This window comes from Candidatus Poriferisocius sp. (assembly GCF_965208355.1).
In the GTDB taxonomy this organism is placed as follows: Bacteria; Actinomycetota; Acidimicrobiia; order Acidimicrobiales; family Bin134; genus Poriferisocius.
Window position 1 is genome coordinate 170,919 of record NZ_CBDBOM010000002.1, and the last position, 57,671, is coordinate 228,589.

Sequence of the window (57,671 nt, forward strand, 5' to 3'; positions counted from 1 at the left end):
GCCAGGCCATCAGAACCCGCTCTCGTCTCGGCGGGAGCGGAATCTAGCGCCGCACCGCCCGCACTCATGCGGGTAGTGGCGGGGAGCCATCAGACCACCTATTTCTCGGCGTGCTCGGCCCTCGCCTTCGCCTCAGCCTCAGCCATCCGTCGGCCGCAAACCCAAGTGTCCCGCTTGTCGGGATATGGCGCCAGCAAGCCGCCCTCGCACCCCTTCACAAGACAACGGACTTCCCCGGCGACCAGCAGCCGCTCCTTCTCGGCTATGACCTCGGCGGCTTTCCGATCCAGCCGCTTAGCCAATTCACTGGATCCGCTTTCCCTTCAGAGCGACCATCACTGCCAGCAGGGAAGCCCCGGAAGGGTGCCGAGCGTCACGGATGCAGCGCACCCACTTGCATTGCACTGGAGTGGAAACTGCCTGCTTATCCCGTTGGCCGCCACACCGTCCAGCGAGGCGGCACTGCTTGGTGCCACTCTCTGGAGTCGGCAGGTCTGAGTGTGGTAGCAAGCCAGCATGGTTCAAACAGATGAAACAAGAAGCGGCGGATTTTTCACGAACTCCCGTGTGCTGCTGGTGCTGGGAGTGTGGGTCATCGCCATCCTGCTCTTCTCGCTGGTCATCATCGAGGGGTGCGAGTCGCACCACGAACGGCAGCGCTGCAACGCCCTCCGCGAGGCATATGCCGGTGATGGCGGCTACCTGAACTACAGCGAATGGGCCGACATGATCGACGCTGGCTGCAACCCTAAGCAGGACTGGGAGTAGCAGACACCCTTGGGGCCGACTCGTCTCAGCCGCCGCTTTCCGCGGTGAACGCAGCTAGAGACGGGTTCAACTCGGCCCAAACTTTGAAAGAGCTGCGCAACGGGCCTATCACGACCACGCATATCGCCTTATCCCGTGCCGCCCCCTGCGTCCCCGCCCCGCGCCCGCCGACGCCCCGCACAGGCCTACCCTGTCGGCGGCGAATTCGGGGGTCGGCGCGTTCGGCCGGGGCGCGAGGCCGCAGACAGCGGAGAGGGCATCGGCCCGGCAATGCTTCGGACACCGCAGGGTCGATAGGCGCGTCGGCAATGAACCGGGACGCGCTGGCCCCTCGCCGAGTGCGCCTTGCGCAGTTGCCGGAGGCGACCCGCGGGGATCGCCGGTTGCTGTGTGCTGAGCGTTGGAGCGGCGAATGCCGTGCCGAACCCCATAGGACTCACGCTGGCGGGGGGGGGGGGTTCACAGGTTTTGTGTTGGTTGGGAACTGGTGTGGGGGTTGGGTTCGTCTTAGTGGCCATGGAATTGTTCAAGTCGAAGTTGTCGGGTGTGCGGGGTAGCTGGTCGGGTGGGTGCTGGCTTAGGCTTTCGGCCCTGAGGAAGACGACAAGGGGGTTCATGGTGCCTGGAGTGCGTTGGGCGCGACGTTGTGTGCTGGTGGTTGTGTTCGCGTTGGTGGCGTCGGCGTGCGGCGGCGGGAACGGGGATGGTGAAGCGCCCGCGGTTCCCGAAGTGTCTGGGGTCGACGGCCAGGATGAGTTGGAGGCCGAGTACTTCGAGCGTCTGGCGGAGGCGGTGGAGACACTGGACCCCGATGCGGTTTGTCCTGACGTTGTGTTGCCCGAGTCGTTCGACGGTGTGGCAGAAGTCGGGCGAATTGAGGGCGGGTGCGCGCTGATTGAGTACGTGGAGTTGGGGGGGAGGAGTCTGTCGGATTTACGAGTTGACCTTGCGGGCGATGCGTCGGTGTTCGCGGTGGGGGTCCCGTCGGTTGACATCGAGCCGGCAACAGCGCATGTCCCGCAGCCGCCTTTCGACCAGGACGGCTATGGGGCGAATGACTGGTGGCATTGGGAAGCAATGGGCGCGGAGAAACTGTGGGATCCCGACGGGTGGGTCTACGACAACAGCCGCCGCCGGGTGCAGGGGTGGCCCGCGGGCAAACAGATCGTCGTCGCGGTAATCGACGACGGAGTGGATGGCTCGCACCGCGACCTCGACGACAATGTCCTCATAGGCGGCGATAGCTGCCATCGGAACCCCAACGGGTCGCACGGCACCCACGTGGCCGGGCTGGTGGCCGCGGAGCAAAACAACGGCGTGGACGTGGCCGGGCTCGCCCCCCTAGCGAAGATCCTCCCGATCAAAGTTCACTTCACCGCAGACGTCGATGCCAACGGCAACCCCTTGGACCAAGCCTGCAAAAATATAGTGCCGACGCTGACCCAGGCGATCGATCTGGCCCGCAAGAGCGGCGCCAACGTGATCAACATGTCACTGCAATGGGGCACTCCCCGACATGACCCCGAAACCGACGAGGACTTCATCGAGGAACAGGTCCGAGAAGACTACGAAGATGTCGGCGACTTCGTGAGGGTCGTTCTGGTGACTGCCAAAGTGACTACCCATGTCATTTTGGGCACTGACACAGTCAAATGGGCGCTCGATGTTGCCCGCCTCCAGGGCATCGTGGCGGTCGCCTCGGCGGGCAACTGCGGCGACGACCGCATCATGGAGAACGCGGACACCGACGGTGACGGCTTATTCGATACCGACAGCAAAGGCAACCTCATGTGGTATCTGCGGGCTGACCAAAACGACAGGTCCGGCAACTTGAGATACTTCTGGGATGTCGTCAGCGGCTGCGACTTCCACAACCAACAACAACACCCAGCCGACTACCCCGGAGTGATCGCAGTCGCCGCCACCGACTACAACATGACTCCTGCGCTGTTCAGTACTGCCAACGGCGACGTAGACGTTGCCGCCCCCGGAGACGGCAACAGGCCATACAGCGGCATCATCTCAACCGTGCCTGGCGGAACCGACTACGTACCGGGCACGTCGATGGCAACGCCGATAGTCGCCGCCGCGGTTGCCCACATTAAGGCCCGCTTCCCCCAACTCAGCCCCGACGAGATCGCCGACGCCCTCAAAACCACCGCCAGCACCCACCCCCGCCGGACCAACAGCCTCGGCTACGGCATCATCGATCCCGTAGCCGCCATCGAACAACTCGACCGCGCCCACACCGACGACGTCGAAGAACCCCAACTCCCCCCCATCATCCCCGAAGTCGGCGGCCCCACCCCCCAGCCAACTATCCAACCCGCAAATAGAGGCACTCCTAGAGTGTCAGAAGGCCCCTGGGCAGCCATCTCAACGTCAAGCAACCATGCATGTGGTCTTCGCAACGACGGCACGGCCTTTTGCTGGGGATATGTGCCGCACAATTGCCGATCGCTCGCAATTGATCCAAGCTATCCGCTTGACTGCAAATACCACGATTACTCTGTTCGGCAGCCCGAGGGAAGCTATTCCGATATCGCCGCTGGAGACACCTTTACATGCGGCCTAGGTGCCAGCGGTGCCATCGACTGCTGGTATAGCAGTGCTGGAGCAGATGACGGTTGGAATCCTTGGGAGGTACAACCGCCTGCCAGCGACGAGGAATTCACTGAAATTACAGCGGGTTCGATTTTCTTGTGCGCTATCAAGATCGACAACACCATAACTTGCTGGGGCTGGAATGGTGTCGGCCAGACCGACGCGCCCGCCGGCCAATACAGCGCGGTGTCTGCTGGCTGGGATCATTCGTGCGCTATCAAGATCGACAACACCATTGTGTGTTGGGGGGAGAACTCTTCAGGGCAGGCAACTCCACCCGCCGGCCAATACAGCGCGGTGTCTGCTGGCTGGGATCATTCGTGCGCTATCAAGATCGACAACACCATTGTGTGTTGGGGGGAGAACTCTTCAGGGCAGGCAACTCCACCTGCCGGCCAATACAGCGCGGTGTCTGCTGGCAGGGGTCATTCGTGCGCTATCAAGATCGACAACACCATTGTGTGTTGGGGGGAGAACTCTTCAGGGCAGGCAACTCCACCTGCCGGTCAATACAGCGCCGTTTCAGCCGGTGCGCGGAATTCCTGCGCCATCAGTTTGGGAGGTGCGATCCAATGCTGGGGCCTGCACTACACATCAATTGAAACTTGGAACCCCACTCACACTGGTTGGTTCGAAACTCCTGACGGTCGGTTCACCACCATCTCGGCCGGCGGGAGGCATTTGTGCGGAATCCGAGTCGACCAAGCTATCGAGTGCGTTGGCGACTCTCCCGACTATGTGTTGGATGCTCCTGAGGGCCAGTTCACCTCAGTCTCGGCCGGATCTAGCCATTCCTGCGCACTCGCCACCGACAGGACCATCACCTGCTGGGGGTACCACGAACATGCATTGGCGGACGTGCCCGACGGGGAGTTTTCCGCTGTTTCAGCCGGATCTACCTATTCTTGTGGCCTTGAAATAGACGGAACCATCGTGTGCTGGGGCCAGCATTTTTCTCCTACAAGCCCGGGGAACTCTCCAGAGGGTACCTACACAGCAGTTACCGCAAGCGTCGCAGGTTTCGCATGCGGGCTAGCAACTGATGGCGCACCTATCTGTTGGGGAAGAAACCTTGGAACAAGCGGCATAATTGAGAATAGACAGATGAACAGGTTGGCGGATGAACATCCTGGACAGTTTGCAGCCATCGCAGCAGGCGGGTGGGATTTGTGCGGAATTCGGCTTGACCAAACAGTCGCATGCTCAGGGGACGGCTACTATTTGCAGGCGCTTGCTGCCCCTGAGGGTCGTTATGCCACCCTCGCGCACAGCTGGGGGCATGCGTGTGGAATTAAGGTTGACAGGAGTATCGAGTGTTGGGGTGACAACGGTTGGGGTCGGTTAGCCGCGCCCGCTGGCGAATTCACCTCCATCTCTGCTGGGTCGCGTCATACATGCGCCATTCGAGTTGACCGGAGTATCGAGTGTTGGGGCGACAACGGTAGAGGTCAGTCAACCGCGCCCGCCGGCGAATTCACCTCCATCTCTGGTTACGCAGACCACTCGTGCGCTACCAGAGCCGACGGCTCTATTGCCTGCTGGGGAAACATCCGCACAAACCCCCCAGAGGGCGAGTTCACCTCCGCCGCAACAAGTGGATTCGTGTGTGGATTGCGGGCAGATGGCACTGTCGAATGCAGCAGCACCCCAGCCCTAGACCGGGTGTACGGACCGGTTGAAACCCCTGATGGCCAATTCACCGCAATCGTGCCTGGCGACAAATTCATGTGCGGGTTGCGGACCAGCGGTGAAATCAATTGCTGGGGCCACGTCGGCGCTGAGGTTCCAGAGGGTAGGTTCACCGCTATCTCAGCTGGCCTATCGGCCGACCCTTGCGGCATCACCATTAGCGGGTCTGTCGACTGCTGGGGCGCTGGGATCCTCGATTCGTGGGATCGGATCGATATCCCAGACGGTACATTCACCGCCCTCTCGGTGGACGATACCAGGCATACGTGCGGGCTGAGAACCGAAGGATCCGTCGAATGCTGGGGCCGGTATTACTCCGCCGAAGCTCCAAGAGGCCAGTTCACCGGAATCAGCACTTCAGACACCCATGCGTGCGGGCTGAAAGCCGACGGAACTGTGGACTGCTGGGGTGCTGGCAGTGACATCGTTAGAGACGCACCGGAAGGTCAATACACTTCCATCACTACCAGCAATGGAAACAGCGGTGGGTTCTCATGTGGACTCAGAATCGATGGCACTGTCGCCTGCTGGGGTCTCTTGGCTTCAGAGTTTGGTGATGTGAACCCCTATACATACGCCTCTGAACCTGCAGGATAGGAAACGAAGGACAGACAATTGCTTCGCTCCTTGGGCAGCTGAAGCTCACGGCCATACCGCAGACTCCGGCCACTGTTGATTCGATTCATGCCCACTGAGCCTCCCGGGGCAATGGGCAGTGGTGTTCCACGGCTTTGCGTAGGGGTGAAGATGGATTCTGCTGTCATGGACCGTGGGAGGTTCTTAGGCACCGAGGGGTTATCCGGCGGAGTTCCGTCAGCGTGTGGTCGACCTAGTAGAGGCGGGCGCGTTCTGATTGTTTCTGACGTGCCCATTGCCTACCCGCTCCGGGTCGCATTGCCGGGTTGATTACCGCAGCGCGGTCTATCGTCTCGTCCCGAGGCCGAGCGTGCTGATGCCCCGCTTCGACCTGCCTCAAAGAGCGACCCTGCGAAATGGCGGCCGGCGAAAATTGGGTCGGGGCGCAGGGAGTAGAGCGGGGCAACAAGGTCGGGTTGTCGGCTTGCTGGCCTCTAAGATGAAATTGAGCGCCTGGCTTGTTCCGAACACCCGACCCCATCTTGCACGGATCACCGTTTCAGCCAGCAGGCTGGATGACTCTCTCCGGATATGGGGCATATTCTGACGACCCTTCTTGAAGACACGAGGACGTTTAGGGTGCTGGCCTACCAGTCATTCGGAGGCTTTCAATGAGGGCGTTGTTGTTGAGGTCGCAGCTTGTTGTGTTCGTGGTGCTTGGCCTAGCTCTTGCTGGCCTATCGGGATGTGCATCTTCGAAAGGGCAATCTCAAGAAGGCAGCGTTGAAATTGCGCCATCCGACAGTGCGGGCTCCGATGTGTCCTCTGATGGCCGACCCCCTGACCCTTTGGCTTCCAATCCAACTCCCACGACGACTAGTACTTCTGAGCCCGATCTGGAACCCCCAGTAGCAAGCTCGCCAGAGCCCAGCCCAGAACCAGTGCCGATTGGCACTTCTGAACCCGACCCGGAGCCTGTCCCCACGGCTTTGCCTGAGCCGAGTCCCGAGCCGGTGCCGACGAGCGCTCCCGAGCCTGAGCCGGTGGTGCTGGTCTTGGAGCGGGAGCCGTTGTCGTTGGAGGTGGCTTTGGATATTGCAGAGCAGTTGGCGCCACATCTCGTGGTGCCCAGCGATTGTCAGCCGCCTCCGTTGGGCAGACCGGCTTTGATGCCGAACTCGGCGCGCAGTTATCGGTCGGGGATTCACCAAGGCGTGGACTTTGGCTGCCCAGAGAGAGGGCGGGATGCTGTGGCTGCCTTGGATGGGCGGGTTGTAGTGGCGGTGGGCGACTACAAGACCCCTACTGTGGTGGACTTCAACGAGGTGCTGTCCATAGCCCATGAGGTGCAGGGCACTCCGCCGTACACGCTGGTCATGCTGTACGGCAACTACGTGGTGATGGACCACGGTGCGATAGATGGCGTGGGCCACGTCATTTCGATTTACGCCCACCTTGAGGCGATCGATCCAGCAATCCAGATAGGTGGGTGGGTCGCCGCCGGCCAGCCGGTCGGGTATATCGGCAACAGCGGGACTGATGATGCCGCTGCCGGTTTCGCCGACCGGGCAGTGCATCTGCACTGGGAGATCCACGTCGATGGCAGGTACCTCGGCGAGGGATTGTCGGCGGGTGACACCCGCGAGGTGTACACCGCTTTGTTTGCGGGACCAAGCGCCGAACCGCCCGACGGATCGGCCGGGGTTCCGGAGGCGGTGTTCACGCGGTCTGGGGTGCCGGTGGTGGTTCTAGAGCAGACCTCCGGCGGCCTCTTGGTGCGGACACCGTGCGGCAACACTGCCGAGGTGTCCGGGGGTATACCCGTCGAGGGGGTGCGGGTCGTCTTGGACCCAGGACACGGCGGCACGTGGGATTCCGGCGCGGTCGGGCCCAACGGCTTGGCCGAGCGCGACTTGAACTTGGCGCTGAGCGACGCGGTGCTAGCCGAGCTTGCCGACCGCGGCATTGCCGCTGTGTCCACCCGGACAGGCGACTACGGGGTCCGCCTGTCGGTGCGAGCAGAGCTGGCGGATGTGTTGGGGGTTGAGGCCTTAGTGTCAATCCACCACAACGCGCCCACTATGAGAACTGGTGACACGCCGGGCACCGAGGTGTACATCCAGTCGGAGTCGGCCCAGCAGGCCCGAGCCGACTCGGCCCGCCTCGGCGGACTGCTGTATGAAGAGATCACCACCGCACTGGGCAGCTTTGAGGGAGTTGCGTGGAGCAGACAATCTGACGCCGGTGTGCTGCGCGTGTTTTATCCGGAGGGCGGCGATGCCTACGGGATGATCCACGGGCCGTCTGTTCCTGCGGTGCTGGTTGAGTACGGTTACCTCTCCAACCCCTCTGAGGCCGCGCTATTTGCCACCAACGAATACACCCGGACAGCTGCCTCCGCCACCGCCGACGCTATAGAGGCCTACTTGCTAACCGGCCGGCCCGGCACCGGGTTCGTCCAGCAGCCCAGAGTGTTCGACCCGGTATCGCCGCCCGGCCGTTGCGACGAGATTGCCCTCGACTAGACCCCTCGCCAAGCGCTACGGATCTGGCGCGGAATGCGGTACAAAACCACGTCTAGCCCTAGCCCCGCTCACGGGCGGTCAGCTACTCGAGCCCGAAGACTGGTTGAAGCCTCAGCTGGGCACACATGAAGAGTGCGAACCAGACGGCATCACCTGATAGACCGATTCTGCGAGGTTCGGGGAGAACTCAGGCGATGAACAATCGTGACAGAGCTGGCGCTTCGAGAGGGCGCATAGGAGCCCGCGGGTTGAACAGGTCGCAGCAGGGCGGGCTGGGAGCTGTGGAGTTAGCGGGCCTGGGTCTGCTGGTGGTGGTTGTGCCTGTTGTTTTCGACCCGTTCGGCCGCTCGGGCCTTCTGGCAGTGAAGGTGCTGGCAGCAAGCCTCGGGGTGGTGCTGCTCGGAGCTTCGCTGGTGCGGGCGAGGGCCGTGGTTGTGCCTTGGGGCAGGATCGCAGCGGTAGCAAGTGCATCGCTGATGGTCGTAGGGGTTTCGACGCTGTTGAGCCCAGCGTGGGAGCGCTCTTTGTTGGGCGCGCCGCAGCGGATGAGCGGTCTTTTGATGTGGTTGTGCGTAGCAGCAGCGTTCGTGGCTGGATTATCGCTGCGATGGCGGCGGGGCGAATCGGCGGAAGCGGCGGTTATGCACTTGAGCGTGGTGGCGGTGCTTGCGGCCGGGTTGTTAGCGATGCTGGAAGTCGCCGGTGCCGGCGGGGCCTTCGCAGCCTTGGAATTCGAGGGGCGGCTGCGGTCGGGTTTGGGCAACCCGTCGGTGCTGGCCTCGTTCGTGCTCCTCGTCGGCCCGTTATGCGTCGCAGCAGCGGCGTTGAACGGGCGGTGGCGGTGGCCTGCGATGGCCGCGTGCGGGCTGGGCGGGGTGATGCTGGTCGGGTCGCAGTCTCGAGGCGCGATTGTGGCCTTTGGGGTTACCGCAGCCGTCTTCGCAGCGGCGAGGTCCTCCAAGCCCCTGCGGTACTGGGTAATCGCTGGCACAGCAGCGCTGTTGGCTGCCACCGCAGCGATAGGCAGGTGGGGCGAGCTCGGTTTCGGACTCAGGGGCCGGGTGGCGATCTGGGAGGTTGCCTTCGACACGATTGCCGATCGTCCCCTGTTGGGCGCCGGCCCGGAGATGTTCCTGGTCGAATACTCCGAACGGGTGGGCGCCAACACGGTTAGGGAATTCGGCCGACAGAGTGTCATCGACCGCGCCCACGGTGGTCTGCTCGACTTCGCGGTGTCATCGGGTGTGGTGGCGGCGGTGTTGTATTTCGCGGTGCTGGCCGCGGTAGGGGTGCTGGCTGTCAAGGCGATGTCGTCGTCGAAGCCGGCGCCCGCTGCTTTGGGCGCAGGGATGGTGGCCTACATAGTGCAACAGCAGGTGTTCTTTCCCCATCCCGCTGTCGATGCGGTGTTCTGGCTGTTTGCGGGGATTGTTGCTGCTGCGGTCGGTGTGAGGGGCAGGCCAGTCAGGTCGCTTCTGGTCGCGATTGCTGCGGCGTGCGTGGTGTTGGGGTCGGTGGCGAACTCATTGTCGATGATGCGCAACGACCACGATTTCGAGCGGGCCCGCACCGCTAAGACCTACGAGGCGGCGTACCGCCATCTATCCGATGCTGCCGACCGGCGCTCGTTCGACGACGAGCCCTACATCTTGATGGGCGTTCTGCTCCAGACTGCCGACGACTCGGAACTCATCGCACGGGGCGAGGCCCGCATCCGCCGCGGCGAGTCATTGAACCCCGGCAATGAGCTGGTCTCGCTGGCGCTGGCCGAAGTGCGCTTGCAGGGCTTCCGGCTCTCCGATGACCCTGTGTGGGCTCTTCGGGCACAAGCCGGACTCGACGACCTGATCGAGGCGCAGCCGACCAACACCAACGCCTACCTCAAGCGAGGTGTGGCGTGGTACCACCTGGAGGAGTTCGAGTCGGCCGAGGCGGACTGGCAACAAACGGCATGGCTGTCCCCAAACGACCCCGTGCCGCACGACAACCTCGAGGTGCTGCGTCAGCGGCGGGCAATCGGAGGGGGCGGCTGATTGCCAACTCGGCGACAAGCAGATGCAGAGACAACAAAAGACGCAGTCAATTGCTGGAAGTTGGGCTGGCGCTCTCATGCAGACAGAACGCAGTCCGCGCATCTGCACAACACTTGATTTAGCGGCTGAATCCGTATGACTCCTCTGAATTGTAGGCTTCAGCCAGAGAATCATTCAGCTGATCCAACATCTTCGATGATTGAACAATTGCAATAAGGTCGTTTGCCGTGTCGGCTAGGTTCATAAGTTGCCCAGCAAAGCCAGTCAATCGGGCGACAGCACCTATTTTCAGAAAGAAGGTCGCCGCGAAGGCCCATGGTCCACCACTGCTCAATCCTCGCAAAATCTCCAGAAGCAGTTCGATTTGCCTACAGCCTGTATTCAGCGCTTCAGCAAAGTCACTGCTAGATCCTTTAGGACCACTGCCAGTACCTGTAAAGGGCCGTGCCAAATAATCCCTTGCCAGTTGACTCGCTGCCTTATCTGGATCGGGATAGCCGCCTATCACTTTTTCGCAACTTCGGAACCTAGCTTTGGTTTCATCAAATGCCTTCTTGTATATCTCTTCTGCAGCCCGTTTATACTCCTGGTAGCCATCATATTCGCCAGCTAGAACCTCCATATCGCCAAATATGCGAGCTGTGCCGTGAACTTTTGCATCGCCACCAATACGCGCTTCACCAAACACTTCAGCATTCTGGTATACGTTGGCATTCCCGTAGACTTCGGCATTCCCGTAGACTCTAGCTCCCGTGATTTGTATACGTTTTCCGTTTATTCGGAAGTAATTGGAACTATCGCTTGTCCCGTAGACTCGGGCATTCCCGTAGACTCGGGCATTCCCGTAGACTTCGGCATTCCCGTAGACTTCGGCATTCCCGTAAATGTCTGAGTCTGCCCCGACCTCAGCGTCACCGTAAACGTGTGCTTCACCGTACACACGAGTTGTGTGATTATCGTAGCTGCCGACTCTTGCATCGTCATATATTTTCGCATTGTCGTAAATGTGCACCTTATCCACGATTGTTGCGTTGTCACTTGCTTCTGCTTGGTCTTCAAGGTGAGCTCTTCCACTCACAAGGGCATTTCCTGATACCCACGAATTGTCTGTTGCCTTAGCATCTTTAGTTATCCAAGAACACCCGCTCTGCGACAGATTCCATTTGCTGCTCACGATCCCACCCTGTGATTTGGGATCTACATTGTTGCCGTCAAGGGTTGCAAATGATTTCAGTGATTCGACGTGCTTTGTACGCCAGCCTCCCAGTTTGAACTTTTCAGACTTTGGACATGTTGCAGAGGAATCTGATGCCTGTCGGTTTGAACTTGGTCGGACTGCAAAAATAGAATTTGTGGTTGCGATGATTGCTTCGGTCACAAGAATACTTGCTGACACAAATGAATTATTTGTTGCCTCAGAATCTTCGGACATTGGAGAACATCCGTCCTGTGACAGATTCACATTGTCGCTCGCGATTCCACCCTGTGATTTGGGAGTTGTACTTTTGCCGAGAAGGGTTGTGAACGATTTCAGTGATTCGACATGCCTTGTAATCCAGCCTTTCGTTTGGGACTCTCTAGCCTGTGGACATGTTTCAGAGGACGACGCCGAACCCACGCCAAACCCTTCAGACCCCCCACCAATCTCAAACGCCGAACCCACGCCAAACCCTTCAGACACCCCACCAATCTCAAACGCCGAACCCACGCCAAACCCTTCAGACCCCCCACCAATCTCAAACGCCGAACCCACGCCAAACCCTTCAGACACCCCACCAATCTCAAACGCCGAACCCACGCCAAACCCTTCAGACCCCCCGTTGCCTCCGCACGCTGAACCAACCAGCCCCAATACAACCAGGAGTCCCAAACCGGACCCAAACCACCGTTTGCGCAACACAACTAACCACCCTGACATCGGCATCCAAACGCAGACCCAAAAATACCCTGAGACTTTGGGTTTGTCAGGGGTCTGTCAGGAATTTTGTGGGCGCTCTCATGTGGTCATTGCACTAGTTCGGTTGAATACCTCCAATGGTGTCATCCATTGGAGAACCCGTCGAGGTCGGCTGTTGAGCTCGACGGCGATCTGGTCGAGCTCGCGTTGGGTGATCGGTGAGAGGTCGGTTCCTTTGGGCAAGTACTGGCGCAGCAGGCCGTTGGTGTTCTCGTTGGTGCCGCGCTGCCATGGGCACGATGGCCGGCAGAAGTAGATCGGGACACCGGTATCGGCAGTGATCTGGGCGTGATCGGCCATCTCTTTGCCTTGGTCCCAGGTGAGGCTGCGCACCCATCCATCGGGCAGGCTCGGCAACGCTGTGGTGAGCGCGGCGTGTAGCGAACCGGCCGTACGGCCATAGGGCAAGCGGACCAGCATGGTGAACCGGGTGGTTCGCTCGACCAGGGTCGCGACCGCGGAGCGGCCGCCTTTTCCGATTATGAGATCGCCTTCCCAATGTCCTGGCGTTTTCCGGTCGTTGACCTCGGTGGGCCGCTGGGCGATCGGAGCCATGTCTTTGAGCGGGCCTCCCTGACGGCGGCCGCGAGGGCGCCGGTGAACACGGCGAGTTCGCAAGCACTTGGAGAGATCGCGCCGCAATGCCCGACGCGACCCGACAAACAGCGACTGGTAGATCGCCTCGTGTGAGATCCTCATCGCCGCGTCGTCGGGAAAGTCCAACACCAGACGCGCTGAGATCTGTTCGGGAGACCACCGCTGCTGGAGCCGCCCCTCGACCTCGCGTCGAAGCCGCTCGCAGCGCGCCAGCTTCGGCTGCTTGGGGCGGCGAGCCTGATCAAGGGCCCGCTGGTCAGCCACCGAGGCCCGATACCGCTGGCGGCCACCGTTGCGCGAGATCTCCCGGGTGATCGTCGAACACGCCCGGCCCAAACGACGCCCGATCACCGCACCCGACTCGTCCCGGGCGATCCCGACCGCAATCTCCTCGCGTTCGGCCAGCGACAAATTCCGAGGCGACCGCCTGCGCTCATAGGAACGCAAACCACCGTTGTGCATGATCCACCGGATCACCGTCCGCACAGGGGTACGCGCGAATGGTCGCGCGATTCAATGTGAGAGGGGCTTGATTCCGGTGGCGGGCTGCTTGGGGAGGTGTTGGGGGCGGCCTGGTGGGCGGTTTCGGCTCAGTGTGTGTTCGTCGGGTGTTGTGGTGGGGTTTGGGGGCGCGCTGGTTGGGTGGGGGTCAGGCTGCTAGGGCTTCGTCGAGCTTGTCGAGGTCGATGGGGCTGCCTCTTGATTGGGGCTTGTGGTTGCCGTAGAAGCGTGTGAGGGTCGCGTGGTTGTTCTGGCTGTGGGCTATTAGTGCTGTGATGATTGTTCGCAGCTGGTTTGTGAGCAGTGTGAAGTGGACGTTTTTTCTTGTGGTGGTGGGGCATCGTTCGTAGCGGAGCCGTGCTTTGATGTCGCTGTTGTGCGATTCGGAGTCTTGTCGTTTGCCGTTGGGTATCTCGAACGCTGGGTCTGATTCGGGGATGATGCTGAGGCCGATGGTGCGGCGGCTGTGTCGTTTGCCGGGTCCGGGATCGCGCTCTTTTTCTTTGCTGTTGTGGCGGATGATCGTCGTTGCCTTTTCAAGTCTTTTGGGGACTATTTGCGTTTGGAGACTCGTTTTGGATTTGCGTATCTCCCATATCCCGTGGAACACGAATTTGCCGCTCTCGCGCTTTGTCCTCTTGGTTTGAACGCGTCTGAGGGGTACGAACCAAAGCTCTCCTGTCCCGTCGGGCATGATGATGCAGGGGGTTCCGTTGACTCCGTAGACGACGTGCTCTTCTTTCCTGCCGGTAACGGTCTTGAAGTTCTGTTCGCCGACGGTGATCTCTGTGGGCGCGCCCTTGTGGTTGTACGGTATTTTCGTTGGGGCCATTTTCCCTGCGTCTTGGATGCGGTCGATGTTGACTGATCGCATCGCCATGTCGTAGCCGAGGCCCCGGTTGGTCTCCATCTCTTCCTTGTAGTCGGCGACTAGGCCGAGATACAGGTCGGTGGCGATGTCCGCCTCGCTTTTTGGGCTTGTGCTGAGGTCGGGTTCGGTGCCGCCTGGCTTGAGGTCGCAGTCGAAGACGATGCGTTTTCGACGATCGTCGGCGCGACCAGAGATGTTTATCGCGGTGTATCCGACTGAGCCGACCTTGTTGGAGTCGTACCCTTGGTAGGGGCGGGCTTCTGGGTCGGTCCTCTTGGTGGTGCCGGTGGCGGGGTCGGTCGCCTTCCACGCGGGTGTTTTGAAGAGGGCGGGCAGGTACAGGCCGTCGCCCACGAGGAAGTGTTCGGGGTTGGTCCATGAGTCGTGCGCTATGGCGGGGAGTATCCCCACCTCAATCCCGGCCTGGACTGCGAGTGTTCGCAGCCCGTCCCGCACCCTCTCCTTCATTTCCTCGGTCAGATGATCTTTTCGGAATCGCCAGTGCTGTCCCCTGGTGGGCGGAGTCTCCGACAGCCGCAGATCGGGCCGGTTGGGGTGGGCGCGTCTGTTCGCCAGCCGCAGCCGCGCCCACTCCAGAGGATCGGCGAGGTTCTCCTCGACCGCGACGTAGGTGCGGAAGAACCAGCGCGCCACGTCGAAGACCACTATGTCCATCACAACATAATCACGCCTGCGGCCCCCACGAACCTGGCCGGGTGGCGGGCCGATCTCCGCGTCAATCTCGGCGGCCAGCTCCAGCATCCCCTCGTGGCACACCAGAAACTCCAAGAACTGGAAGATCGACCTCTTGACTCTTTTGCTGGTGATCTTGTTGTAGGTCTTCTTTTTCCGTTCGGGCCTCTCCGTGTCCGTTGAGCTGGCGAGGCCCCTTACCTCGGCTACCCTCACCGGCTCGCCTTCTGCGAACGGGCAGGGATTCCTCCTACCGGGCATCGCGGTGTCTCCATGAGTACCCCAGCGCGTGGGCCGTGTTGTCCAGAGACGGTGATCCGAGGAAGCGGGCTGCGGACACGATTCCCTCTGTTTCGAGGATGAGGCGGGCGGTGGTGAGCCGGATCGAGCGGGGAGTCACCCCGGCCCGTCCCGACAGACCGGCATCGCGAAGCACGTCCCCGAGGCGGTCTGTGACAGAGTGAGCGGCCAGACGGGGGCCGGTCCTGCCGCTGACGCAGATGAGCGCGTCCACATCGGCGGGCGGGTTCAGACGCAAGAATCGGGCGACTGTCTCCGCGCCCCACCCGGTGAGCGGGTTGGTGCGCGCTTCGGGGCCTGCGAATTCGACCGTTGCCGCGTCGAGGTCCACGTCGCACATCCGCACACCGGCGATCTCCGCGGCGGTTCCCCCGGCGAAGGCGAATGGCACGATCAGCGACCTGCGGGTAGCAGCCAGACCCCAGTCGGCATACGTCTGAACCAGGCGCGCCTCTTCGGCGGTCAGCGGCCTTGCCTGGCTCGCGATTTGCGGGGGCTTGATCCGCTCGCCCACCAGACCAGCGGGATCGACAGGTGCCCCCAGCGAGCGGGCCTCTTCCAGAATCGCCTGGGCGGCCCACTGCCTGTTGCGGGCTGAGGTCGTCTTCGCTGGCCGCACATGCCCCCTGCGATCAGGGCGCGGTGCCCAGTACCAGTCGTCGACCAGCTCGGGAGTCACGTCCGCCCAGCGGTTCGCGTCCCGAGCAACGAGATACCGGAAGAAGCGGCGCAACTCGGCTACAGATCGCTTGGCTGTGGACTCGTTGGACGCGAATCGGGTTCTTAGCGCCTCGCCCAGCAGGGCTTTCCAGTCCGCCAGCTCGTCGTTTCCGCTCACCGACAACTGCCAGCCTGCGAAAAGCACCCTCGCCCGCCGCAGCACCAACGGCTGCCCGCCATCAGGGTCGAACAGGCGGGAAGCGTCCAACTCTTTTCCGCCTTGAGCTGGGCTTTTGGAAGAGATACGGTGCATCCGAACCTACTTGGTTTTTCAGCCGCACCCTTGTCTTTTGCTGAGGCGGGGTGCGGCTGTACTTTTGCTCTCATTCCAAGGATGGCCCCGTAAACCCAAAACCCAGGAAAAAATCCCTTTTTCTGCTGTTCCGGCCAAACAGCGAACACTGGTACGGACTTCCCCGCGCTCCGCGGTCTCTCGCAGGGCGGTCTCGGCCTGCTCATTGGTGCCGCCGCCCATCGCTGGCTGTGCCCGCAAGGCTGCTATCAGGACCGCCCCGGTGCGCCCTGCCGCTCACGCAAGGCAAGCGCAGCTCCGGCCCTGTGCTGCCGCCTTGACCTGTCGTGGCGTCTGCGGTGTTATCCTTCACTGAGACCTCATTGAGGTTGCACCATCGAGGCATCCCTGTCCGTCAAGACTTCTGGGATGCCTCGATGCTTTTTTGCGGTGATATCCGTCGCGTCTGCCCCGCTGTGCCTGTCGAAATCCAATGGGCCTGACGGGGGAAATCCACGACGGACTTGATAGTCAAATGTAGTGGACCCCCATATAAGCCGACTTCCGGCGAGTTGTCAAAACGGTTCTGCGGCACCATCGAGGGAGGCGCAGAGAGGCAACTTCCGCAGTTCAACCGAGCGGTCAAAAGGACTTCCCCGGCCCGAAAAGAAGGCCGATTGCCGATACCGCAGACAGGCAATGTCACACCCCTTCGCTAATAAAGTCATAGAGTCGTGGTGTGCCTGGACGACAGCCGAAACCTCCGCCGAGGCACTGGGGCACCGCAGAGGAATGGCACTCCGCCAGCCTCAGCCAACAGGCACCCCCGTCGGCCGCGCTCGCCCAGGGCATCGCCAAGCGACTGCACCAAGCCCTGGCACGCAACCGGGCAGACAACAGCGGACCAGGCTCCGCCCGCAAAGCCGCTGCCGCATCCGACCTGTCCATCACCACCATCACCAACATCCTCAAAGGCACCGTCTGGCCCGACATGGACACCATCGCCAGACTCGAAAAAGCCCTCGACGCCGACCTGTGGGGCGAAGAGCACCGCTAGCGATCCGATCCAGCTAGAGACGGCGAGGAGTGAAGCAGCGCAGCCGAGTTGGTCGACTGCCGCAGAGCACTGGAAAGGGTAAGGCCGTTCAGAGAGTTGCTATTGGCTGATATGCGGCATCAGAGGAAAGCGTTTAGCGTGCTCGCCCGCTGGGTGGACACAGGAGTAGTAGGCGTGGCGCCAGCAGCGGACTCAAAAGGCTGATCGACGCGACCAACAGGTCATCCACAAGTCGCACCCCGCCGGGTGATGACCGACCAATCCCTACGCCTTGCCCAAAACGGGGGCCGCACCCGAAGCCGCTGGCCATACGATGGGGAAGTGGTCCCGGCCTCGGTGACCAAAGATTCGGGCGATGTCATGGCGCGGCGGCGCGCTCAGGACCAACCGCCTGGTCTGAATGCTCGGCGTGAGCACTAGAGGAGCTATTGAGATGGGCCGGAGTTCGCATTCACCGGAGAACCGGCTGCGGTCCTTGCAGCCCCCCTCGGATTCCCACAGCTTCACGCTGGCAGGAGCACAGATGATGTACTCGGCAACCGGTGTCGCGACGGACTGCACGATCAGCGGCCATCGGCGAACACGGGTCTTCGAGTTCCCTGGGGCGTACGCGACCCTCAGCGGCGACGAGCCGCATCACCGCATATACGAGTCCGCTTCTATACAGGCGCACGTCACATCGAATCTCGCGGGCTACTTCGACAGCGCAGAATTCAGCGACCACTACGCGATCAGAATTTTTCACTGCTACCACGTTCCCTGCCTGCTGGTCGGCATACCCCCGCGAGTGCGGGGAGAACCACTGCTGATCCAGGGTGCCGTCCTCGATCATGGGCATACCCCCGCGAGTGCGGGGAGAACCCGTCGCGTCGCTTCCGTCATCGCCCTTTATCGGGCATACCCCCGCGAGTGCGGGGAGAACTTGCAGTCCAGAAATTCCCATATCTGGGGCTCGGGCATACCCCCGCGAGTGCGGGGAGAACCCCTGGGTGCGCACCACCGTGATGCCGTGGATGGGCATACCCCCGCGAGTGCGGGGAGAACCAGCGTTCGGGCCGACAGCTGGTCTATGAGCTCGGGCATACCCCCGCGAGTGCGGGGAGAACAGGTCGTAGCTCATTATCTTGCCGACGACGGCGGGCATACCCCCGCGAGTGCGGGGAGAACGGTGCACGCTGCCCGGTTCCATCATGAGCGACAGGCATACCCCCGCGAGTGCGGGGAGAACTCGTCTTGCTCGAAGATGAGCCCGGCCTGGGTGGGCATACCCCCGCGAGTGCGGGGAGAACCCATCGGTTATCTCCATTCATTTGTGTTCGGGGGGCATACCCCCGCGAGTGCGGGGAGAACCCAGCACACTGGGTCGTGACCGACACCGAGATAGGCATACCCCCGCGAGTGCGGGGAGAACTCGGGGTCCAGGCCGATCTGGCCCCGTATCTCGGGCATACCCCCGCGAGTGCGGGGAGAACGTCGCCGCTGCCATCTTGTCGGCCCACGTCTGGGGCATACCCCCGCGAGTGCGGGGAGAACATGCAGGGCTACGGGCTGCGCGCCGCCATCATGGGCATACCCCCGCGAGTGCGGGGAGAACTGTTGTCGTTCCAGCCTGGGCCTGGGCCACTAGGGCATACCCCCGCGAGTGCGGGGAGAACCGGTGTTTGATGGCCCGGTTGACGTTGCTGTCGGGCATACCCCCGCGAGTGCGGGGAGAACTACAGGGTGCCCGGCCCCCGGGTGGCGGCGTCGGGCATACCCCCGCGAGTGCGGGGAGAACTCGGGCCAGGTGATGCCGGTCGACTGGAATACGGGCATACCCCCGCGAGTGCGGGGAGAACTCGTCGTCCGGCGATGCGGTGTCGAGGGGCCCGGGCATACCCCCGCGAGTGCGGGGAGAACCGAGGACACCGACGCCGCCCCGACCTACGCCTCGGGCATACCCCCGCGAGTGCGGGGAGAACCTACCAACAGGCGGTGACAGTCACCTGCCCCGAGGCATACCCCCGCGAGTGCGGGGAGAACGACCAGTTCATGTTCGACGGGCAGGAGTACTCGTGGCATACCCCCGCGAGTGCGGGGAGAACGACGGGGCTGACGGGGCGTTCTTCCAACCGGTGGGCATACCCCCGCGAGTGCGGGGAGAACTCGCGGCACCACTTGGTGTAGAGCCCCTTGCCCGGGCATACCCCCGCGAGTGCGGGGAGAACACAACAAGATGGGGCGGCGCCACACCGAGATCCGGCATACCCCCGCGAGTGCGGGGAGAACTCGTGAAATTCATCAGGGAAGCCAACATCGGCAGGCATACCCCCGCGAGTGCGGGGAGAACGTCTCATCCTGACTGAAATCGAGCGGAGTGTCGGGCATACCCCCGCGAGTGCGGGGAGAACCACCGCCTAGCGCTAATTACCAGCCAAGCCGAAGGCATACCCCCGCGAGTGCGGGGAGAACCAACCTGCCCGACCCTCAAGTTGAGTGGTGGAGGCATACCCCCGCGAGTGCGGGGAGAACAAGCCTTGACAGCCCCCGCCCACCCCTATATCGGGCATACCCCCGCGAGTGCGGGGAGAACGGCCGGGCGGTGACCGAGAGCCGATCCCCCGAGGGCATACCCCCGCGAGTGCGGGGAGAACCCAGGGCGGCACCATCTCCCAGGGCGGCCGCTAGGCATACCCCCGCGAGTGCGGGGAGAACCTGTTGACCGGGGACCTGTCGGCGTCGTGGTCGGGCATACCCCCGCGAGTGCGGGGAGAACCGACGGGGGAGGGTGTGATGGTGACGACCGCGGGCATACCCCCGCGAGTGCGGGGAGAACTCGATCTCGCGGACTGCTGCGAGCAGATCGAAGGGCATACCCCCGCGAGTGCGGGGAGAACGCGCCCTCGATGACGGGCACGCCGAAGCCCTCGGGCATACCCCCGCGAGTGCGGGGAGAACAGGTCGGTGAGGTTTTGGGCGGTGTGGACGATGGGCATACCCCCGCGAGTGCGGGGAGAACGCTGCGCATGGTGCGGATCGACGGCCAACCTGGGGCATACCCCCGCGAGTGCGGGGAGAACGCCCAGGCCAACCTCCAGGCGCTGGAGGCGTCGGGCATACCCCCGCGAGTGCGGGGAGAACGGAAAACCGGTTACCGAAAATGGAACAACCTGGGGCATACCCCCGCGAGTGCGGGGAGAACGTGCCGTTCGACACTGTGATGGAGGGCATCTTGGGCATACCCCCGCGAGTGCGGGGAGAACCGCGTCGAAATCGGCAATCAATCGCCTTACTTCAGGCATACCCCCGCGAGTGCGGGGAGAACCGCCCGCCTTCGCGAGTCGGCCCGAAATCTAGGGCATACCCCCGCGAGTGCGGGGAGAACCTCATACGGTTACGCCAATACTGAGCGCGTTAGGGCATACCCCCGCGAGTGCGGGGAGAACTCGTTCCACAATGGGGACTTGGAGAAGTCGTAGGGCATACCCCCGCGAGTGCGGGGAGAACCATCAAACCAGTTCATTAGTGTTTCTCTTTCTGGGCATACCCCCGCGAGTGCGGGGAGAACTGGCTGAGCGCATTCCGGGGCTGATCTCCAAAGGGCATACCCCCGCGAGTGCGGGGAGAACCCGCACCGACCAGCGACAGCGGGACTCTGAACAGGCATACCCCCGCGAGTGCGGGGAGAACCGACTTTGTGATAGCGCTGGCCCTGGCGCTGATGGCATACCCCCGCGAGTGCGGGGAGAACTCCAGGTGGGTCTGGTACTGGTCCCAGCAGATGGGCATACCCCCGCGAGTGCGGGGAGAACTGCCGACCTCGAAGCGATGCTCGATTGGGTCAAGGCATACCCCCGCGAGTGCGGGGAGAACCCTCCGTGACCTGGAGGTTTAGGAGGGTGATTTTGCCTTTTTCGGAATTGCTGGGTTGTCAAGGTGCTGTGCTGGTAGAGCTACCAATTGGATGCCATCCAAGTCGATGATATGCCGCCTGTCTTCTCCGCAGGATCGAATGCTGAAACCTTGCTCGGTGTTGTCGGGATGGATCAGCAGCGCCCAACCGCCATGCGTTTCCTCTTCGACCACAGCCCAGAGCTTGTCTCGGACTCTTGCTGATACACAACCGACGAACACTCCTGCCGCGGGTTCAATCATCCACCGGGTCAAGGCGTGGCGTACGTTTGGCGGAACCGCTGTAAGGATCATGGTTGCGTGTCCAGCCATCGTCACCCGACCTCTGCGTCATTTCCATAGTTGACTCCGGCCTTCAGAGGCCCTCTATCAGGCGACCACAAATGGACGATCCCGTCCTCGTCTGTCTCGCGCAGGCCGCTGCCTGGCTGATGGTCAGGATCGAGAACGTGCTGGATATCGGCGACCACTCGACGCGTCAGATGAAACGCACGCATATCTTCCCGCATTGCTCGCCTGACGGCTCCAGGCGGGTCATCCTCTTTTGCTGAGGCGAATGCTTGGGGCACCGCTACATCTAGCTTGTAGAGATCAGCGATGTCGTACACAAACGAATACTGGGAGCCGGTGTGAATGAAGCCAAGTGCCGGTGATGCGCCAATGGCGACAAGCGTGGAGTGGACGATTCCGTAGAGCAGCTGGTTTGCTGTCGTAAGCGCTTGATTGACCGGATCAGACTGGTCGAATTCCTGGGGGTTGTAGGCCCTTTTGAACGGGATTCCATGTCTTTGAGACATGGCCCTATAGGCGTTCTTGACCCTGTGTCCTTCCATGCCGCGCAACTGGTCGATGGTTTTGTCGGCGACCAAGGAGTGGTCGGTGAACCGGAGCCGGTAGAGCCGTTTGGCCACCTCGGTTCGCTGGTTGTCATCCGCCCATTGCTTAGCCTGCAAGTGCAACCACTTTGTTGTCAAGGAGCTGTGGGCGACTGCCCCGTGAAAGTGGGCACCCGCTTCCCCTGACAAGATGAGTACGCCTCCGTCGCGGAGTATCTGTGCCGAAGCGGGCTGTGTAATCGAGGTGCCAGGCCCCAAAAACGTCGCGGCTATCGAGGCAGTAGGCAGGTATACCCTTTCGACTCCTCTCTCTTCTGTGCGAAAGACAGCGTGAACGCCGTTGTCGTCCCGTTCCACTCTTGCCATGTTGACGTAAACGAAGGCGAGTTGGTCACTGACCCTTGGAAGCATCGCCAGGGTAGGACGTTGCAGCTTGGAGGGGAGTTTCGGCATCGTCTATTGGGCGGAGAACCTGGCAACAGTCAACAACCCGCAGCCCCACGCTTTCGCTCTGCCCACACCTCCCTCGATTGCCTCTCTGAGAGAATCGGCATCAACTACCTCGGCTATCCCGTCGACTCTTATCGAATAGATCGGGACTCTCGCTCTGTCCCCGTTGTCTCGATACAGATTTCTGGCAGGTTGCCCTGTCAAGACGGGGGCATCTAGGGGGGTCAGCCCGATTCTCTGCTCGCGGGCTTGCCACCATTCAGCCTGCTCGCAGAATGGGATAGCGGTTTGCTTGTTCTGGCCGCCAGCTCGGCTGCTCCTCACTGGGTTGACCACTGCCCTGTAGTTGACAACGTGGCCTCGCTCAAGCGAGGAAAGGTGGCGGTCGATGCTCTTGCTCCTGAACCGGCCATATTCGCCAGGGAGGCGGGTGAAATCAGGTTGGCCCCTTGACTGGATGAGCAGCGTTGGGGATTCGGAGGGTTCTATCCGCCACAGTACGCCAAACTCGCTGCGGGCCTGGCCTGAATCCGCTTTGGGGAAAAGCGACATGACCCTTCGGTGCATCGAGTAGGCGTTGCGCGAATCTACTCGGCATTGCCTGGAGCGCATGTTCATCTCAAGGATGGACAGGGTTGTCATGGCGACGCTCCAAGGGATTCGTACAGAGCCTTCGCCCCCGCGAGTCCGCGTCCCACGCAGGCCGTTTCTGGCAGATACATCTGTTCTCTGGTGACTTTGCGGTCTAGGTGATACAGGCGGCGAGGGTCAAAGGTGGTTGGGCTGTCTTGCCGGGCGGCGACTTCGAGGGGGTCGGCACTGGAAGGAGCTGACATCTCGACCAAGACGGGAATCGTCTGCCCCTCGTTGCCAGCGCGGTCGTAGAAGCCAGAATCGGTCGTAGGTCTTGGGGTGCCTCCGTGGGGAGATCGCAAGAGAGCGGCCTGCTCCAGAACTTCTCTGGCTGATCTGTCTCCCGTCAAGACCACCGCTATACGCTCGCCAGGCGGGCAGCTGCGCCGCCCTAGGTAAAGGGGACGCGCCGGTTCTAACAGCGCATCAAACACCATCTCTGGGGCAGCGCCGTCTGGTGGCGGCGTGTAGACCGCCAAGAACGCGGCGTCTGCTAGGTACTGCCTGTGGGTGACGACAGGATTCTTCAACTGGTTCCCCTTGTCAGCGGTTAGCGCGAATCGGCCTGCGGTTCCGACTGTGTGGAAGTCGGTAACCAGGGTTCCTGGCCTGTCAGCGCGCACGGCCAGCTCGGCCCCGATTGCCAGGTCGCCGATGCCGTCGAGCCGTTTCCGCCCAAGAGCATTGGCCACAATGCCGATGACCCCCGAGAGGGACGGCATCGAATCGGTGGGGCGTTGATAGATGCCGGGGGCGGGGCCTCCCCATGATTGAAGAGGGCCGTCCAACAGCATGACTACACCGGTCATCCGACAGCCCCTACGGCCTCCTCTACGGTGTCCAAGAGATCATTGAGGCCGTTGACGCGAGCGCCCAATCCTCCCGCTTCTTCCGGGACGCCCTCCGACCCGACCGCGGCATACCAGGCTCCGATGATGCTCCCACTGCCGTAGAAGTCGTTGATGTCGCGGGCGTGCTCGCCCAGCCGGGCGATGCTCCCCGACAGATGCCCGCCGTGCTTGTTCGGCCTTACCGGCGACTCGAAGGCTGTTGCCAGCGAGACAGGCCGGTCGGAGCGAAGTGTGGCCGCGATCAGCGCTGGCATGGTGTGCGCGTTCGCAGCGTTTTGCTTTCCAGTCGGCTCCGCAACAGTGAAAGCCTCCACGAAGTTCCTCGCCACCTCTGCCACTGCTGCTTGCGCCCCGTCAAGGGAGTCGCTCAATAGCCCGATGCCTACTGTGGCATGGCGGTAGAACACGCCAGAGGTGTACTCGGAGACACCGATCATCCCGGCCCCCGTCTCCTCGTCGTTGTCCTGTATCTCGTCATCCACCGCAGTGAAGTAGTCAAGCTCGGGAGTGGATGGGTGCGTTGTGAACGCATGGGCCACTTGCAACGCCCCGTCGACGTTCGAGCCGGGCAGATCGGCGAGCATCCTTCCGCAGAGGGCGATGATCGCGTTCTTCTGGCCGAACGGCCCGGTCAGCTCGTCCTTGGTCTGCCTGTCGGGCTTGAACCCTTCAGCGAGAATCGCATCCCGGTGCTTGTCAACCGCGGTTGCCAGCGTCTCGGCTGTTTCAGAGGTGGTGAACGTCAGTTGGTCTCCTTGCAGTTCCTCCTCCTCTCCGACTTGGACGCCCTTGACGCTTATGCCTGCGAGGTCGAAGAGCCGGGTTACCGCTGCTTGGGCATCGGGGCCGTCGAATGCGAAGTCCCTGACCAAGACTTCGCGCACCAACTGGGGCAGTCTGCGGGTCCGAAGCGCCTTGCCCAAATCCGTCTTGGTCTCAAGCCACAGTCGGGAGGCGCGTTTCGTGCATTGCGACGAGACCCGCGATCTCGTGACTCCACCAAAGGTCATTTGCTTCGGGGTGCCGAGATTGTCCCTGTTCAGATTGCTGAACGGCACTGTTTGGAGGACGTGGACATCCAAGAAGGCGTTGTCAGTCATGCTTTTTCCTTTCCGGGGATTCCCCCTTCTGGTTCTCTGTTTCGAGATTGTGCGCTCGGTGGTAGGCGCGATACCACCGCCTTCTGACGGTGAGCGCCTCCTCACCGCCGTTTGTGAGTCGCGCGAGATCGCTGATGGTTTGCGCCCAGTCGACCGAGGAGGGTTGGGGGCAGACCTCAAGCGCCCTTGTCATGTGATTGGTGCGTTCGGTGGCGCTCATCCCTTCTCGGGTCAATAGCTCCAAGATTCTCCTGGCGGTTTCTTCTTGGACCCGCCGCCGCTGGTGGGCGAGTTGGGCGGCTACCGAATCCAACTGGCGGCTAACGCCGGGGGCCTCCTCGTCCTGTTTGCTCTTGCCGTGGTACTTGGCGCACCATGCCGCGGCACGAGCCATGATCAGCGCCCGGTCGAAGTCTGGCGGCAGCCAACCTCCGAGAATCCAGAGAGCGTCGGGGGGAATGTCCCCATCGGCCCGGAGCGACCGCTGGAGAACCGCTCTCGAGCTGCTGTCGCGTTCCACGCGCTGCTTCACGAAACCCATGAAGTTTTCATAAGGGCTGGTCCTCGGTTGCGCCGTGCTCATGCGGCCTCCTCTCCTGTTGGTGGGCTGCTTGCCCTTTCCCACAGCTCAAGCCATTTGCGGCTCTCGATGACATCCAACAATGTTCGGGGAGCGTGTGAGAGGTGTTCTGTGGCCCTGTCATAGCCTTGTAGGGCGTAGCCGCGCAGACGATCCTTGATTGCCTGCTGGCCCGTATTCTCTGTTCCGGCTACCACCTGCCAGAAATCGGTTTCCGCCAGTCTCCAAAGCTCCGAGCGGGCCGGTGAATAGACGTAGAAGCGGTGTTCGGGCTTGGCGGGCATTTGCCCCGTCTGATGCCATAGCTTCGCTATCTGAGATGTCAACCGCTTCTCTGCCTCGTCAGCGAGATGGATGAACTCCCTGGCCCTCAGCGCTGCCGCTGGCTCGAAGACGCTCAGAAGGTCTGGAACTAGGTGCCTGTCCCAGATCAGGTCTTTCGACTTGTCGCCCAAATGGGAGACGACCGCCCACGAGAATCGGCCTGGCGGGTAGATCGTCCCGCCGTTCTCCCCAGTCGCCCATTCCAAAATGTGCGCCCGCGCCTCGTTCTTGCCGTCTTTGTTCTTGGCTACGAGGGCCTCGGATTCGCGCCAAAACGCTTTAGATGCTTTGGGCTTGCGGGGTTCTCCGTCAGGCCCGTAAAGCAAGTACGGGTCTTCGCAGAACAACGAGCGGTCCACGCCGGGACCTTCCGCGATAGTGAACCCTGTGATCTTGCCCTCCTCAGTCCGAAGCAGCATTGTCTTGTCCTGCCTACCGGCAATCTGCTCCAACAGCCCCGCCCGTTTCGCATGTGGCATCACGGTGGTCGATGGTGGGGGCTGCTCCCAGAAAGGGAGTCCGAAATCCGTCTGCCCTCCGAGCAGTGGAACCAGATGGCCAATGAGCGTCTCAGCGAACGTGCGTGCGACAGGGTGAACGGACATTGTGCCTCGTAAGGGACTGCCAACAAATTTGCCTTGCTTTGTCCACACTGGATGCTTGGTGTGCAGGCCACCCCAGGCGTAGTGCCTCAACACAAGCAAACGCTGTGCAGCGAGACCTTCGGGCAGCACGTCCGTTGCGAAATGCGGACCCAATACTGCATTGTTCCCCGAAGCCCAGACTGTGACAGCCTTAGCGGCTTCGTGAGGCGACACGCTCTCAAGTGTCTTGTCTTGGCCGAACGGGTGGCAGTCTTCCGGCCCTCCGACCAGCCAGAAGCGGTCAGCGTGCCGGTCCAGATAGCGGTCGACTGCCTCTTCGTGGAACCGGGCTGTGTCCAGTGCTGATGCCTGGTGTGCTGCGAAGTCCTCGTCGGTTACGCTCTGGTCGGCATCAGTGAGCCGGTACGCGATGGGTATCAGCAGTCGCAGGACTGCCTCAGCTAGGCCGAAATCCCCTCCGGGCCATCCCGGCAGATTGTGGGCGTCGATGAGGGCCTCTCTGATGGAGATTTGTCTGTCGCCTATCGGTATCCACGGGTCATGGATGAGGTTGAACCCGCCGGTGTTCATGTCCGCGCCTCTCTCGCTATCACCAGTCCGATTTCGTCGTCGAATTGCAAGGTGTGGCCTCCGGCCTCGATCTCTCTGCCCGCTGTGATGTCGCCGATCAGCGCCCGCCCCACAGGGGTGCGCCCCCATCTGTTTCCCAGCTGGGGGAGTTCTTCCACCCATGCCGGGTTTGGGAATGACACTGGAATCGCAGCGTCGAAAGCCTCTCGGATAGCTGTTTCGCCGGGAGAGCGGTCGGGGTCAACGGGGATCGACGCTCCGTTTCGCAGAAGCAGGCTGCCGCCGGAAGGTTGTGCTGGTATCACAAGGACCGAGAAAGCGCGATGCCGGGTGCCAGGGTGGGTTTCGTCGGTGTCTATGTTCCCTGTCAGCCTGTGGAGTGGCTTGTCGTGTTCCCAGGGGTGGGGGATGGCCCAGTTTTCGGCCTGGCTCATGTCCTGGTCTGCTCGCACCAGGTGGGCGAGGGTTGCCTCCTCTGCCTCTTCGGCGAGGGCGCTGTCGTAGTCGAAAGCGTCCTCGCCTTCGACATCGGCGCGGTTGACCAGATCGGGGATGCCGTCGGGCACCTCAACGCTTAGGGGATTCTCCGCTGTCAGACACGCCCATGCAGCCATCAGATCGGCTTTTGAGTAGATGGGCGACCCTTTGTGTGGTTCACCTTCCGGGGTGTGTGGCCATACCACCTTGACGGGCACCGCTGCTCCGTCAGGCGTTTTGCGGTGCCTCCACACTCGACCAGCTCGTTGCAGCAGTGCAGACATGGGGGCGGGGTCCGTGACCAGCAGGTCGAAATCGACATCAAACGACTGCTCGACGACCTGGGTGGCCACCAGGACTAGGCGCTCGGGCCTGCCAGCCTGGCTTTCTCCCAAAGTCTCCAACAGCTTCTCGGAGCGTCCTCTCCGCACCCCTTGGGGCATTCGAGAATGGATGATCTCCACCGATTCACCAGGTGCCAAAGAGGGGTCTTTCGCCCGCACAGCCCTATATGTTTCCTGAGCTGCCCTAACGGTCGACCTGACGAGGAGCACGCATTGCCCGCCATTCGCTGCGCCGACTGCGATGTCAGCCATTCGCTCGGACAAGTCGCTGCCGGGGCAATTCTCCGTGTCGAACCGTATCTGCCACCGAGAGCGCGGCTCTATTGCCTTGCTGGTCTGCCAGCCGTCCTCCGCTGACCATGACACCCACATGGGATATCCCGACCCAGGGAACGAGTTGTCTGGGGCAACGCCCCCGCTCGCCCCCCTCTGGTAGGCAGCTACCAGCTCGCCGATGCGCTTGTTCGGCATCGTTGCGGAAAGAACCACAACTGGGGTCTTGAGCGCCGCGAGCCATTCCAGGGTTCGGGCCAGCAACCGCCGCATGTAGGGGTCCAGGGCGTGAGCCTCATCAATGATTACGCATCCCAGGGCCGCTGCGAGCATCCGAACAGGGGAATGTTTGGCCTTCAGCGCTCCGAGCAGCACTTGGTCGATGGTGCCGATTCCGTAGGAGCCGAGCATTGCCTTTCGAATGCCCCTCATCCACTGGCTAGAGGCTCGTACCGCATCCTCGTCGTCGGACACGGGGGAGACACCCGGCCGGTCGTGGAGAATGGCCTGCGAATGGACGCGGCGCAGCATGTCCGCCATTCCGCTGCCCTCTGGCGAAGACCGCCTTATGTAGTCTTCGATGCGCCTATGGAGCCCTTCGGCCGTAGCCACAGTAGGCATGGCGAAATAGAAGCCATGCCGGTCAGACGCCCTGCTCATCGTGTCCGCTGCGATCAGCGCTGCCTCTGTCTTGCCCTCGCCTGTCGGAGCGCAAATGAACATGATTCCTGGGCTGGTCGGGCTGAAGTTTTCTTGAATGCTCGCCTGCAACTCCCTCCAGCTGCCCCTCCCAACACCGAACATCGTTTCAGGAGAAGGAGTCGCCAGCGGAGGCGGTGTCCCAAGGTGGCAGTCCGACAAATGGTCCCGTGCGAGACCAACGGCTCTCTGATAGTGCTCGTGACAGTCCAGGGCTTTGGACTTCGCCCACAGATGGCTTTGCTGCGCCTCAAGAAATGGGGTGAACGAGGCGATCCAGTCAGCCAGCACGACGACTGACAGCGTTACCGATGCCGTCAACGACGGCATCGCGCAATCCGGCAGGCTCCCAAGTTCTGAATCGAGGGCAGACCACATTTCCATCCGGGCCTGGATCAATTCTGCCGGGGGCGCGCTATCCACGAGCGCTGCGCCCCCGCAAGCATCGAGATAATGCCTGTCCAACCTCTGGATCACACCGTGGTGGCCACTGACCAGTTGGGCCAGCCTGTACCGATGTCGGTGGTTGCCGATCCTGTCCCAAGTGAGGTGAGCGCCAACAATCTCATGCCTTCCTGCGTTAGCGAGGTCTTGATGGCCGACAGCCCAAGAGGGGCAGGCTGCTGGATCGAAGTTCTGGAATGAGCAGGATGCCTTTCCGATGTCATGCCATCCCGCCAAGACCTTGGTTGCCTGAAGCCAATCCTGCTTAGACCCCCCAGAATGAGAAATCACCACATCGCTGAGGGAAGACGGCAGCAAGCAGTCGAGAATGACCGTAGAAGCAGCAGCAGTATCGAGTAGATGGCCCAATAGGGGATAGGGGTGCTCTAGACCGTGGGACTTCCCCCACAGGTCGAACGCAAGATTCCGAGAGATCGGTGCCCCTTCTTCGGCACCCTGGCTTGCCGCCGCCTTCGTCGACATCGGCGACAGTCTGGCATGACTCACTGTCCCTAGAGGCGGCAAGAGAGTCTGGCGTTGCCAATCGGCATCGCGCGGCCAGCTCGCGAGCAAGACGCTCACCGCGACCCCCCTAGAGCGCTGGTTGTAGACATTCACCTTCATGCTAAGGGTGGGAGTGACAGTTGCAGGCAACGCCGCAAAATGTCTACTGGGCAGACTGCCGCGTGACAAAAGGTGTGCCCCTGAGTTGCCCTAAGGGCTGCTGGCCGGGTCGTCCGTGGCCGGGTCGTCCGTGGCCGGGTCGTCCGTGGCCGGGTCGTCCGTGGCCGGGTCGTCCGTGGCCGGGTCCCCTCTGTTTTCCACCAGGAGTTCAGCCTCTTCCACAACCTTTGGCACTCCGGCGGCCGTCTCTATAAGAATCTGCACCACGACGGCACCGAAGAGGACGCTTGCGAGGTGAGCGACGACATCGTTCGGATACCGACGAAGCTGTTGAGGCAGTTCCAAGCGGCGGCGCAGCTCGTGCTCGTCAGAAATATGGATTCAACGGCTGGGACCGCAGACTCCTTGAGCTGCGATTCGACCGTCCTGAACCTTGACTTCAGAAGCGACGACCATTGTCTGAACCTCCTCATTCGCGAGAACAAGCGGACGGGTGACAAGTTCTCATTGCTGATGGGCAAGAAGACGGTTTTGCCTCCACCCAGGTCTGAATGCGGGCGATGGCCGTTCGACGGGCAGGAAGATGAGGACTACCGGGAGTTCGACATTGGCGAAACCCCGGAGGGCGACCCGATCAAGAGCACCTGCGACCCCGACGCCCTGGACAACTACTTTGGTATCAATCCCGGTGCTCAGCACTATGTAACGCCGGTCTACTTCACCCCAGAGGTGCTAGACCGCTACTACTCCGACCCGAAATACGAGGTGCGCGACGGCTACCTGGCCTGCGGGGGGCTTTGGGGCCTGAGACTGGACAACAACCATCCCGACCATGAGATGGTGTGGCTGGGCGACCTCGGACGAGACCTGCCCGAAAAGGAGCGCCACTACTGGCTCGCCCACAACGTCATCGTGCCTCAGGGGGCCCCCAGCCAGACTGAATCTCCCCGGGTAATGCGCAGGCTCTGGCGGTCCCTGGGGGGATGGAGCCATGTCAGATCAGCGGAGGCCGGGGAGGTACCCGGTTTAGTCTACGGAATCAGGTCAGTCTTCTTCCTCATCCCAGCCGAGGATCGCACCAAGTACCACGAGGATGATGAACAGTGCGACCAGCTCGCCGAGCGCGCTCCAGGTGATCTCCCATCCTCGTTTCAAGATGGTCCCCTTCGGTCAGGGAGTCGTGTCTTTGCCTTGAACGCGACGCTGCCGATCCGAAGGACCGTGGGCGACACGAACCCTCTTGGGATCAGCAGAACCCACTAGCGGGCCGCGTGCATGGCAATCCACAAATTGACCGTGATGTCCGCAAGGGGCCAACTGGAATGGACGAGCACTCTTCGGACCGAAATTACGATTGAAGTCTTCTGAGTGCATTACTGTGATGGGTGCATTTCAGGCAGGGGGATCCCATGAGCAACACAGCGCCCGAGACATCGATTCATCAAGAAGTGAAGGATGCCGATGGCAAAGTCATCGCGGGCATCACCACAGGGACTTCCCAGAAGGCACTTGAGGTAGGCGACAAGTTTGCCGTCAAACACGATGATTTGCCGGGATTCAACGATGAACACTGTGACTGGCTTGCCTAGATGGCAGGTTCTCTTGTACACACAGACAACAACGGCAACGTATGGCATTTTCCGACTCGCGGGGATTTGGAGGTGGAGTTCCCCCAAATGGTGACTGCCGACGGGGCGTTTGACACTGCAAGCGTCAACGAGGCGTTTCAGGCTTGGTTCCGATCTGACCAGTCATCCTGCGTATTCGCTCACAAGATGTCCAAGAACGTGCATTTGAGTGACTGGCACCAGCTTTGCGTGCCCGCCCCCCTTGATGATGCCGGGCTGCACAAGAAGTTGGCTGAGGCCGTGTCCGGCAGGCACAAGGCCACCCAGATTACGTTTCCCTATGCGGACTCGGTGGAATCGATCAGCGAATTGATCCAGCAAGTAGCCAGAGCGGACGACTGGCACGCCAACCGGATAGACGTGCACAACGGCATTGTCCACATAGGGCTTAGGTGGTCGGGTGTGGGCGAGGAACTTGTTGCGTGGGTGCTTGGCTTTGCCCCTCTCAACACTATGCCGGTGACCCGTCGGGCACCGTTCACAGCCCTGATCTTCCGCAGTCAAGACGGGTACGCGAAGCCGCGCAAGGAGAACTCGCCGGACCCGGAAACCGAAGTGCACCTTGCCGACATCTGCGTGGCGGGCACTGAGAACACACCGATATGGACGACTACTCAGGATCAGCGGGCGGCTCTGGTCGAACCGACATTGGAAGGTGGGGCTCGGGCGCAAGTGTCATTCTCTCTCCCCGTTGGAGCGCTGCCGACCGACTTTGGCGTACTCCGGTGAGCAAGCTTTCGATCTTCACCATCGGGTACGAGTCGCGGCGCTCCGAAGAGGTGATGGACCAGTTGGCCCGGTCTGGTGTGGTCTGTCTGTTGGATGTCAGGCTCAGACCCCTGAGCAGAAAGCCGGGGCTGTCCAAGACCGTCTTCGCTGAGAGTTGCAATTTGCTGGGCATTGAGTATATCCACGACAAGCGGCTGGGGACACCCCCAGAGATGCTAAAAGCAGTGCGAGAGAACGGCGGCTACGAAGACTGGGACGAGTACCGGCAGTATCTTGAAGCGCAGACGGATGCCCTGGATAGCGCCTTAGGTATCGTTGATCTGGGGCCGACGGCTCTCATGTGCTTCGAGCTGAATCCCGATGAGTGCCACCGATCAGTGGTGGCAGAGTATCTGCACCGGGCATCCGGGATGCCTGTGGTGCATTTGTAATCAGGCAGTAAGCGAGCTTGTAGGTGAGGACTGCGTAGGGCAGCCGCTTGCAGTCCATCCCGGCGTCCACGCGACCCATCTGGTCGGCGGTGCTGAGCGGGCGCTGGTTGTGACGGCCTGAGAACTCGGCCACATACAGGCCTAAATGCTTGGGCGACATCTCCCGCAAGATCCTGTATATGGACGCCGGCGCGCTGGGGTCGCTCGGTATCGCCGAGCTTGACCGCGGCACGCTCCCCGATGTGGTGGCCTATGAGAAGGAGAGGAACTGGCTGTTCTTGATCGAGGCGGTCCATTCTTCAAATCCGATCAACCAGATGCGGCACCTCACACTGCGGAAGATGACGGAGGCGACCGCCGCAGGGCGCATCTTCATCAGCGCATTCAAAACGCCAGTAATGTTTGCCCGCTTCTCCAAGGAGATCAGCAGGGAGACAGAGGAATGGATCGTCGACCAGCCCGACCACATGATCCACTTCGACGGCGGCCGATTCCTGGCCCCGCACGAGAGCACGCAGGAGGGCGGCGGCCAACCTGGCTGACGGAGCATCGCCCCGCCATTGGCCCATGGACGGGGAGTTGGATGATCTTGTCTTCATCTCCAAACTGCGTGGCAATTCGGGTCTTGCCGACAGAGGGTGCTTGAGTTGGGCAATGCAAACACCCAGTCTCTGCAAGAAGGGGTACTTAGATCCACAGGAAACGGAGGACTCAAGTTGAAGCTCCCAGCCTCCTACACCAAGGAGCAAGCACTTGAGGATGTCAATGGATTCCTCGACCTGATCTCGAAAGACGACTATGACGAGATCTTCAAAATGGCCCCGCTGATGGAAGGCATCTCTGAGATGTTCGACACTCCCAAAGGCCATATTCGCCACGGGCAATTCGAATACGGCTTAGATGGCGAAACATTGGAGCACTCGTGGACAGCAGCTCGGCGCAATGCCCTCAGGTTGCAGGGCATTCTTGAATGGCTGCTCGACTCACCATAGACACCGATTCACGAGATGGCACATGGATGCCAGTCACTAACCTTCAGCTTTGGGGCAACCCACCCTCTCATTCCCAGTCGAGCCGGTAGGGGTCGACTCCTGGAATGAGCCTTAGGCCGTGTTTTCGAAGGTTCGACAAGCCGTTAAACAGGGGAAACAGGGTCTAAGTGGGGTCAGGGTGATAGCTGACCGTGAAAAATTGAATTTGGGCAGGGACAGTTACGGCGGCGGCTCAGCACCAGTACCTCATGTCCTGCGGTTTCGGGTCGATGTCGAGGGTGGTCGGCCACTGGTTGTCGGGGTGTTTTGCTGTTGTTTTGGCGCGCAACCCGGCGGCGCGCAGGTGGATCAGCTCGATGCAGCGTCCCCAGCGGTCGAGTTCTTGTTGTGTGACGGGTTGGCAGTATTCGTCTTCTATGAGGTCTGCCGGTATCTCTGCGGCTCGCGGCGATACCAGCCCCATGACCGCTCGGCATCGCTCGACCCATGTGCCATTCGGGAAGGGGTCAAGCTGGGAGCTGCACACGTCGGCCCATCCGACGAGGCGGGACGGGTCGTAGGGCTGGGTCAAAAGCGCTCTGAACTGCTCATGGGCACATGCAGGATCATCGACGAGGGCGAAATCTATTGCCCATGTCGCTGCCCGGTACGCCGTCGAGCACAGAGCCAGGGACGCGCCGCCAGGGTCGATCTGCGCCGAGTCCCCCAAGTCCATACACGAGCGCAATTCTGCCTGCACGTCGCCTCTGCTCGGAGCGTATGGCTGGGCGAACGCCTCATAAAACGGCGCTTCGGCGACGATCTCTGCTACCAGCATCAGCCTTGAGTCCGGTATGGATGTCGGCTGGCGCTGCCACATCACCGGCGGGTTGGGCGCGCTGCGTCCCCACTGGTTTCCGCCCCAGCAAACAGCAGTGCCGTCAACTCTGATCCCGCACGAATAGTATTCATCGGCGACAACCGAGGTGAACCGGCCCTCAGGGGGGTCGGCCTTGCCGGACCGATTGCTCCCCCAACAGGCAAGGGTCTGGTCGGTCCTTATCGCGCAAGCGTGTCCACTTCCGGCGTCGATGGCGATGAATCGGCCTTCGGGCATGTCCGTCTGCCCGAAATTGTTGGAACCCCAGCAGGCGATGGCCTGGTCGGCTCTGATCCCGCAGGCAGTTGAGACCATCAGCCCAATGGCGGTGAACTCGCCCTCGGGGGGTGTGGTCTGCCCAATGTCCTCGCCGTTCTTGTTGCCCCAGCAGGCGAGGGTCTGGTCGGTCCTGATTCCGCAGGAGAACAAGCCATTGGTCTGGACTGCGGTGAACGCTCCGGGCGGCGAATCGGTCGCACCAGAGGCATCCGATCCCCAGCAGGCGATGGCCTGGTCGATTCTGATCGCGCACCTTGAGAGGCCGATGCTCTTTGTGATCGCGGTGAACTGGCCTTCGGGCGGGTCGTTGTCCGGTGACCCCCCATACCCCCAACACGAGATGCCGAGGTCGTCGGCGCGGATCGCGCACGCATAGGCCCAGCCCAACGCAAGGCGGCCTAGTCGAAGGCCGGAGACGACGACTTCGGTGTACTGGCCTTCCATGTCGGCAACAGTCCAGTTGTAACTCTGATGCCACTGGCTGGGGTTGCTGCTGGTGGAGGGCTTGTCGTGTCCCCAGCAGGCAATGGTCTGATCTGGCGTGATTCCACACCCGATGTTGTGGCTGACGTGCAAGGCCGTGAACCGGCCTTCTGGGGGGCTGTCCACCCCGTAGCTGCTGGTGCCCCAACAGGTGATGGCACCATCGGTTTGCAGGCCGCAGGTAAAATTGTCGAAGCGGAGCCGCTGGCCAGTGTGCGAAACCAACTCAGTGAACGTTGGTTGCACAGGCACGACCGCGACAGCCCCGTCAGACAATACGCAGCTCTCCGCCACCCCGTCGCCGTCCTGGTCCGACGGATACATCTCAAGGCCCTCCAGCTCGCCGCACGCCCCAGGGCCATCCACCAAACCCGAATAGAACAGCGCGTCCGCAGCAGGGGGGACGAACGGGACCGCAGGCGCACCGTCCAAACAGCCGCCGGGAACGATCTCGGTGTCTATGTCGAACAGGCATCGGTAGACATTGAGCAGGGCCTCCTGTCTCGCCACGAGCACATCGCGACGCGCCAACTCCTCCTCGGCGGGAACCCCATCGAACGGCTGGGCAGCCGCGGGCGGCAGCGTCGGCTTGCCGTCAGCGCAGCCTCCGGGGACGACCCCGGTGTCCACGTCGAACAGGCAGCGGTACACATTCAACAACGCCTCCTGGCTCGCGATCAGACTGTCCCTCGACTCGACCTCAGCAACGGTTTGAGCTGAAGCGACAGGGGAGACCAGCGTCCCGGCAAGGGCGACAACAGCGGCCATCGCCCCCCAAGAGCGGTACCTCAACCTCCGTTGCACGCATGGGAGAGTACAGCTTCATGCTCACCCCGCTTGCACAAAGACCAGCCCCTCGGAGCAACCCGGCGCAAGGGTCCAGTGGTTCCTCTACGACTGGTCAGCCCCAGTTGACTGCGTGGTTGTCGCCGAGCCACTGATCCCATTCGGAGTTGTCCGGGTAGCCGCTGGGCGGCTGGGGGCCGTCGTAGAACCAGATGTCTGACGGCGGCCCGGCGGCTCCGATGGCGAACCAGTGGCCTGCGATGGTCTGGCGCTCGGCGTACCAGCGCTGGCCGTTGCTGCTGATGTGGACTCGGATGCCGGTCGGGACGGGAAGGCCGAACTGCTCGGACAGATTGTCGGCGAGCACTTGGACGCGTTCTAGGTATCTGCCCGTCCGTCGATATTCGCCCACCTGTCGATCCGCCAGCCATTGCAGGGCCTTCTTTGTTTCTGCGTGCTCTCTTTGGTCGAGCTGCTTGCGGTCTGAATCGACCCCGGTGACACCGGCGTTCTCTATGAGGCGGCGTTCGGCGGCTTCCTCGGCGGCGATGCGCTCGCGGTCGTCGACGATGATCTGGCCGACTTCGTTCCACGCGTCTTTGAATTCGCTGGTGCGGGCAAAGCGTTGGCCTCCCGCCTTGTCCAGAATTCGCAGGCGATTGAGGTGTCCCCCTGTCCGCAGCACCACTGCAAGGAAGCGCGAACAGACGGGTCGCCCGTTGGCAGCGGAGCGCATCTGTTTGAACGTGCTTTGATAGGTCGAATAGGCCGCTAGCAGGTACACATAGATCAGCGCTACGGCGGTCAGCCACACGGGAAGCAGGAACTCCCGCGCCAAGGCGCGCTGGTCGATGACTGTCCAGCCGTTGACAAGCTGCCAGGCTGCCCAGCCCAAAGCAGCTAGCCCGTATGTGGCGAGGAATCCACTTGCCAGTTTGGCGGCTTGGGCCTGTTGGTGATTCTTGGAAGGCCATTCAGACAAGAGGATGCTGATGAACAACATGGGCTGAACAGGAACCTCGATCCACAAGGAGAACGATGCAAAGTTCGCGACGAACTCAACCGCCGCCAAAACTCCGACCGAGCGCAGGGTCGCCCGTTTGAAGAACCCTTCCTCCTCGATGGCGTCGGTGAATTTCGAGAACAGGCCGAAGCCTGCCAGCAGAAGCCAGAGGACAGTCGTTTTCCAAAGGCCCGGCTCCCAAAGGCCCAGCATGGACGCGGGAACCAGAATCCCCAGTATCAATCCCACGAACGCCCAGACGAACCAGAAGCGGAACAGCGATATGGCAGTGCCGATCAAGCCGAATGTGTTGCTCCGCGTTCGTCTGGTCAGCAACAGGCCCGCCAACATCACCCCCAACCAGAAGAGGGAGGCGATCTCGCGGTTCGTGAACAGCCCCTCGTTCACAGTGTCAACTCCTTACCCAGGAATGCTTGGCGGTCACTGTTGGCGAGTGCGTTACTAGGCGAGCCAAAGACTTCGGCCTCCAATGGGCCAATGACGATTGGAGAAGCCTCCGAAAGCTGTCCGCTCAATCGGCCGTCATCTCTCGAAGTCCAAAGCGACCCCAGCACGGCGTGGAGCGGCCCCTGGGTGCTCGACCCCGGCGGCGGCAAAGCCACCCGGGAGGTGTCAGGTTGGGTCGTTCTGTCGGGCAACGGCATCCGGGTGCGCGCCGCCAACGCCTGGGGCGGCGGGCCCTGGTCGCCCGCGGCTGGGATAGACAAGAACTGCGAGACGTTTAAGAAGTAGTGCAGCCATGTATTTCGTCGCAGTCGTGCCCGCCTTCACCTGCAACCACAAGCCGGTGATTTCGTTATAAGGGCCTGGCTTGGGGAGCACTGGCAGCTCTGCGTTGCCGCACTAGCTCTGGCAACAGCAGTCCCTGGCTGAAGAGGCAACCGACCGCTCCCGAATTCTGCTCGGCGATCCAACAGCACGGGTCATGCGCGTCTGCAAAACTGGACATGGCAATGCCCCTTTCTGAAAGGGGACTTCGATTGCAGTCGAAGTCCGAACCGATTTGAGTGAAAAGCACCCCTGACGGGGTGTTTTTCACGTTTAACAGTAGGCGCGCGGGATGGGCTGAAAGTCAAGCAGCGGAAACCCCTCCCCGCAGGTCTGCTACGGTCCCCACTGTTCGGAACACCGCCCTAGGTAGGGCTGCATCCACCCATTAGGAGCCGTGCCACAGTCCCCTTCGGCGTGGATGCGCGGTGTTCCGAACAAACCCACGACTCCTACCCGAAGGGGACCACCTGATGGCCGAAGTGATTATTGGTCTATCTGCGAGCATCTTGTTGGCTGGCGTGGTCCTCTGGTTTTTTATTGTCAAGCCGATCAAAGGGGGAATCGAAGACTGGGTTGCAGCACGCCGCAGCGACAGAAGCATGACGAGCGAGCAACGGGAACAGCGCAGCCAAGTCGAAGACTTGAAACGCATACAAGAGGCCCATGCCTCAGACCTGCGCAGTCGTGCGGCAATTTTTCAGGCGCTCAATAAGGTCCGTGAGCTCTCCACTGTGCATGGTATGGCCAAGACATGGGACGGGCCATTGCCAATGAATCGCCAAGGACGCTCAGCACTCTACGATTTGAGACGGGCTATCAGAGATGCCCGCTATCGACACACCGATGACACTATTAGGTCGTGGCTCAAAGATAGCGATACGTGGGCACAGGGAATGGTGGACCATCTTTTGAATGAACGACGCTGATCCCCACTATGCTGAACGTCTGAAAACCAAATAGCGAAAGCCCCCCGAAGGGGGCTATTCACCATGACCTAGAAAGGATCAGTACCATGACCCAATCTAGCGGTAGTGGCGCGCGCCCGCAAACCGTTCCCCCACCAGACATCACCCCCTACCTGCAACCCAAAACCGCCGCCCAAACCCAACGCGACTACATGACACGCATAGCCCGCAGTGCAGCCATCAAAGACGCCGTGTTCGACATCGCTCTCCGCAACCTCCTCGACAACCGTTGACCCAGTTTGTCAACACGCCCTAGGCGGTGTTGACAAATCATTTGAAGATGCTTATGGGCATGCATTCGGCGGCGAGTTCGACCACTCTGCCCGACTGGATGGCGAGTGACTTCCAGAAGCCGTGTTTTTGGCGGAGGCGTCGCCACTCGGCACGGCTGAATTCACGGTAGAGCTGTACGGGCATGGGTGGACTTTACCTCGTTGCTGTGGGGCAGGGGCGTTGGCAGCCGACACGCTCGATCTGGTCGTGTCTGGGGATATGCGAATGCTGGTGGGGGAGAGCAACGGTCGTGGGGCATCGTCCAGAGATGCGTCGTTGCCGCAGTTCGAAGGATGTCGGCCTTCTCCTAGAATCATGCTGTGCTTCCCCGAGTGGCCGACGACGCAGCAGAATTCAGACCACCCAAGGGGAACTTTCACCGCGCAGCTGAGGGCTGATCTTCGCCTCGCTGGCGTTCACCAAAACAACACCACAAAGGCCCGCCGAGCGGTGCAATCCGTTGAAGATGTGGACTACGAACACATCGAAAGGGCCATTGCGGACGAACCCACGACTGCCAATGACGCCCGGATCGCCAGAGTGACGCTAGATGCGGTCCGGGCAGCAAGTTCACGCTCTACGATCTCGGAGGGCTGGACGGGACGTACCGACTAACCAAAGAGTCCGGCAAAGCAACCCTGAAGGTCAACATCCCAGAACCCGACAAGGAAAAGTTTGTGCTCGTCGACAACAGCAATTTTGATGGGACCTCGTTGCTAGAGGACAAGACGGGACAGCTGACAATTTCCTGCGCCGCAGTGAACCCCTCCGCAACAGCTAGAACTGGCCTCACGGGCGGAAGGGGCACTGACACCACCGTCACCATCACCGCCACTTCCCCGGACGGCACCGCAACATCGACCGTCGAAATCGTGTTTGACGCGAGTCTCGGCATCAATCTCACCTCACAGGAGCAGGCTCCAGCCGACTAGCCAGCGAGGGAGGCCCCAACCTGGCGGCCGCGCCCCAAATACCAGAGGTAGAACTGTTTGCTCACACGAATGCGACCCGCCGGAGGGAACCGGCTATGCGGTCCGCCGCGGGGAGGCGGTAGGCCCGTCGGAAAGGAGCGATTCCGGGGCTGGGTGGGGACTCGGCTGCACGGGCAAATCGACACGCGAGCCTTGTCTCATGCTCTTCTGCGATTGCATCTTATCGCCCGGCGGTGACGCGTGAAACGCGACAGCGGGGACCGCGGCTATCTGATGCCCACGGCTGCCATCTCGATTCTCCTCGTGATGATCGCCTCTATGGCCGTCGTGAAGGCTTCGGCCACCCGCTGGATGCGCGATGTCCAGGACAGGCGGGCCGCTGAAGAGCAATCGCTGAAGGACTACGCGTGGCCGGAGGTCGACCATCGACTGCGCTCTCTGCGCGACCCTGAGTAACTGCTGGTCGATTACGGCGATTGGCAGCGTATCGGCGGCGGGCCGTGCGATCTGCCGCCGGAACCGGCGACGTTGGACTGCTGGCGGGTCGCCGAAGTGGCGAGGCCGGGCGCAACTTCGAGCACCGACCCCGGCTTCCAGCGCCGGGAGGGTCTGCCCTTGGAGTTGGCGGAGGTGACAGTCCAGACACGCGTGGACTGCTCGGCGACCAGACCGCCAGCCGCCTCTGGGGGCTGCGCTCTGGCGGGCGAGTCGGAGCGCACCTACCGCCGAAGGCGGCTGCTCTATTTCCAAGCCCACTTCTCAAGCCAGCAGGCCACTCCGGGGGCCGGGGCGGGCACCCAGAGCCTCGTTTTCGCCGATGATGACGTGCTCGACCACATACATTTCTCGCCTCCCGACACGCCAGCCACGCCTGCCACTCTTGACATCTGCGGCCTGCCGGATTTCGGGGGCACTGTCGAACTGCGGCGCTCCACCTCGAACCTCGATTTCCGGCAGTTGTGCCCTCCGGCGGACCCGACGGTCCAGACAGCATGGGAAGCTGGCATCGACATCGACCGGGTGCTGGGCCTGAGGACGACCACGGTGAACGGGAGCCGGTGCCCGGCCACGGCGGGTGTCGCGCCTGCGTGGTTGGAGGGGGCCGAGCGGGTGAGCGAGAGGGCGGGTGGGAAATGGGACGGAGCTGTCGTCGATCTCAGCGCTGCCGCCGACGGCGACGTCTACTATGCCGACCAGAAGATCACGGTGTGGGGCTTGAACCGAGCGGGGGCCTCGGTCACTGTCGCCTCTCCGGCTGGCATTGTCGTCGATCTGGCCTCTTCGCCCGTGATGGGCACCGGCCTACCGGACGTAGGGAGCGCTGGGGCGCTCAGCGTTGAGAGTCGCAGCCTTGGAGCTTCGACCTTGGTTCACCCTGTTGGCGGCGTGGCGCTGGCCGCAGGGGAGTCGGCCTACTTCAAGCTCGAACTCAGCCAGCCTTGGAGAACGAGGTTCGCCCTTCTTCGATTGAGCGGCACCACCGATGATGCCGACCTGTTCCTGCTCGATGAGAACGGCGCGGTCGTTGCGTCCAGCGACACTGGAGGCCCCGGCGTGGACGAATGGCTCGGCTCGGGGCCTATCCACCTGCTGGCTGGCACCTACTACCTCCGCGTGGACGCGATAACCGATATCACCAACACATATGCGATCCGCCACGACCAGCGGAGGGCGCTGACTGATGCGGAAGTCACCGCTCTAAACGCCACCGGCTTCGCCGACAGGCACACCACTGCGAACCCGCCTGTCGTGGCGCTCGTCACGGCCTGCGATGTCGAAGTCGTCGGCCCCGCAGCGGTCGGCCATGTGCCGCTCTACACGCCTTGCCCGGAGCCGCTGCCCAACCCGGCCCCCAGTCCTATGCCCGCCGACTGGCCGTTGTGGTCGGAGTGCTCGGACCCGCCGCCAGCAGTCCGTCGCCCAGCGTCCGAGTCGGTCATTCCGACTCTGGTCGGCGCTCCCCCAGAGAACGACCACGCGCTCGCGGGCACCGCTGCCTATTCCGCCCTCCAAACGGCGCTCGCCGACCTCCCGGCGGCGCTCCGGTTGGAAATGAGGAATGTGGCCGTCTTCGCCCCGTTCGGCGGGTTGTATGCGGCCGACCACGACACGCCGGTGGGCAACTGCGCGCTGCCCTCGCCACTCCGGTCGTATCCGGCCACTTCCGGGGAGGCCGAGGAGTTCACTACGGCGGTGGACTACATGCCGTGCTCTGAGCCGGTCTTGCGGATCAGCGGCTCGCTGATAACCCAGTACCGGATGCTCGTCGGCGAGCAACTGCCCTCCGGGACTGGCACACGCCACCTGGGGGGCTTCATCAAGGACTTCACCTACCCGGAAGGCTTCTGGCTGGCCGTGCCCCCCTGGTGGCCTCAGAGTCGCGGCGAGTTCTGGTATCCGCTCTAGGGTGCCGATGCCCTGAGAACAGTGGTCTCCGACCGCGGCTGTTGCGCGGCTAGCCAGTTCTCCTCTTCGGCTGGCAAAGTCAGCGGCTCGACTGGTCGGACAAAGCTGTCACACCTCGTGTTTAGGCTGACCGGCATGACTGGTATTCGGACTGGATCGGGTTTCTCCAAGGCGGCATTCCAAGCGGCCCTGGTGGTCGGGACTGCTTTGGCTGCCAGAGCTGTTTTTCGCCGCTCGCGGCCAAGGGAGTCTCCGCAAGAACCGGCATTCGAGGTTGCCGTTGAAGATGCGTTATTGGTAGTCGCAGCCTCCGGTGGAGATGCCGTGCCGCGTGATCCGACAACGACTGGCGGCGGGTTCAACTGGAAGCGGGAGGCGTTTGAAGCACTTACGGTCGTGGCGGTGTCCGCATCCATAATTGCGGCGGCAGCGTCGCGGAACGACGAGGGCGGCTTCCTCGCTAATTTCGCCGACGGCATGGGCTTCGTCGGATTGCCGGTCATGGCCCTCTATCTGTTCGTCAGATGGCAGGGCCGCAAGAAGGACCAAACAGGGCGCATGGCTTTCTTGTTGCAGATCGCCGCTTGGCTGGTGGTGATCTTTGTGGCCACCGTTGCGCTCACGAAGGACGAGGTGTTCGGCTTCTTGGAGACTTTCGGCTCGCTTGTTGGCCTGTCGGCATTCTTCGTGTACGCGAACCGGCCGATACGCTGGCTGTCCGCCGCGCTGGCCGAAAAGGCAGCGCCGCTCTGGCAGAAACCGCTGGCCTCTGAAGAATTCGGAGCCTGATGGAACGGACGAAGCCCTGATGGGCCGCACCTCCCCGCGCGAGTGGGATCACTTCACGTCCGGCCCGCCCCGATGGCGGGAACACAGAGTGGCCTATGCCCGCCTGTTGGAGCTAGAGCCGAGCGATACAGAGAAAGAGGCGATGGGCTGGCCCCGGTGTCCCTCACTCTGGACCGAGAGTGCAAGCGCCCTCCCTGCTGATAACCCGTCGTCTTGCGGGAAGTGGCTTGGCCTGCACTTGATGGAGCCGAAGCGGCCGCAGCTCGGAGGGCGGCCTTATCTGGAGCTGGGGTGCGTTGAGCACCCCAGCACGGTCTTCTGGGACAGCGAAGAGGCCCGCATGGTGCTCGCCGCGTTCGGCCTGACTCTTGTCGATGCTGTGTGGTGACCGCCGAGGTGCGGGTCCAAAGGGGTAGCCCAGACCTATTGGTGTCCGACGTATTGGCTGAAGGGACGGCCTACCTGTCGGAATATGTCGTCGCAATCTGACGGCAGGATGCCGAGTTGTTGTAGAAATGCGTGGCGCATGAGCCATTGCAGGTCCATGAGGACAAGGTGCCGCTGCCATCTGCTGGCCGACATTGGGTTGCTGTGAGCGATTTCGTTTCTTGCAGCTCCGGCCCGTTCAACCAGTCCTGGGCGTGGGGTGAGCACTCTGGAGGCTGTCTCACCGCAGATATCCACGAGGTCCTGCAACATGTGTTTGATGGGCTTCGGCCTTTTTCTGTCGAGGCGCTGCGACACTTCGCCACGATGCTCAAGTGGCGCATTCGAGATGAGTTCCTGTAGCACGGTCTTCAGTTCTTCGCTGTCTTCGACCGTGCCCTCAAAGCAAGCGGAGTGCAAGTTCTCGAATGCGTTGAAGAGGCACCTCAGTGCTTCGTCCACATCGCCGCGTTCTGCCCTCGCTTGTGAGTCGAGAAAATGGGACAACGCATCGCTTAGTTTGGAACTTTCCCTGAGGTCGATGAAGGCGCTCAGCAGGGTGTTCAGGTCCACTCCCTTCTCTTTGAGAACGGTGCGGGTGGCGAGCATGTCCAGATGGCAGCCCAGAGGGCTTAGTTCTGGGTCTTCGTCAACTGTGCGGACAGTGGCTTGCGGGAACCGCAGCATGACGTATTTTTCAGGCCCGACTTCATCTTTGTCGGCAATTCGCGCCTTGACGCTGGTTATGCCGCAATGGCTGAGCACGAGCAGAGAGAGGAGCTGTCCTATTGGAGACACCCATTTCTCAGCTACTTCGGCGATCCTGAGCGAGTCTTCAATGGTGTCGGGATTCCACGAATCGAAGCCCGCGGCCAAATCCGAAGGGGGCCATGACCGGACCTTCTCCCCGCACCAACCCATATCGGAGGGGATAGGCAAGGGGGCAGGGCAAGCACCCGACTCTCTGCAAATTTGGCCGCAGGGAAACCCTACGGGCTTCGATTCGTGGGCGGGAATCTATGGCGCTGGAGCAGCCTGGGAAAGTGCTGGCGTCAAGCGCGGCGGGTAGAGTTGGGCCAGCGCGCCGCGGCGGCCTCGGGAGTAAGCGTCTTGAGCCGTCGCCGCGCCGGTGTTGAGCCGCCGCCGATCCGCTAGCTTGGCCTTATGGCGCTTACTTCCATACGGACCAAACCCCCAAAGGCGGCGGCCCCGTGGCCGAGCTGGAAGCTGTGGGCCGCCGGGATCGCCGCCGGGATCGCCGCCGGGGGGGTTGTGGCTCTTGTCACCGTCCCCCCCTATCAGGTGTTTTACCCTCCGGCAGCTGCTCTTTTGGTGGCAACGGTGGGGCGCAACCTCATCGAGTTGAGGCTTTTGGCCCGCAGCCAGCAGCCCGCCAAAACCGACGAACAGCCAGCGGCCCTTTAGCGCCTCAGCGGCCCTGATATCGCACCAGGGCAGCCACAGGCGGCCTCCAGCGCCTCAGCGGCCCTGTGTCCTGGGCGCTCAGGGCCTCACCGTGGCTGATATCGCACCAGGGCAGCCACAGGCGGCCGCTACAGGGCTTGGCGTTGCCGAGACGGTGTGTGCCGGGGTTGGTGAATGGGTGGGATCGGGCTGCTGGGCTGTGTCGGCACCGTTGCCGCAGCCAACTGCGACGGCCAACAGCACAGCGAGCAAAAGGCGCACGGCCCTCAAAGTAGCCCGCCAGACAGACGGGTGATTTCGGAACTTCGTAACGAAGAAGAACTGTCACCGACCGTCGGTACGATCCGTCGGTGATGGGCACATCCCGCCCCACGACAACGAACCGAACCCTAAACCTGGCTGTTCGCGAGCCGAACAGCCCTGCCCGAGGAGCAGCCGAATGTCTATTGGCACCGAGCCGACACTGACGATCACAACCGAGAAGACTGAAGTTGGGTCGCTGCGCGAAGGCGACCTTCTTCACTACACATACCCGTCTCCCCACTATCGGGTCGTCCGCAACGAACGCCGGGGAAATTTGCTGTCGCCGAACCGGCGCAGCGCGGTGACGCTGGCCGACTGCGAGGGAGTGGAGAAGCGGTTGCTGCTGTCACCCAAGCGGGAGGTCAGCCGGGTCACCAATCCCGCGGTGCCTGTCGGGCCTTGGTTCTTCTACCTGACCGGAACCGACATCTCAGACAACCTGAGGTCGTGGCAGCAAGAGGACGCACTGTGGCACAAAGCACTCTGGCCGCTCGCCAAGCCTTTCGTGCAGCTGTGGCGGGAACTCCTCGACTTGCAGTGCCGCGCCTACGCGCTGAAGCTCCAGACGGGCTTCTTGAGCGTCTTGGTCATCACCTTGGCAGTTATCATCGGCCTAATGACCGGAACCCCGGATGAATTCTCGGTTCCTATCGGATTGGTCGGCGGTTTCTCCTTGGAGCGGTACTGGCAGCACTGGCACGCCAAGACTCGGCGCAAGCTGGCAAAGGGCACCTCCATGCGAGTGCAATACAAGCCCAACGGCCCCCACGACAGACGCTACGGTACCCTTGAACTGAGGCCCCGAGGAGCGGTCATCTTGGGTGAGGAGACGCTTCACCCCTGGTTCTCCACTGAGATGTGCCTAAACCAGGGAAAACGTGTGCTCGCAACATGCGCTTTTTCCAATTGCATCCGACGCGAACTGACGATCACGAACACGCAGGTCGCAGAGGCAATCAGACACCGCCTCGACAACGGCTCAAACCGGGTGATCTACGCGTCGTCACCGAAACACAAACCGGCAGAAGAAGGCATGCCGGACATCACGATCTTCCCGTCGGATCGTTGGGTCAACCTCGACTTTCCAGACCGGGAAACGGGCAGCTGGTTCAGCGTCACACTCAAGCTGCACCAGGCACGGGTCCTTGCCGACGTGCTCGAAGTCATGGACGAAGGCCGACGGACTTGAGGTCAAATGGTCCGAGCCAGTCGGTGCAGTCCGCCAGCCTCGAATTATCGTCAGGGGAGACCTCGAAGTTGGGGTCAGATCGGTTCACGAGTTTGGTTGAGCATACGAGGGTGCTGGGTGGTGTGCGGCCTGTGACCAGGGACTCTTCAAATCGCACGCACGCCAATGAGCAGCCAACAGATCGTTCTTTTTGGCAAGGCTGACTAGGTTTCGTCGCATGGCACTTACGGAGTTGGAAGTAACTGAAGAGTCACTTGATTGGGACCCCACTTGGCCCGATGCGGATGTCATCATCCCCCCAGGTATCCCTGGAAGGGGAGCGCCGTCGGACAACGAATGGACTAGAAATCCTTATCCGTCGATGACGACGGATGTTGTGAAGTTCCTTCAGCAGCGGGGTCACACTGTCGAGTACACCGTCAATAGGGAAGAGCAGAGCAGAATCTCGCTGCGCTCACGCGACTGTTGGATGCCCGTCCTTATATTCGCAGCCGAAGTTGCGCGAGATGTAGGGGTTGACGTGATCGCGAGCCTCGTCAAGGACTTTCTCTTCCGCAACATCAAGCCCAGTGACGGTCGGCTGCATGTGAGGCTCGGCAAGAGGCAGCCCGACGGCACTGTGAGTGTCCTAGAAGCTCACGGAGACGGCGACAATGTTCTGGAAGTCATCGAAAAGTGGGACTGGACAGGGGCAGGCCAAGACGGAGACGCTGATGGCCACTGACGGAGCTGGTGAGGACTCCTGGGTAAAAGAAGGACTGAGAAAGCTAGAAGAGGGGTCTCAGGCTGTCGCCAGGGCCATTCAACTGAACGATGGCGTATCGCTGCCGGGGGTGCCTGAGGCGAAGGCCCGTGAAGGCTTGGTCGTGCTCCGGTCTGCCCTCGATTGGCTCGAAGACACCGCACACTTCGACGAGGCACACAAGGTTCTCGACGATGCTGGACACCAGGTGAGGACAACTTTCGGTTGCAACTATGCCTTCTACCCCGACAAAGGCTACCTACAGGAGTGCCCGGTGGCCTTGGCACACCTAAGGGTGGGGTTTAGCGTCGGCTGCATAGTCAGAGAATCGGAGTGTTCGGTCTGCCACGAGGACCCCGAGGACTGCGACCACATCTCCGGCCAGGCATACGACGGCGAAGTGTGCATAAGAATCGTCAAGAAAGCTGACCTCTTTGAAGTGTCCATGGTGGACAGGCCAAGCCAGCCAGATGCCCGTATAACAAGCCTGCCAGTCCCCCAAGCCGATCTCGAACAGGCAATACTCACAGGAGGCTATGGAAGCCCTGCTTCTTGCGACCGATGCCTCTACAGCTGTACCGGAATGACAGAATTCAACCTGGATGGCGCGGAGTCCGGCAGCTAGCAGGAGTGGCATGTGCCACACGGCCACCCGACACCTGAATCGGAACAAAGGACCATATGCCCATAACGGGGGCACCACAGCGAGCGGAGGCACGGGCAGCTGTTGGGATCGCAGCAGTCTGGCTGTTTGGGCTTGGCACCGCGACCATCAGTTCGCGCCAGTCGTCACTTGGGCTTCCCCAGGCTGAAGTATGAGGGTTCGACGTTGCGGGCTTTCTCCCAGATGCACAGGTCGAGCGCTCCGGGCTGCACGTTGCCGTGTTCTGCGTATTGGAGGAAAGCGTCTTCGCACCTGGTGTAGTGGCGTTGGGCGCTCCACCCCGGTCTGAATATGCCAGCCCAGGTCAAGACTCGGACCAGCAACGCGCTGACTATCGCCACTTCGGCGCTGCCTGTCAGGTTGCGGACGACGTGGGCTGCCTTCAGAGGGCCGACCCCGCGCAGCCCCTTCAAGTAGGCATTCAGTTCGAGAGGGTCCTCGGGAGGGGGTTCTGACCGTAGCCGGGCCAACGACGCGGCGATGTACTCCGACCGCTGCACCGGGAACCTGTAGCTCCCCAGACCGCCGGGCAGAGGCTCCCGCAGCCGCTCTTCGATTTCCCCTGCTGTCGCGTCATGGTTCTCGGCGAGGAGGTCGAGCACGACTTGGCGGGCTGCTTGCGCTGACTCGGCCCGTATCCCGGAACCCCCGAGCAAACAGAACACGACCACCGATTCGATGTCAGCGGCCAATGCCCTCTCTGCGAGGCGCTCCTCGTAACGCTCCGCAGCGGTTCGGTTGGCCCAGAAAGCCGGAGTGCCGAACACCTCGTGGCTGCCCCACTCGACATCCCATGACTGATCCCTCACTGTGAATCCGATGCGGTCATGGCTGCTGCGCCCGCAGTGAAGATCGCGCACTGGTTCCAACGATGCCGCCCCCGCCACGACAGCAACACTACGCCAGGTCATGCCGGGCGCTTCAGTCCTGCCAGCACACCGACCGCGGCAAAAGCACCGGAGTGCTTACGGGGGTCGAACATGGCAAAGGATCGGCGACGCTGTTCGCCTGCAAATCCAAGGCTCCCACTAGCCCCCTGAACTGGGACAATAGACAAAACACGCCAAAATCCGGCAAAACGCGTTCCAAAACACGATCTCCGTAAACCCTCAAGCAGGGAGTTCACCATTTCGCGCACACGCCGTTGGGACTACCGCTGGCGCTGGCCCCAAGCTCGCCGTGTTGGTGTCCGGGCTGGCGACTTTCTTTGTCGGGGGTCGTATCCGCGATGCACGGCCCGGCGGTTCTCAAGGGCCGCGTCCCTGGCCTCGGCCAGTGTGACGACCGGGTAGGGTCCGAGGCCCAAGTTGGTCCGTTGTCGGTCGATGGTGACCCGCTGGCTCCAGGTCTTGGCAATCCTCCCGTCCGTTGTCTCCCTGACCAAAAGGCTCAAGCCGTTCGCGCCGCGCCCATCGCTATACCGACCGGGACGCTCGACTTCCTCGACGAATTCCACCGTCAGCTTTCCCGGTCGCAGCGCACTTCCCATTGCTTTGCACCTCCACAGTCACGGCGCGACTTGCCATATCAGTCCAAAGAAGAGAGCGGCCAGATGGCACACTCCTTCGCGGTCTACAAGATAGGGGCCTTCAGCTGCTCTGGAACGGTTCTGGTTTCACCGTGACCGCCTAGAACGAGAACATTGCGGAGGTGCCCTCTCTCGTCAACGAGCATCTAACGGGTGAGATGTGCCCTTGAGGAGGGCACGCGCCGCCGTCCGGCAGAACGCGCAGGAAGCAACGACGGTGGGGGAGTGCCGCTGGCAGCGGCAAAGGGAAGCGGCCCCTTCGCGCTTGCCGCCGTCCAGCTGCCCGTTTCTTCCGCAGGGCCTGTGCCTGAGCGGGGGTCGGCGCGTCCCGCGAGGGGCCTCAGGCTGTGCGTCGGGGGAGCATCGCTCCGGCGATGCGGCCGGGCGGGATGTGGCGATACGGGCGTTGGCGGGAAGCTAGTTGCGGGAAGCGTCCTATGCGGGACGCTTCCCTGTGCCGTAGGCGCACACCCGCTCTTTGTTGCAAGAATGCAGAGCACTTCCATTCCATTGGTTCGATTATCTTGCAAGCCTGGTAGGGTTGCCGCATGGCGACTTCCGAGACCGCCACGGCGAAGGAATGGGTAGCCGGGCTGGTGCCGGGCACATGGTTCTGGGGCAGGGATGTCCCAGGTCGTGCCGATGTCGTCCACCCGGTCCTCTCAAGGCTCTGCCGCGACCGGGCCAACGGCGTGTGGCGGGTAGCCCGCGGCCTGTACTGGCGCGGCTACCCGCAGGGGCATTCCCGCTTCGGTGTCCGGCCGAGCTACCGAGTCGGCGCGCTCCTGCACGCAGGCCCCGGCGCGGGCTTGTTCGGGTGGTCGGCGCTCAACGCTTTGAGCTGGACGCTTCAGAGTCCCGCGAAATGCCATGTGAGCGTTGTGGGCAAGGCCCCTCAGCCCCCACACCCGACCGTTGTCTACCACTCGAACTCCAACAGGCGACGCGAGTCGTTGAGCTGGGCCGAAGTCACAATTCTGGAGGCGGCTCGGTGGTTCCAATACGGCGGGGAGCCGTGGTCTGAGTGCCTGGAAGCGCTCAGGGAGAATGCGTCGGCTGCCGGTGCTGGCGTGAGCGCTCTCAGACCCTCGATGCTGCTGTGGGCATCTGAGACGGAAATGGGGGCGAGCGTGGAAGCCCGCCATCGGATCGAGGTGATCGCAGGCGCACTGCCACAGGAGGTTCCGGCCCAGTGAGCGACAGGCTGTGCGGTTCGACGGACACAGCCGACGGTAAGCCGTGCCGCAACAAGGCCGAGAGCTGCCCCTTCAGGGAGCATCGGCGGCAGCCCTCAGCCGCGACAGCGCCGCTTTCCGCCGCGGACATCGAACCCGGCGAGCTGTTGGGGTTCTCTGCCGACGCCGACTTCCTCGGCAGGGCAGACGCTCTGCCGGGAGTCGAGAGCGGAGCACCCGGCATGGCAGGGCACCCGAGGGAGTTCGCTGACTTGCTGGACAAGGCAGTGGCGGCCACCGGGGTCGACGGCATGAACTTGGTGAGGGACTATTGGCTCACTTTCTGTCTGCACGGGATCGCATCCGCTGGTGGCCCTGAGGGCGAGATCGCCAAAGGGCAAGGGCGGCGGGCGACTCCGCTGGCCAAGACCGCGTTCGCCGGTGGGACATCTCTGGTGTCGGCATGGGACATCACCCGGCGCTACTCGGAGGACTTGGACATGCTCGCCCTCATGGTGGACCCCTCTGCGTCCACCAGCGCGTTCAAGAGGCCGCTCAGCGTCGTGACCAGATGGGCCGTCGAGGCCATCGGACTGGAAAAGGAAGCCGTCACAGTAAGGCAGATGAGCAACGTCGGGCACCGGCGCACTCTCCTCGACATGGGAGGAACCCCGCAGTTCCTCAAGCTCGAAACCACCGTGGAAACCTACGGCGATGGGCTTTGCGAACAGCGCGAGGTCACGTCCTTGATGGGCCGCTTCGCCGCGCCCGAGCAACTAAAGGAGTACCCCGAGCTTGGCCGGTTCGAGATGCTGTGCGTCACCCCCGCCTACACCGCGGCCAACAAGCTCGACGCCTTGCACCGACGGGCGGAGACAGGCGACCTCCGAGGGCTGATTATCAGGGGCCGCGACCTCTACGACCTCGCAGCAATCGCCGATTCCGACCACGGCAGCGCAGCGCGGGCAGCGATCCCCCAACTGGCCGGACGCGCCGCGCAATCATCAGGAACACGCGAGACCATCCCCCGACCCGCCCACGGATACGCAAACAGCATCATGTTCAAATCAGGCTCGGAAACCCACGCAGCGCTGCGAGACGGATACGAGCAAACCGCCCACCTGGTTTGGGGCGATTTCCCCCCATTCGACGAAGCCGTTGAACTAGCAGCCAGCCTCGACAGCCATAAGAGCCGAGCCTAGACACCGCTGTCCCACCGGCCGTGGTGGCCTCGCCCCACGCGCTCATCGCCTGCTGCCTTTTGCCCCTCCCCCTCTGCGGTGCCGGTCGTCCATTCATCCCCTGAGATCACGCTGCTGGGCATGGTTCAACGGGCGCGTACGGACACCGCTGTGGACAACTCCTGCAACACAGCCTGCCTGCTGCTGCTCTGGGGGCACCCAGATGCCGAGAAGCTGGCCGAGCACTCTTTCGCCTATCCGCTCCCCACCCGCCAGCGCACCGGACGGATAGTGGACGCAGCTTCAGAGCACATGGGAGTGCCGTTCGATTCGGACCTGTTGTCAGCCTCCTTGACGACCAGCCTCAAGCCTGTCCACCTGCTCCCCGATTGCGACCGCTGATTCCCACCCCTCCATAAAATCCCCGGCACGTTCGACACGACAACGCCCCGGTGAGTCGAGAAAAACGGCCTGCTAGCACCAGACGTATGACCCTCAAAAAGTCCAGCCCGCGCCCCCTGCCGAAACTGTCACAGCCCGTCGATACGATCAGCAGAGTATGAGAACACCGCTCACAGCGAGCAGCCGCCGACTGTTTGAGGGGCAATCGAGCAAGGCGGACAAGACGGTCACCGGCCAACGGTTCGCGAGCCTGTCAAGCAGATCGGAACCCACAGGACTGCTCGGATACCGGTTCTCCGAACAACTGGCGACAAAGCCTGTTGACGCGGGTCGCCCTAACGACAAAAAGAGCTGTGACCAGGAGAAACTCCACAACACTCCGCCACTTCGTCATCATTTCGTAAAGAAACGTTCCAGAATCGGGCCAAATCCGTTCCAAACCGAAAAAATGCGACTCTTTCACCAGGCGATATGCGAACCGCGCGTACTCCTCCGCACATCGCAACCTATCGCCCCAGCAACATCCTCCTGGGTCTCACCCGCCGCGATACGCCGCTCCAGCTCCTCGCGATCCCTCGGACTCAACCGCCGGCCGTGATCCCCTCGACCTCGCTTTGCCACCACGATCTCCTCTCAGTCACCGCCAGCCTCCCAGCCGGCGAAGCAACGACCGATTGAAACCGCCGTGTATCGAACGTGAACTGAGGGTCCGCGGTCAGGTGCCGCGGACCGGGAAATGTCCATACCGCTCCAACACGGAACTCCTGGTCAAGCCTCCTAGGCGGTCTAGATGTAGAAGGGACGCCTAGGGAATCTCGCTGAAGTATCCTGTGCCGGTTGTCTGTGTGGAAGGTGAGAGCAATGAATGACCAAGACTCTGCAACTGATTCGGAAGAACCAGTATCGGAGGGTGCCGCCGCGGAGGGTCCGGAAGGACCCATGGCTGAAGGTTCCCCTGACCTCGCGACTGCTGGTGGCGGCGAAGGGGGAGGCGCACGAATGCTGGAAGCCACCAATATCCCCTGGAAGGGAAACACGCTGGTCCGCTTTGGCGGGGCGGGTATGGCGCTGTCAACACTCTTCAGTTGGCTGGAGACCGGGCAAGACGGCTTCCCCAACGTGTCGGGAATTGGTGCATCGACATTCGGTGTTGGTTTAACCGTATTCTTGGTGGGCTTATCGCTCTTGCTGCGCCGTAAGTCGATAGCCGTCACTTTGGGCATGGCTCTAGGGGCCTTCGCCATCACCATGATCTACATCGTTTTGATCAGTGTAGACACCAGTCTCCTTGGTCTTGGTGCGTGGCTAGGCATGGTTGGCTCTTCGGTTGCCGTGCTAGGGGCAGTTCAAATGGTTTTCGAGCCGGAAGAACAACTCACCATGGAATTTCAACCCTTGCCGACAGCACTGGGTTCGATACTGGCGGTTACAGCCTCGTTCTGGCTCGATTGGGTTGATGGGCCCCTAAATGGTCTGAACTCCGAGGTGCTCTTCGGAATACCTGTCCTGATCATGGCGGGTATAGCCCTAGCGGTCACCGTCCATCTCGTAACCGTTCCACACAAGGTGACGGAGGGCCTGCGACAAACCCTCCTAGCCATTTCCCATTCGGCCGGATTTGCCATTCTGGTGATAGCCGGCTCCAACGTCCTGGGATTGATACTCGGCAACGCCGCCTTTGGTTCAGGCCCTTTGGTAGCCCTGGTGGGCGGGGTGATGCTGACCCGGTCGATCAGCCAGCATTAATTTCTCACAACCGATAGCCAGCGTTCGCCAAACACGGGTGGTTGTTGGCTTGGGCTTCCCCTTGGCTCAGGATCGTGGCTGACGCAAAGTGATGGTGTTGGACTTGATTTTGCCGACAGTTACGTACACGTCCACGCTGCATTTAGCTACGTCTCGGTACCAGCCACACCGTATGGGCCCTCTCCCGGGGCGAATATCTCCTCGTCGCAGGACGCCCCAGCAATCTCTGTGTAGGCATGGCCATAGCCTCGCTTCCAAGCCCAGTGCCCTACCGCCATACCAGGGGGGTATAGATCGTGGGTGGGAACTGGGGTGGGAGTTGGGTTCGTCTGAGTGGCCATGGGATTGATCGAGTCGAAGTTGTCAGGCGTGCGGGGTTGCTGGTCGGGAGGGGGCTGGCTTAGGTTTTCGGCCCTGAGGAAGGCGACGAGGGGGTTCATGGTGCCTGGAGTGCGTTGGGTGCGGCGCTGTGTTCTGGTGGTTGTGTTTGCGTTTGTGGTGTCAGCGTGCGGTGGCGGTGATGGTGGCGGTGATGCCGTGGAGCCTGTCAGCGATGGCGGGGAGACTGTCGGGGATGCCCCTGTGGTGTTGTCGTCGTCGGGTTTGGATTTGGGCCGGTTGGCTGAGGCGGTGGAGACGCTTGACCCGGACGCAGTGTGCCCTGATGTGGTTTCGCCGGAATCGTTCGACGGTGTGGTGGAGGTCGGTCGCATCGAGGACGGGTGCGCGTCTATCGAGTATGTGGCGTTGGAGGGGCGCAGCGTTGAAGAGGTGCGCGAGGAGCTGTCTGACGACCCGTCGGTGTTTGCGGTGGGCGCCCCGGCGGTGGATCTGGTCGCCGAGCAGGCGCCTGTGCCTCCTTTCGACGGTGACGGCTACGAATCGGGGCAGTGGTGGCATTGGCAGGATATGGGCGCTGATGTTCTATGGGATCCCGAAGGGTGGGTCTACGACAACAGCCGCCGGCGAGTGCAGGGGTGGCCTTCGGGCCAACAGGTGGTCGTGGCGGTGATCGACAGCGGGGTGGATGGTGCTCACCGAGACCTTGACGACAACGTGCTCACCAGCGGCCACAGCTGTCACCGCAGGACACAGACGAGGCCCGACGGATCGCTCCAGGGCCGCCACGGAACCCATGTGGCCGGGCTGGTAGCCGCGGAGCAAAACAACGGGGTGGACGTGGCCGGGCTGGCCCCGCAGGCGAAGATCCTGCCGGTCAAGGTGCACTTCCCCATGGATTTCGGCAACCGGGTGATCAAGACCAACCCGGCCGACGAGGACTGCTACGACATGGTCAAGACGCTGACGCATGCGATCGATTTGGCCCGCACCGGCGGTGCCGACGTGATTAATCTGTCGCTGCGCTGGAACAAAGAGCGCGACTACGCCGTGGTGGCCGAGCGAGAAGGCCTGTTCGGCGCGATCGGCAAGTTTGTCGTGGGCGCCGACACCGTGGAGTGGGCCATCGAGGTCGCCCGACTCCAGGGCATCGTCGTGGTCGCCGCGGCCGGCAACTGCGGCGACGACCGCAAAGTAGAGAACCTCGACACAGATGGCGACGGCCTGCTTGACCCCGACAGCAACGGAGCGCCCATTTGGTATCTGCGCGCCGACCAGAGCGACACCTCTGGCACCTGGGAGTTCTTCTGGAGGGTCAGCGGCTGCCGGGCGCACAACCAATCCCAGCGTCCCGCGTCCTATCCCGAGGTGATCGCGGTCGCCGCCACCAACCGCAACGGCAACCGGGCCGTGTTCAGCACCGCCAATGCCGACGTCGACGTGGCCGCGCCCGGCAAACAGCTCTGGTCCACAGTGCCCGGCGGCACCGCACACGACTCCGGCACCTCCATGGCCTCCCCGATAGTCTCAGCCGCGGTCGCCCACATGAAGGCGCGCTTCCCCCAAGCCACCCCCAAACAGATCGCCGACGCCCTCAAAAGCACCGCTAGCACCCATCCCCGCCGGACCGACAGCCTGGGCTACGGCATCATCGACCCCAAAGCCGCCATCGAACACCTCGACAAAAACTTCAACCCCGAGCCCCCACCTCAGGCCGAACCCGAACTCCCCTCCATCATCCCCAACGTCGGCGACCCCACCCCCCAATCAACAACACCCGCCCCGACCCAGCCAGGAGAAGTCACCGGCCTCGCTTACGACCCCGCCACCCTCACCGCCACTTGGAATCCCGCCGACAACGCCAACACCTACCAAGTCAACCTCCTCATCATCGACGAAGACACCGAAGGGGGCGTCGTGGAAGTCGGCATCACGTGCTGCTCCTTTGAACTCGACGATTCCGGCATTACCCACGTCTCGGTGCGGGCGGTAAACGACACCGCAGAAGGACCTTGGTCACCCCGAACCCCAATCCCGCCCCCACCAACCACTACGCCGGTCCCACAGATCGGTAGTCCCACCTACACCACGCTGACCGCGGGCTTCGAGCACTCGTGTGCCATCACGAGCGATGGCACTATTGACTGCTGGGGAAGCAACGACTGGGGCCAGACCGACGCGCCCGACGGTGAGTTCACTTCAATCGCCACCGGCCATTTGCATTCCTGTGCCATCAATACCGGCGGCACCGTCGAATGCTGGGGCAAGAGCGACCTCAACCAGACACAGGCCCCAGCAGGCCAATTCACTGCTGTCACCGCGGGCAACGACTTCTCGTGCGGGATCAGACCCGACCAGACCGTCGCCTGCTGGGGCTACGACTCACAGCGCCACAATGAAAATCCCGACGCTCCCATTGATCCCCCCGAGGAGCCCGATGGCCGGTTCGCCGCCATCTCCGCCGGCAGCGAACACGCGTGCGGGATCAGACTCGATGGCACCATCGCCTGTTGGGGAAGCAACCGAATCGGCCAACACGACGGCATTCCCAGCGGCCAATTCACCGCCATCTCCGCCGGCTACTACCACACCTGCGGGATCAGATCCGACAGCACCATCGCCTGTTGGGGAGGACCGAACAGATTCCGTCAAGGAGACTTGGATCCCCCCGACGACCGGTTCACCGCCATCTCCGCCGGCTTCGACTACACCTGCGGAATCAGAACCGACAAAACAGTCTCCTGCTGGGGCACGAACACCGGGGACGGGCAGGCAGACCCGCCCGACGGCGAATTCATTGCGATCGCCGCCTATGTAAGCCACACCTGCGGCATCATGACCAACCAGGTCGTCGTCTGCTGGGGCCGGATCTAGAACGGCAAAACCGACCCGTCCAACGGCTGGAACGTGACGGACTTGTCACTCCCATCGGGCAATTGTGCGGGTTTCTTTGCTGGTTGGGAACTGGTGTGGGGGTTGTGTTCGTCTGAGTGGCCATGGGATTGTTCAAGTCGAAGTTGTCAGATGTGCGGGGCAATCGGTTGAGAAGGGGCCGTTGTTTCCTGGCGGCGTTTGTCATTGTGGTTTGCTTCCTGGCGGTGCCGATGTTGGGGTCGGCCGCGGCAGCGCAGGGTTCGGCGAAAGAAGGAATTGCCCGACAGGACATCGTTGTACGTGACGGACTGATCGCCGCGCAAGAGAATCTGTTGAACACCTATCGGTGCCTGTTCGGAGTGGACACAGATGTTGTGCCTGGAGGCTGTCCGAACCCGGATTCGGTGTCTCCCGGAGTCGCGCCGACCAACCCCACACAGCACGACGTCGAGGTGCGGGACGGGCTGATCCGCAGCCAGGAGGCGCTGTTGAACACCTATCGGTGT

The 57,671-nt window shown here is 61.9% G+C and carries 48 protein-coding genes and 1 CRISPR repeat array (1 of these 49 only partly in view); of the genes, 29 read left to right on the forward strand and 19 right to left on the reverse strand.

What is annotated here, in order from left to right; all coding sequences use genetic code 11:
* Positions 1-98 precede the first annotated feature (98 nt).
* The gene (locus tag ACOGXH_RS00890) at positions 99-302 is read right to left on the reverse strand and encodes a hypothetical protein (RefSeq protein WP_419927230.1); all 204 of its coding nucleotides are present in this window, start codon (positions 300-302) and stop codon (positions 99-101) included.
* Between the two features lie 214 nt (positions 303-516).
* Between ACOGXH_RS00890 and ACOGXH_RS00895 the strand changes: the two genes are divergently transcribed.
* The 4 genes from ACOGXH_RS00895 to ACOGXH_RS00910 all read left to right on the forward strand — a co-directional run bounded on the left by ACOGXH_RS00895 (position 517) and on the right by ACOGXH_RS00910 (position 10,195).
* Positions 517-768, forward strand: a complete 252-nt coding sequence (locus ACOGXH_RS00895; RefSeq protein ID WP_419927231.1) for a hypothetical protein — start codon at positions 517-519, stop codon at positions 766-768.
* A gap of 648 nt (positions 769-1,416) precedes the next feature.
* Positions 1,417-5,658, forward strand: coding sequence for a S8 family serine peptidase (locus tag ACOGXH_RS00900; RefSeq protein WP_419927232.1), 4,242 nt, complete (start codon positions 1,417-1,419; stop codon positions 5,656-5,658).
* 1,148 nt (positions 5,659-6,806) lie between these two features.
* Positions 6,807-8,162, forward strand: a complete 1,356-nt coding sequence (locus ACOGXH_RS00905) for an N-acetylmuramoyl-L-alanine amidase (RefSeq protein ID WP_419927233.1) — start codon at positions 6,807-6,809, stop codon at positions 8,160-8,162.
* 248 nt (positions 8,163-8,410) lie between these two features.
* Positions 8,411-10,195 carry an O-antigen ligase family protein gene (locus ACOGXH_RS00910; RefSeq protein ID WP_419927234.1) on the forward strand — a complete coding sequence of 595 codons (1,785 nt, stop codon included), beginning with the start codon at positions 8,411-8,413 and terminating at the stop codon, positions 10,193-10,195.
* Positions 10,196-10,313: 118 nt separating this feature from the next.
* Here ACOGXH_RS00910 and ACOGXH_RS00915 read toward each other — a convergent pair whose 3' ends face one another.
* From ACOGXH_RS00915 to ACOGXH_RS00930, 4 genes are all read right to left on the reverse strand, one after another.
* Positions 10,314-11,966, reverse strand: coding sequence for a hypothetical protein (locus ACOGXH_RS00915; RefSeq protein WP_419927235.1), 1,653 nt, complete (start codon positions 11,964-11,966; stop codon positions 10,314-10,316).
* Between the two features lie 225 nt (positions 11,967-12,191).
* Positions 12,192-13,235, reverse strand: a complete 1,044-nt coding sequence (locus ACOGXH_RS00920) for an IS30 family transposase (RefSeq protein WP_419927236.1) — start codon at positions 13,233-13,235, stop codon at positions 12,192-12,194.
* Positions 13,236-13,398: 163 nt separating this feature from the next.
* A complete protein-coding gene (locus tag ACOGXH_RS00925) occupies positions 13,399-15,030 on the reverse strand; it encodes a hypothetical protein (protein ID WP_419927237.1) in 1,632 nt (543 codons plus the stop codon).
* Positions 15,031-15,064: 34 nt separating this feature from the next.
* The gene (locus tag ACOGXH_RS00930) at positions 15,065-16,042 is read right to left on the reverse strand and encodes a hypothetical protein (RefSeq protein ID WP_419927238.1); all 978 of its coding nucleotides are present in this window, start codon (positions 16,040-16,042) and stop codon (positions 15,065-15,067) included.
* A gap of 763 nt (positions 16,043-16,805) precedes the next feature.
* On the opposite strand from ACOGXH_RS00930, the gene ACOGXH_RS00935 reads away from it, so the two are divergent.
* Complete coding sequence (locus ACOGXH_RS00935; RefSeq protein ID WP_419927239.1) at positions 16,806-17,123, forward strand: helix-turn-helix domain-containing protein; 318 nt, start codon at positions 16,806-16,808, stop codon at positions 17,121-17,123.
* A gap of 771 nt (positions 17,124-17,894) precedes the next feature.
* A CRISPR array of direct repeats spans positions 17,895-20,975; the repeat unit is 29 nt; unit sequence GGGCATACCCCCGCGAGTGCGGGGAGAAC.
* An 18-nt stretch (positions 20,976-20,993) separates the two neighbouring features.
* Here the strand turns inward: ACOGXH_RS00935 and cas2e are convergent.
* The 8 genes from cas2e to cas3 are packed head-to-tail and all read right to left on the reverse strand — an operon-like array spanning position 20,994 to position 29,824.
* On the reverse strand, positions 20,994-21,326 hold the full coding sequence (gene cas2e, locus ACOGXH_RS00940) for a type I-E CRISPR-associated endoribonuclease Cas2e (protein WP_419927240.1): 333 nt from the start codon (positions 21,324-21,326) through the stop codon (positions 20,994-20,996).
* A 2-nt stretch (positions 21,327-21,328) separates the two neighbouring features.
* Positions 21,329-22,303, reverse strand: a complete 975-nt coding sequence (cas1e, locus tag ACOGXH_RS00945; RefSeq protein WP_419927241.1) for a type I-E CRISPR-associated endonuclease Cas1e — start codon at positions 22,301-22,303, stop codon at positions 21,329-21,331.
* 3 nt (positions 22,304-22,306) lie between these two features.
* The gene (cas6e, locus tag ACOGXH_RS00950; protein WP_419927242.1) at positions 22,307-22,942 is read right to left on the reverse strand and encodes a type I-E CRISPR-associated protein Cas6/Cse3/CasE; all 636 of its coding nucleotides are present in this window, start codon (positions 22,940-22,942) and stop codon (positions 22,307-22,309) included.
* On the reverse strand, positions 22,939-23,742 hold the full coding sequence (gene cas5e / locus ACOGXH_RS00955) for a type I-E CRISPR-associated protein Cas5/CasD (protein ID WP_419927243.1): 804 nt from the start codon (positions 23,740-23,742) through the stop codon (positions 22,939-22,941). The genes cas6e and cas5e overlap by 4 nt, the downstream gene beginning before the upstream one ends.
* Complete coding sequence (gene cas7e / locus ACOGXH_RS00960) at positions 23,739-24,884, reverse strand: type I-E CRISPR-associated protein Cas7/Cse4/CasC (RefSeq protein WP_419927244.1); 1,146 nt, start codon at positions 24,882-24,884, stop codon at positions 23,739-23,741. The genes cas5e and cas7e overlap by 4 nt, the downstream gene beginning before the upstream one ends.
* On the reverse strand, positions 24,877-25,467 hold the full coding sequence (locus ACOGXH_RS00965; RefSeq protein WP_419927245.1) for a type I-E CRISPR-associated protein Cse2/CasB: 591 nt from the start codon (positions 25,465-25,467) through the stop codon (positions 24,877-24,879). The genes cas7e and ACOGXH_RS00965 overlap by 8 nt, the downstream gene beginning before the upstream one ends.
* Positions 25,464-26,963 carry a type I-E CRISPR-associated protein Cse1/CasA gene (locus tag ACOGXH_RS00970; protein ID WP_419927246.1) on the reverse strand — a complete coding sequence of 500 codons (1,500 nt, stop codon included), beginning with the start codon at positions 26,961-26,963 and terminating at the stop codon, positions 25,464-25,466. The genes ACOGXH_RS00965 and ACOGXH_RS00970 overlap by 4 nt, the downstream gene beginning before the upstream one ends.
* Complete coding sequence (cas3, locus tag ACOGXH_RS00975) at positions 26,960-29,824, reverse strand: CRISPR-associated helicase Cas3' (RefSeq protein WP_419927305.1); 2,865 nt, start codon at positions 29,822-29,824, stop codon at positions 26,960-26,962. The genes ACOGXH_RS00970 and cas3 overlap by 4 nt, the downstream gene beginning before the upstream one ends.
* Positions 29,825-30,118: 294 nt before the next feature.
* On the opposite strand from cas3, the gene ACOGXH_RS00980 reads away from it, so the two are divergent.
* The 6 genes from ACOGXH_RS00980 to ACOGXH_RS01005 all read left to right on the forward strand — a co-directional run bounded on the left by ACOGXH_RS00980 (position 30,119) and on the right by ACOGXH_RS01005 (position 33,604).
* Positions 30,119-31,087 (forward strand): hypothetical protein, encoded by a 969-nt coding sequence (locus ACOGXH_RS00980; RefSeq protein WP_419927247.1) that lies wholly within the window; start codon positions 30,119-30,121, stop codon positions 31,085-31,087.
* A gap of 146 nt (positions 31,088-31,233) precedes the next feature.
* Positions 31,234-31,413 (forward strand): hypothetical protein, encoded by a 180-nt coding sequence (locus ACOGXH_RS00985; protein ID WP_419927248.1) that lies wholly within the window; start codon positions 31,234-31,236, stop codon positions 31,411-31,413.
* Positions 31,414-31,485: 72 nt separating this feature from the next.
* Positions 31,486-32,181: a hypothetical protein gene (locus ACOGXH_RS00990; protein ID WP_419927249.1), complete on the forward strand. Its 696-nt coding sequence runs from the start codon at positions 31,486-31,488 to the stop codon at positions 32,179-32,181.
* Positions 32,178-32,612, forward strand: coding sequence for a DUF488 family protein (locus tag ACOGXH_RS00995; protein ID WP_419927250.1), 435 nt, complete (start codon positions 32,178-32,180; stop codon positions 32,610-32,612). The genes ACOGXH_RS00990 and ACOGXH_RS00995 overlap by 4 nt, the downstream gene beginning before the upstream one ends.
* 149 nt (positions 32,613-32,761) lie before the next feature.
* The gene (locus ACOGXH_RS01000) at positions 32,762-33,154 is read left to right on the forward strand and encodes a BsuBI/PstI family type II restriction endonuclease (protein WP_419927251.1); all 393 of its coding nucleotides are present in this window, start codon (positions 32,762-32,764) and stop codon (positions 33,152-33,154) included.
* A gap of 174 nt (positions 33,155-33,328) precedes the next feature.
* Positions 33,329-33,604 carry a hypothetical protein gene (locus ACOGXH_RS01005; protein ID WP_419927252.1) on the forward strand — a complete coding sequence of 92 codons (276 nt, stop codon included), beginning with the start codon at positions 33,329-33,331 and terminating at the stop codon, positions 33,602-33,604.
* Positions 33,605-33,836: 232 nt separating this feature from the next.
* Here the strand turns inward: ACOGXH_RS01005 and ACOGXH_RS01010 are convergent, their stop codons facing one another.
* Positions 33,837-35,993 (reverse strand): RCC1 domain-containing protein, encoded by a 2,157-nt coding sequence (locus ACOGXH_RS01010; protein ID WP_419927253.1) that lies wholly within the window; start codon positions 35,991-35,993, stop codon positions 33,837-33,839.
* Positions 35,994-36,126: 133 nt separating this feature from the next.
* Positions 36,127-37,422: a hypothetical protein gene (locus ACOGXH_RS01015; protein ID WP_419927254.1), complete on the reverse strand. Its 1,296-nt coding sequence runs from the start codon at positions 37,420-37,422 to the stop codon at positions 36,127-36,129.
* 90 nt (positions 37,423-37,512) lie between these two features.
* Here ACOGXH_RS01015 and ACOGXH_RS01020 point away from each other — a divergent pair, with 90 nt between their 5' ends.
* The 3 genes from ACOGXH_RS01020 (at position 37,513) to ACOGXH_RS01030 (ending at position 39,004) form a co-directional block, all read left to right on the forward strand.
* Positions 37,513-37,767 (forward strand): hypothetical protein, encoded by a 255-nt coding sequence (locus ACOGXH_RS01020; protein ID WP_419927255.1) that lies wholly within the window; start codon positions 37,513-37,515, stop codon positions 37,765-37,767.
* Positions 37,768-38,276: 509 nt separating this feature from the next.
* A complete protein-coding gene (locus ACOGXH_RS01025; protein WP_419927256.1) occupies positions 38,277-38,732 on the forward strand; it encodes a hypothetical protein in 456 nt (151 codons plus the stop codon).
* An 86-nt stretch (positions 38,733-38,818) separates the two neighbouring features.
* A complete protein-coding gene (locus ACOGXH_RS01030) occupies positions 38,819-39,004 on the forward strand; it encodes a hypothetical protein (RefSeq protein ID WP_419927257.1) in 186 nt (61 codons plus the stop codon).
* Between the two features lie 37 nt (positions 39,005-39,041).
* Here ACOGXH_RS01030 and ACOGXH_RS01035 read toward each other — a convergent pair whose 3' ends face one another.
* Positions 39,042-39,188, reverse strand: a complete 147-nt coding sequence (locus tag ACOGXH_RS01035; RefSeq protein ID WP_419927258.1) for a hypothetical protein — start codon at positions 39,186-39,188, stop codon at positions 39,042-39,044.
* Between the two features lie 533 nt (positions 39,189-39,721).
* On the opposite strand from ACOGXH_RS01035, the gene ACOGXH_RS01040 reads away from it, so the two are divergent.
* The 5 genes from ACOGXH_RS01040 to ACOGXH_RS01060 all read left to right on the forward strand — a co-directional run bounded on the left by ACOGXH_RS01040 (position 39,722) and on the right by ACOGXH_RS01060 (position 43,559).
* Complete coding sequence (locus ACOGXH_RS01040; RefSeq protein ID WP_419927259.1) at positions 39,722-39,976, forward strand: hypothetical protein; 255 nt, start codon at positions 39,722-39,724, stop codon at positions 39,974-39,976.
* Positions 39,977-40,249: 273 nt separating this feature from the next.
* On the forward strand, positions 40,250-40,432 hold the full coding sequence (locus ACOGXH_RS01045; RefSeq protein WP_419927260.1) for a hypothetical protein: 183 nt from the start codon (positions 40,250-40,252) through the stop codon (positions 40,430-40,432).
* A 159-nt stretch (positions 40,433-40,591) separates the two neighbouring features.
* Positions 40,592-42,382, forward strand: coding sequence for a PPC domain-containing protein (locus ACOGXH_RS01050; protein WP_419927261.1), 1,791 nt, complete (start codon positions 40,592-40,594; stop codon positions 42,380-42,382).
* A gap of 117 nt (positions 42,383-42,499) precedes the next feature.
* Positions 42,500-43,171 (forward strand): hypothetical protein, encoded by a 672-nt coding sequence (locus ACOGXH_RS01055; RefSeq protein ID WP_419927262.1) that lies wholly within the window; start codon positions 42,500-42,502, stop codon positions 43,169-43,171.
* Positions 43,172-43,412: 241 nt separating this feature from the next.
* Complete coding sequence (locus ACOGXH_RS01060; protein WP_419927263.1) at positions 43,413-43,559, forward strand: hypothetical protein; 147 nt, start codon at positions 43,413-43,415, stop codon at positions 43,557-43,559.
* 35 nt (positions 43,560-43,594) lie between these two features.
* Here ACOGXH_RS01060 and ACOGXH_RS01065 read toward each other — a convergent pair whose 3' ends face one another.
* The gene (locus ACOGXH_RS01065) at positions 43,595-44,473 is read right to left on the reverse strand and encodes a HEPN domain-containing protein (protein WP_419927264.1); all 879 of its coding nucleotides are present in this window, start codon (positions 44,471-44,473) and stop codon (positions 43,595-43,597) included.
* A 288-nt stretch (positions 44,474-44,761) separates the two neighbouring features.
* Here ACOGXH_RS01065 and ACOGXH_RS01070 point away from each other — a divergent pair, with 288 nt between their 5' ends.
* The 4 genes from ACOGXH_RS01070 to ACOGXH_RS01085 all read left to right on the forward strand — a co-directional run bounded on the left by ACOGXH_RS01070 (position 44,762) and on the right by ACOGXH_RS01085 (position 47,881).
* Positions 44,762-45,022 carry a hypothetical protein gene (locus ACOGXH_RS01070; protein ID WP_419927265.1) on the forward strand — a complete coding sequence of 87 codons (261 nt, stop codon included), beginning with the start codon at positions 44,762-44,764 and terminating at the stop codon, positions 45,020-45,022.
* Between the two features lie 439 nt (positions 45,023-45,461).
* The gene (locus ACOGXH_RS01075) at positions 45,462-46,514 is read left to right on the forward strand and encodes a hypothetical protein (RefSeq protein ID WP_419927266.1); all 1,053 of its coding nucleotides are present in this window, start codon (positions 45,462-45,464) and stop codon (positions 46,512-46,514) included.
* A 217-nt stretch (positions 46,515-46,731) separates the two neighbouring features.
* Complete coding sequence (locus ACOGXH_RS01080; protein ID WP_419927267.1) at positions 46,732-47,238, forward strand: hypothetical protein; 507 nt, start codon at positions 46,732-46,734, stop codon at positions 47,236-47,238.
* Complete coding sequence (locus tag ACOGXH_RS01085; protein ID WP_419927268.1) at positions 47,228-47,881, forward strand: hypothetical protein; 654 nt, start codon at positions 47,228-47,230, stop codon at positions 47,879-47,881. Before ACOGXH_RS01080 ends, ACOGXH_RS01085 begins: the two co-directional genes overlap by 11 nt.
* Positions 47,882-48,045: 164 nt before the next feature.
* Here ACOGXH_RS01085 and ACOGXH_RS01090 read toward each other — a convergent pair whose 3' ends face one another.
* Entirely contained in the window at positions 48,046-48,807 is a 762-nt protein-coding gene (locus ACOGXH_RS01090) for a hypothetical protein (RefSeq protein WP_419927269.1), read from the reverse strand.
* 263 nt (positions 48,808-49,070) lie between these two features.
* Positions 49,071-49,409, reverse strand: a complete 339-nt coding sequence (locus ACOGXH_RS01095) for an Arm DNA-binding domain-containing protein (RefSeq protein WP_419927270.1) — start codon at positions 49,407-49,409, stop codon at positions 49,071-49,073.
* A 587-nt stretch (positions 49,410-49,996) separates the two neighbouring features.
* Here ACOGXH_RS01095 and ACOGXH_RS01100 point away from each other — a divergent pair.
* The 6 genes from ACOGXH_RS01100 to ACOGXH_RS01125 all read left to right on the forward strand — a co-directional run.
* Positions 49,997-50,644, forward strand: coding sequence for a hypothetical protein (locus tag ACOGXH_RS01100; RefSeq protein ID WP_419927271.1), 648 nt, complete (start codon positions 49,997-49,999; stop codon positions 50,642-50,644).
* On the forward strand, positions 50,641-51,825 hold the full coding sequence (locus tag ACOGXH_RS01105; RefSeq protein ID WP_419927272.1) for a nucleotidyl transferase AbiEii/AbiGii toxin family protein: 1,185 nt from the start codon (positions 50,641-50,643) through the stop codon (positions 51,823-51,825). Before ACOGXH_RS01100 ends, ACOGXH_RS01105 begins: the two co-directional genes overlap by 4 nt.
* 78 nt (positions 51,826-51,903) lie before the next feature.
* Positions 51,904-52,206 (forward strand): hypothetical protein, encoded by a 303-nt coding sequence (locus tag ACOGXH_RS01110; RefSeq protein WP_419927273.1) that lies wholly within the window; start codon positions 51,904-51,906, stop codon positions 52,204-52,206.
* A gap of 999 nt (positions 52,207-53,205) precedes the next feature.
* Entirely contained in the window at positions 53,206-53,952 is a 747-nt protein-coding gene (locus ACOGXH_RS01115) for a hypothetical protein (protein ID WP_419927274.1), read from the forward strand.
* Between the two features lie 441 nt (positions 53,953-54,393).
* Positions 54,394-57,165 carry a S8 family serine peptidase gene (locus ACOGXH_RS01120; RefSeq protein WP_419927275.1) on the forward strand — a complete coding sequence of 924 codons (2,772 nt, stop codon included), beginning with the start codon at positions 54,394-54,396 and terminating at the stop codon, positions 57,163-57,165.
* Between the two features lie 122 nt (positions 57,166-57,287).
* Positions 57,288-57,671, forward strand: the 5' portion of a protein-coding gene (locus ACOGXH_RS01125) for a CAP domain-containing protein (RefSeq protein ID WP_419927276.1). The gene runs 873 nt beyond the window's last position; 384 of the gene's 1,257 nt are visible here — the first part of the coding sequence; its start codon is at positions 57,288-57,290; its stop codon lies off the right edge, out of view.

Coding starts and splice junctions, on each gene's coding strand:
- ACOGXH_RS00895 (WP_419927231.1), top strand. CDS start 517: ATGGTTCAAACAGATGAAACAAGAAGCGGCGGATTTTTCACGAACTCC.
- ACOGXH_RS00905 (WP_419927233.1), top strand. CDS start 6,807: ATGCCGAACTCGGCGCGCAGTTATCGGTCGGGGATTCACCAAGGCGTG.
- cas2e (WP_419927240.1), bottom strand. CDS start 21,326: ATGGCTGGACACGCAACCATGATCCTTACAGCGGTTCCGCCAAACGTA.
- cas1e (WP_419927241.1), bottom strand. CDS start 22,303: ATGCCGAAACTCCCCTCCAAGCTGCAACGTCCTACCCTGGCGATGCTT.
- cas6e (WP_419927242.1), bottom strand. CDS start 22,942: ATGACAACCCTGTCCATCCTTGAGATGAACATGCGCTCCAGGCAATGC.
- cas5e (WP_419927243.1), bottom strand. CDS start 23,742: ATGACCGGTGTAGTCATGCTGTTGGACGGCCCTCTTCAATCATGGGGA.
- cas7e (WP_419927244.1), bottom strand. CDS start 24,884: ATGACTGACAACGCCTTCTTGGATGTCCACGTCCTCCAAACAGTGCCG.
- ACOGXH_RS00965 (WP_419927245.1), bottom strand. CDS start 25,467: ATGAGCACGGCGCAACCGAGGACCAGCCCTTATGAAAACTTCATGGGT.
- ACOGXH_RS00970 (WP_419927246.1), bottom strand. CDS start 26,963: ATGAACACCGGCGGGTTCAACCTCATCCATGACCCGTGGATACCGATA.
- cas3 (WP_419927305.1), bottom strand. CDS start 29,824: ATGAAGGTGAATGTCTACAACCAGCGCTCTAGGGGGGTCGCGGTGAGC.
- ACOGXH_RS00985 (WP_419927248.1), top strand. CDS start 31,234: ATGAGCAACACAGCGCCCGAGACATCGATTCATCAAGAAGTGAAGGAT.
- ACOGXH_RS01010 (WP_419927253.1), bottom strand. CDS start 35,993: ATGGCCGCTGTTGTCGCCCTTGCCGGGACGCTGGTCTCCCCTGTCGCT.
- ACOGXH_RS01020 (WP_419927255.1), top strand. CDS start 37,513: ATGACGATTGGAGAAGCCTCCGAAAGCTGTCCGCTCAATCGGCCGTCA.
- ACOGXH_RS01025 (WP_419927256.1), top strand. CDS start 38,277: ATGGCCGAAGTGATTATTGGTCTATCTGCGAGCATCTTGTTGGCTGGC.
- ACOGXH_RS01030 (WP_419927257.1), top strand. CDS start 38,819: ATGACCCAATCTAGCGGTAGTGGCGCGCGCCCGCAAACCGTTCCCCCA.
- ACOGXH_RS01035 (WP_419927258.1), bottom strand. CDS start 39,188: ATGCCCGTACAGCTCTACCGTGAATTCAGCCGTGCCGAGTGGCGACGC.
- ACOGXH_RS01045 (WP_419927260.1), top strand. CDS start 40,250: ATGCCCACGGCTGCCATCTCGATTCTCCTCGTGATGATCGCCTCTATG.
- ACOGXH_RS01060 (WP_419927263.1), top strand. CDS start 43,413: ATGGAGCCGAAGCGGCCGCAGCTCGGAGGGCGGCCTTATCTGGAGCTG.
- ACOGXH_RS01070 (WP_419927265.1), top strand. CDS start 44,762: ATGGCGCTTACTTCCATACGGACCAAACCCCCAAAGGCGGCGGCCCCG.
- ACOGXH_RS01075 (WP_419927266.1), top strand. CDS start 45,462: ATGTCTATTGGCACCGAGCCGACACTGACGATCACAACCGAGAAGACT.
- ACOGXH_RS01080 (WP_419927267.1), top strand. CDS start 46,732: ATGGCACTTACGGAGTTGGAAGTAACTGAAGAGTCACTTGATTGGGAC.
- ACOGXH_RS01085 (WP_419927268.1), top strand. CDS start 47,228: ATGGCCACTGACGGAGCTGGTGAGGACTCCTGGGTAAAAGAAGGACTG.
- ACOGXH_RS01095 (WP_419927270.1), bottom strand. CDS start 49,409: ATGGGAAGTGCGCTGCGACCGGGAAAGCTGACGGTGGAATTCGTCGAG.
- ACOGXH_RS01100 (WP_419927271.1), top strand. CDS start 49,997: ATGGCGACTTCCGAGACCGCCACGGCGAAGGAATGGGTAGCCGGGCTG.
- ACOGXH_RS01115 (WP_419927274.1), top strand. CDS start 53,206: ATGCTGGAAGCCACCAATATCCCCTGGAAGGGAAACACGCTGGTCCGC.